This is a genomic window from Pseudomonas sp. GOM7 (genome assembly GCF_026723825.1).
Lineage (GTDB): Bacteria > Pseudomonadota > Gammaproteobacteria > Pseudomonadales > Pseudomonadaceae > Aquipseudomonas.
Genome location: NZ_CP113519.1, coordinates 3,979,638 through 4,036,816 on the forward strand (window position 1 = coordinate 3,979,638; position 57,179 = coordinate 4,036,816).

A 57,179-nucleotide genomic window follows, 5' to 3' on the forward strand; every position below is an offset into this window, starting at 1 on the left:
TGACGATGGCGGCCAGGCCCGCCAGGAGGTAGGCATTGTTCCAGACCAACGCCCAGTGCTGGCCGTCTGGCAGCAGCATGCCCGGCACCACGATGGCCGTCAGCACTGCCGTGGGCACGTAATGCAGGCCCTGGCGTACCAGCGGCGGGAAGCGTAGGTCGGGGAAGGCGAACAGGCTGTAGCGGGTGGCGAAGGTGATCGCCAACATGCCCAGGATCAGCAACCAGATATCCATCAGCCCACCTCCTGCTGCGGCTGGCGTCGCTCCAGCCACACGCCGACGACTATGCCACTGGCCGCTGCGGCCATCAGCCCCAGCTTGTACGGCAGTTCGTGACAGGCCAGGGCCACGCCAGCGGCGACCAGCGCCGCCGCGACCTGTGGGCGATTGCGCAGCATCGGTACGACGATACCGATGAAGGTCGCCAGCATGGCGAAATCCAGCCCCCACTCGCCGATGTTGGGGATTGCCTGGCCGAACAGCACGCCGATCAGCGTACAGACCTGCCAGTTGAGGTACATGGCCAGTGCTGCGCCTAGGAAATACCAGTGCCGATACGCGCCGGCGTCGCCAAGCAGGTAACGTTGCTGCACCACGGCGTAGGCCTCGTCGGTGAGCCAAAAGGCCAACGGCATGCGCCAACGCTTGGGCAGATGACGCACGTGGGGTTGCAGGCTGGCGCTGTACAGGGCATGCCGCAGGTTGACCACCAGGGTGGTCAGCAGCACCACGGCGATGCCGGCGCCACCGGCCAGCAGGCTGATGGCGATGAACTGCGCCGAGCCGGCGAACACCAGCGCCGACATGCCGAACGTCTGCCATGGGGCGAGCCCGGCGGCCCCCGCCAGGCTGCCGAAGATGATGCCGAAGGGCATGGCACCGAGCAGCATCGGCAGCATGTCGCGGGCGCCCTGGGTGAATTCGTGATGACGAGACATGGAACCTCCTTGGTGCTGCGAGCGTAGCCGCTGCTCGACGGGAGGTCTTGAACGATCTTGCGCTTCAGGTCTGGCAAGCCCGTCGATATTCGCCGGGGGCAATACCGTAGGCCTGCTTGAACTGGCGCGACAGGTGGCTCTGGTCGGCAAAGCCCAGTTGCATCGCTACCGACAGCGGTGCACTGCCCTGTCGCAACAGGGCCCTAGCCTGCTCCAGGCGTCGCTGCTTGAGCCAGGCATGGGGTGGCAAGCCGGTGGCGCGACGAAAGACCCGGGCGAAATGAAAAGGCGAGAGATTGACGCTCTCCGCCAGCATCTCCAGTGACGGCGGCTCGTACAACCGACTGGCCAGAAGCTCCTTGGCCATGGCCACTACCCGTGGCTCGCGCCCGGCTGCGCGCGGCACCGGCAGGCGCGCATAGCGCTGCAAAAGTTCGAGCATCACCTCACGCCACAGGGTCTGCCGTTGCAAGGCATCACTGCGCGGAGTCTCCAGCAGGCGGTGCAGAACGCTCAGCCGTGTAGCCAGCAGCGGATCATGGTGCACGCTGTCCTGAAACATCGGCGTGCTCGGCCGCAGCTCCAACTCCTCGAGCAGGGTGTCGAAGGTGCCCGGCTGCGGATAGAACACCCGATACTGCCATCCCTGCTCGGCCCCCTTGGAGCCTGTGTGCACCTCATCCGGGTTGAGCAAAGCGATGCAACCGGCCCCCGCCAGGTGCTCGATACCACGATAGCGATAACGCTCGGCGCCCGCCTCGAGCACCGCAATCACATGCCCATCGTGCACGTGAGGGGCGAAACGGTGCTCGATGAAACGCGCGGACAACAGCTCGACCCCCTGCGCATCCGCGCTGGTGCTGAAACGTACGTGCTCCCTCGTTGCATCCGGTTGCATGATTCAGGCGCCGAAGCTCGCTTCCAATGCCTGACGCACCTGCGGCCATTCCTGGTCGGTGATGCTGTACAGCACCGTATCGTCGAGGCGGCCGTCGGCCAGGCGCCGATGGTTGCGCAGCAAGCCTTCGCGCACGGCACCGAGCTTTTCGATGGCGCGCTGCGAGCGCAGGTTGCTGGCGGCGGTCTTGAGCTGCACACGCACCATGCCCCAGTTGTCGAAAGCATGCTTGAGCATCAGGTACTTGATGGTGGTATTCAGGCCACTGCCATGCTGCTCACGATCGAGCCAGGTCCAGCCGATCTCGCAAGCCGGCAGTGCATTGAGGAAATCGGCGAAGCGCGTGGTACCCACTAGACGATCGCCCAAGCGGATGACGAACGGCAGCGCCCGTTGTTCACGCTGGTCGGCCAGCGCACTGCGGTACCAGTCCAGGCGCAGGGTGCCATTCATGTACAGCAGCTCCTCACGGTTGGCCTCGGCCAGCGCCACCAATGCCGGGATGTCGTTATCGGCCAACGGCTCCAGGCGCAGCGCACCCCGTTGCAAGGTGACCAATTGCGGTTTGAACATGATGCCCTCTGACGCAGTCGTGAGCCGATCACGCTATCAGGCACTAGCGTGCTACACAATTGTCCCTGCGGCAATCGGCCCGTGCGACCTTGGTCGCAACTGACGCGCGCGCGCTTTGATGCAACACTGCCCCATGACCCGCCATATCGAGACGCGGGCTCCTTTCGTTACCCCTGCGTTCCGGAGTGTCCGCATGTCGCTGTCTACCGGGCTGATCGCCGCCGTCGCCCTGCTCTACATGACCGTACTGTTCGCCATCGCTTTCTATGGCGACCGGCGCAGCACGCCCATGCCGCCGAAGATTCGTGCCTGGGTCTACTCGCTGTCGCTGGCGGTGTACTGCACGAGCTGGACCTTCTTCGGCGCAGTGGGTCAGGCGGCCGAGCAACTCTGGTCGTTCCTGCCCATCTACATCGGCCCGATCATCCTCATGCTGAGCCTGCCCTGGGTACTGCAGAAGATGGTGATGATCAGCAAACAGGAGAACATCACCTCCATCGCCGACTTCATCGCCGCGCGCTACGGCAAATCGCAGTCGCTGGCAGTGGTGGTGGCACTGATCTGCTTGGTCGGCGTGCTGCCCTACATCGCCCTGCAGCTCAAGGGCATCGTCCTGGGCGTCAACCTGCTGATCGGCGTCGAGGCGCAGAGCACCGGCACCAGTGCCCAGGACACCGCGCTGATCGTGTCGCTGGCACTGGCCCTGTTCACCATCCTGTTCGGCACGCGCAACCTGGACGTCACCGAACACCACCGCGGCATGGTGCTGGCCATCGCCTTCGAGTCGCTGATCAAGCTGCTGGCCTTCCTCGCCGTCGGCGCTTTCGTCACCTTCGGCCTGTACAACGGTTTCAACGATCTGTTCGCACAGGCCCGCCACACGCCGGAGCTGGACGCCTTCTGGGCCAAGGCGGTGAACTGGCCAGCCATGCTGGTGCAGACCGGCATGGCCATGATCGCCATCGTCTGCCTGCCACGGCAGTTCCATGTCACCGTGGTGGAAAACATCGAGCCCAAGGATCTGCGCCTGGCGCGTTGGGTGTTCCCGGCTTATCTGGTACTGGCTGCGCTGTTCGTGGTGCCCATCGCTCTGGCCGGGCAGATGCTGCTACCCGCCGGCATCGCCCCGGACTCCTTCGTCATCAGCCTGCCACTGGCCGAAGCCCACCCAGGCCTGGCAGTACTGGCCTTCATCGGTGGTGCTTCGGCGGCCACCGGCATGGTGATCGTCGCGTCCGTCGCCTTGTCGACCATGATCTCCAACGACATGCTGTTGCCCTGGCTGCTGCGCCGCAAGAACACCGAGCGCCCCTTCGAGGCCTTCCGCCACTGGATGCTCACGGCGCGTCGCGTCAGCATCGTGCTGATCCTGTTGCTGGCTTACGTCTGCTATCGCCTGCTCGGCGAAGGCACCAGCCTGGCCACCATCGGCCAGGTCTCCTTCGCCGCCATCGGGCAACTGGCACCGGCCATGTTCGGCGCGCTGGTGTGGAAGCAGGCCAACCGCCGTGGCGTGTTCGCCGGGCTGATCGTCGGCTCCGCGCTGTGGTTCTACACCCTGGTGCTGCCGCTGGCCGCGCGCGGCATGGGCTGGTCGCTGTCCGGCTTCCCCGGCTTGACCACCTTGCTGCATGCCCCCATCGGCCTGCACGTCGACCCGCTGACCCGTGGCGTGGTGCTGTCGCTGGCCGGCAACATGCTGCTGTTCGCCTGGGTCTCCTGGTTCTCCCGCACCCGGGTATCGGAGCACTGGCAGGCCGGGCGTTTCATCGGCCATGACCTGGGCATTAAACCCAGCGGTCGCAGCCTGCTGGCGGTGCAGGTGGAAGACCTGCTGATGCTCTCGGCGCGCTTCGTCGGCGAGGAACGCGCCCGCCAGAGCTTCATGCGCTTCGCCCAGCGCCAGGGCAACGCCAAGACCTTCGACCCCAACCAGCCGGCCAACAGCGACTGGATTGCCCACACCGAGCGCCTGCTCGCTGGCGTGCTCGGCGCCTCGAGCACCCGCGCGGTGGTCAAGGCGGCCATCGAAGGCCGCGAGATGCAGGTCGAGGACGTGGTACGCATCGTCGACGAAGCGTCCGAGGTGCTGCAGTTCAACCGTGCGCTATTGCAAGGCGCCATCGAGAACATCACCCAGGGCATCAGCGTGGTCGATCAGAACCTGCGCCTGGTGGCCTGGAACCATCGCTACCTGGAGCTGTTCGAGTATCCCGACGGGTTGATCTACGTGGGCCGGCCGATTGCCGAGATCATCCGCTTCAACGCCGAGCGCGGCATGCTCGGCAGCGGCGATGTCGAGGAGAGTGTGGCCAAGCGCCTGTACTGGATGCGCCAGGGCACCGCACACAGCTACGAGCGGGTATTCCCCAACGGCCGGGTGATCGAGCTGATCGGCAACCCCATGCCGGGCGGCGGCTTCGTCATGAGCTTCACCGACATCACCGAATTTCGCCAAGCCGAGCGCGCCCTCAAGGAAGCCAACGAGAGCCTGGAACGCCGCGTTGCCGAACGCACTCAGGAGCTGTCGCAACTGAACCAGGCACTGACCGAGGCCAAGGCCCATGCCGAAGCCGCCAACCAGTCCAAGACGCGCTTTCTCGCCGCCGTCAGCCATGACCTGATGCAACCGCTGAATGCCGCACGGCTGTTCTCCGCCGCCCTGTCGCATCAGGAAGGAGCCCTGCCCGACGAAGCCCAGGAACTGGTGCGCCACCTCGACAGCTCGCTGCGCTCGGCCGAAGATTTGATCACCGACCTGCTGGACATCTCGCGTCTGGAGAACGGCCGCATCACCCCGGATCGCCACCCCTTCGCCCTGGCCAACCTGTTCGATACCCTCGCCGCCGAGTTCGGCGTGCTGGCTGCCGAACAGGGCATCGACTTGCGCGTGCACGGCAGCCAGCAGTGGATCGACAGCGATATCAAGCTGCTGCGCCGGGTGCTGCAGAACTTCCTCACCAACGCCTTCCGTTACGCCAAGGGCCGGGTGGTGCTGGGCGTGCGCCGCGAAGGCAATCAGTTGCGCCTGGAGGTCTGGGATCGCGGCATGGGCATCCCCGAAGACAAGCGCAGGGTGATTTTCGAGGAGTTCAAGCGCCTGGACAGCCACCAGACCCGTGCCGAAAAAGGCCTGGGGCTGGGGCTGGCGATTGCCGATGGCCTGTGCCGGGTACTCGGTCACGGCCTGCAAGTACGCTCCTGGCCGGGCAAGGGCAGCGTGTTCAGCGTCAGCGTGCCGCTGGCCCGCAAGCCTGCACCGAAAGTGCAAGGCACTGGCGCGCCGGCCAGTGACGCACAACCGCTGCAAGGCACCCAGGTGCTATGCATCGACAACGAGGACAGCATCCTCACCGGCATGCACAGCCTGCTGTCACGCTGGGGCTGCCAGGTGTGGATCGCGCGCAACCGCGTGGAATGCGAACACCTGCTCAGTGAGGCAGTGCGCCCACAACTGGCCTTGATCGACTACCACCTGGACGAAGGCGAGACCGGCACCGAACTCATGGCCTGGCTGCGTACCCGTCTGGGCGAGCCAGTGCCCGGCGTGGTGATCAGCGCCGACGGCCGCCCCGAACTGGTGGCCGAGGTACACGCCGCCGGCCTCGACTATCTACCCAAGCCGGTCAAACCGGCCGCGTTGCGTGCCCTGCTCAGTCGGCATCTGCCGCTACGCGGTTGAGTCGGACTGACCTGGCGCAAGGTGCGCCAGGCAAGGGGCGCTAGACTGTCAGAAGCCCCCATGCTCAAGGATGCGCCATGTCCGATGCGCTGCAACTGCTGCTCAACTTCGCTAGCGCCCTGGCGGCCGGTCTGCTGATCGGCGCCGAGCGCGGCTGGCAGGAGCGTGACCAGGACGATGCACGCCTAGCCGCAGGCATCCGCACCTTCGGCCTGAGCGGCCTGCTCGGGGGCTTCGCCCTGCTACTCGGCGAGCACTTCGGCGTATTGGCCTGGGCCGTGGTGTTCCTGGGCTTCAGCGCACTGGTACTGACCTCCTACATCGGCGACCTGACCCAGCATCAGGAATTGGGCATGACCAGCGAGGTGGCACTGCTGATCACCTTCGCCCTCGGCAGCCTGGCGGTGGCGGGTCAGGCGCCCTTGGCAGCCGCGGGTGCGGTGGCGGTGGCCTTGCTGCTCAGCCTCAAGCGCACCTTGCACAGTGCGCTGCAGCACCTGAGCGAGAGCGAGGTGCTGGGCGCCCTGAAGCTGCTGTTCATCTCCCTGGTGCTGCTGCCCGCACTACCCAATCAAGGTTATGGCCCCTGGGGCGTGTTCAATCCCTACGTGATCTGGTGGATGGTGGTGGTCATCGCCGCCATAGGTTTTGCCGCCTACGTCGCCATTCGCCTGGTGGGCACCCGTCACGGCCTGCTGATCATCGCGCTGCTTGGCGGCATCGTCTCTTCCACCGCCATGACCCTCACCCTCGCCCGCCTGCAGGGGAACACGCGCTTGCGGGCCATGCTGGTCTGCGGCCTGCTGGCCACCTCGGCGCTGATGTTTCCCCGCGTGCTGCTGGAAGTGGGGGTGATCGAGCATGCTCTGCTCGCCCAGTTGTTCTGGCCACTGGCCGTGCCCATGCTGATATATGCCGCTGGCGCGCTCGCTTTCTATCGCCTGGCCGGTCGCACACCGGAAGAAGGCGGCGAACCACCGCTGAAGAACCCTTTCGAGCTGGCGCCAGCACTGCGTTTCGCTGCGCTGTTGGTGTTAATCCTGGCGTTGGTCGAGGGGGCCAGGCACTGGCTGGGGGATGCCGGGGTGTATCTGGTGGCACTGGTGTCAGGGCTGGCAGATGTCGATGCCATTACCCTGTCACTGGCACGCAGTGCCCAGGCGGGGCTGAATCAGCAGGTGGCCGTGCACGGTATCTTCCTTGCCGCGCTGAGCAACAGCCTGGTCAAGGCCGGGTTGATCCTGCTGATTGGCGGTCGTCATCTGGCGCTGCGCTGTCTGCCGATCATGTTGCTCGGGCTGCTTACCGGCGCCGCCACGCTGCTGTACTCATGAAGAGCGCTGCAGGAAGCCCTGCAGCAACTGATTGACCCGTTCACTCAGTTCCCGATTGGCAGCGAGCGGCAGACCACGGCTCAGTTCGGCCTCGATCACCTGCTCCACCAGGGGGCGCAACTGCAGCAACTGGGCGCTGAGGTGTTCCAGTTCGCGAGCATGCGGCAGCGGCGCTTGCAGACGGGGATTGACCAATTGCTCGACGATCATCCGCACGATGCCGGTCGACACCCGTTCGATATGGCCACGTATGGTCGCCAGCTCATCGAGCAGTATCGGCAAGGGAATGCCCGCGCGGTAAAGCGCCACCCCGGCAGCCAGCAACCGTGGACTGGGCACGCGCAGGTGATCGCCAGCGAACTCCAGCAGGCCGAGGGCCTGGGCGCGTTCGATCAATGAATCGTCCAGCGCTTCGCCGAACAGCTCCTGCAGCTCGCTGAACTCCAGACGCGAGGCGACCTCCGGCTGCCCTGGGCCGCGAATGGCTTCGTCCAGACCCAGGACATGGGCCAGGTCACGCCCCTGCTCCCAGGTTTCCAGCAGCTCACGAATGCTGGCGATGGTGTAGCCGCGCTCGAGCAACTGACCGATCAGGCGCAAGCGCGAAAGATGCTCGGCATTGTAGATGCCGACCCGGCCACGCCGCTGCGGCGGCGGCAGCAAGCCGCGATCCTGATAGGCACGCACGTTGCGCACGGTAGTCTGCGCGGCGGCAGCCAGTTGCTCGACGCTGAATTCAGCCTGCGTCGCCTCGGCAACCGGGTGACTCATGCCGAGCAGACGTTGCACCAATGGGGAGGAAATTTTCATCGGCCGATCATAGCCCCGCTCAATGAGGTGCAACAACCGCATGGGCCACCCGAACCAAGGGCTGGACTTACCGCCTTCAGGTGTCAGCGGTAAGCCTCCATCAGGCCGGGAAACCCGCATGCCAGAGGGCTTTCGCCCGGAGGTAACACAGCAGGCCAGCAACCAGGGGCGCTAGGCAAGGCCTGCCAGGCGCACAACAATGACATCGAACGATGTAAGAAACCTGCACCTGGAGCCCCGATGCCGACCTGCTTGCCTCACACCTGCCACACCGAGGGCCTGTCATGAACGCCGCCCTGCCACTCGAACCACCTGCGCTGCAACGGCTGACCGTCCGTGGCGATGGCCTGAACCTGGCCGTGCAGCGCTGGGGCCGGGCAGATGCCACTCCCCTGCTGCTGGTACACGGCTACCCCGATCACCATGGCGTCTGGCTGCCGTTGATCGCTGCGCTGGCCGCCGACTATCAGATCATCACCTATGACGTGCGCGGCTTTGGCGCTTCGGATAAACCACGCCAGCGCCAGGCCTATCGCCTGAAACACCTGGCGCGTGATCTGGAGGCGGTGATCCTGGCCACCAGCCCGAACCGCCCGGTGCATCTGGTGGCCCACGACTGGGGCTCGATCCAGGCCTGGGAAGCGGTGACCGAGCCACGCATGCAGCCGCTGCTGGCCTCCTATACCAGCCTCTCCGGGCCCTGCCTGGATCACGTCGGTCACTGGCTGCGCGAACGTCTGGCGCAGCGTCGCCTGCGCCCCTGGCTACAGGCCGCAGGGCAATTGCTCAGCTCCTGGTATATCGCTTTCTTTCACCTGCCGCTGCTGCCCGAACTGACCTGGCGTCTCGGCCTGGATCGCGCCTGGCCCTGGCTGCTGCAACGCCTGGAGGGCATCGCCCAGCCGCAACGACACACCAGCCAGCGCGCCGATGGCATCCACGGTGTACAGCTCTATCGCGCCAACTTCATCCGTCGCCTGTTCCGCCCGCGCATTCGCACCACCCCCGTGCCGGTGCAGTTGATCGTGGCGCTGCACGATCGCTTCGTGCGGCCACAGCTATTCGATGATCTGCAGCGCTGGGCGCCGTCGCTGACCCGGCGCAAGGTAAGGGCCGGGCATTGGCAACTTCTGGCCGAGCCAGGTGAGCTGGCCGGCTGGTTGCGTGAGTATGTAGGGCGTATCGAACAGCAACAGCGCCGTTAGCAGGGCGTTGAAAAACAGCCTTGACATTGCTGCGTTAACAGTGGGTTCTTTGCATCGGATTGGTTGATACCGGACTGGCAAGTTTGTGTGCTTGTTCAGGGGGGCTTGTTCCGAATTGCCGCGTTTTTGCTGATGTTTCTGGTTTCGCCCTCCCGGGCGAGTCACTTTTGACGGGCAAAAGTAACCAAAACCCTCCGCCCGATCATCCGGCCCTGGCTGCGCCAGGGTTCGCTCACTCCATCGCCGCTCCAGAGGCCCGCCACGGTGGGCCATCCATGGCCCATCGTGGCTCTCGCGACATCCATGTCGCTCAACCTCTTCCACGACGATTCCGTTCGCCCTCCTGGGCGGGCTCTGCACGCGCCTGAACCTCCGGTAACTCTTTGGGACTCTGCGTGCTTGAACATGAGGTCAGCCGTAGGGCTGACCGAGATGCCGGCTGCAGGCCGGCAAACTGAAACTACGCGAATGAAAGTTTTGGTTTAACTCGAGAACCCAATCGCGATTTCATAACTACAAGAACACGCTGAGCAACCTATGGAGTGCCCGTTCGTTCAGGCGCGCGAGTGGCCCCTTCAGGAGGGTGAGTGGAATCGTTGTGTAGAGGGTTGAGCGGCATGGATGCCGCGAGAGCCGCGACTGGCCAGGGATGGCCCTTCGCGGCGGGCCCTCGGAGCAGCGATGGAACGAACGAACCCCGGCGCAGCCGGGGCCGGATGGCGGGGCCAAGCCTTTTTGCCTTCTTTTGTGGCGTTTGACAAAAGAAGGTCGCCGGGGGGCGAAACGGGAGACATCAGCTAAACACTGATAAGCAGCTAGAACACCGAAACCAACACACAAACTTGCCAGTCCGGTATCAAGACTGCCTTTTCTGATATCCCGAAATGCTCACTTACCGCTCATCCAACGCCGGCAGGTCGGCCGAACGTTCGAGCAGGTCAGCCGGCAGGTTCTTACTCGCCCGCGCACCGAGCAGGCGCAGGTTCTCCACCCGCCCGACCAGATTGCCCCGGCCCTCTACCAGCTTGTTGCGTGCGGCGGCGTAGGCCTTGTCCAGTTGTTGCAGGCGGCTGCCCATCTCGTCCAGATCGGCGATGAAGGCGACGAACTTGTCATAGAGCTGGCCGGCACGCTCGGCGATTTCGCGGGCGTTCTGGCCCTGACGCTCCTGGCGCCAGAGGCTGTCGATCACCCGCAGGGTCGCCAGCAGGGTGGTCGGGCTGACGATCACCACCTGCTGCTCGAAGGCCTCCTGGAAGAGGTTCGGCTCGGCCTGCAAGGCAGCGGCGAACGCCGCCTCGATGGGCACGAAGAGCAGGACGAAATCCAGACTGTGCAAGCCCTCCAGACGCTGATAATCCTTGCCGGACAAACCCTTGAGGTGGCTGCGCAAGGACAGCAGGTGCTGCTTGAGCGCCTGCTGGCGGCTGGCCTCGTCTTCGGCAGCGATGAATTGCTGATAGGCGTTGAGGCTGACCTTGGCATCGACTATCACCTGGCGCTCGCCTGGCAGATTGACCAGCACATCCGGCTGGTAGCGCTCGCCACTGGCGCTCTTGAGGCTGACCTGGGTGCGATACTCACGCCCCTTCTCCAGGCCGGCATGCTCCAGCACCCGCTCGAGCACCAACTCGCCCCAGTTGCCCTGGGTCTTCTGCCCTTTCAGGGCACGGGTCAGGTTGGTCGCTTCGTCACCCAGGCGCTGGTTGAGCTGTTGCAGGCGCTCCAGCTCCTTGCCCAGGGAAAAACGCTCGCGTGCCTCTTGCTGATAGCTCTCGTCGACACGCTTCTCGAAGGCCTGGATGCGCTCCTTGAGCGGGTCGAGCAGTTGCCCGAGGCGCTGCTGGCTGCTCTCGGCAAAACGCTGCTCGCGCTCGTCGAAGATCTTCGTCGCCAGCTCTGCGAACTGCGCGCGCAGTTCGTCGCGGGCGCCTTGCAGGTCGTCCAGGCGTTGCTGCTGATTGTCGCGGTTCTCCTGCAGCTCCGCCGATAGCGCCGCACATTCGGCGGTCAGCCGCCGCACTTCGCTCTCGCTGCGCTCGCGCTGCAGGTTCCAGCTCTGCGCCGCTTCGCGGGCGATCTGCCGCTCCTGCTGCAGCAGCTCGTTCTCACGGCGCAGACCGGCCAGCTCGGTCTGCTGCTCGACCTTGATCTCGCTGATCTCGGCCAGCTCCGTGCGGCAGGCGTCGAGCTGGGCATGCAGGCCCGCCTGGCTCAGTTGCGCATGTTCCAGACGCTCCTGCAGCAGCGCCTGTTCGCCCTGAGCCTGGACAACGCGCCGCTGCAACGCCCAGAGGCCGGCCAGCAGCGGAATCAGGGTGACGGTAGCGCCAATGGCGAGGGATAAGGGATCGATGGGCATAGACACTCCAGGTGCGAGTGCCGGGCAGTATACCCAGACGGCAGCCTACACAGGGCCAGCAGCCGTGTTCAGCGCGACAGGCGCTGCAGCTCCTGTTGGGCGCCACGATCACCGGCACGGGCCGCCTGACGCAGCAGTTCGTAGCCGATACGGCGATCACGGGTATTGCCACAGTCACGGCAGAGCAACTGGCCCAGGCGGCTTTGCGCCTGCACGCAGCCTCTGCGTGCCGGTTGCTTGAGCAGGTTGCCGGCGATGCGCTTGACGCTGGGCGCTTGCCCCAGACGCGGACGGTCGAGGAGCCAGAGCGCGACACGCATGGGCAAACGGGTGCGGCCAGAGGGGGTGACAGCGGCTACTGCAGGGAGAACACGAGGCATAAATCAACAGAGGGTTACTGCTGGGGCGCGCCACTCTACTCTTTTTTTCGCCAAGGTAAAGACTTGCCAGACGAGGTGAATTCGGTTCCTGCGCGATGTCTCGACACAATCCACAGAACCTGTGGATAACTCAGTGAACAAGTTGCGCGAAAGGGGCTTGAGTGCCTAAGAATCGGGGCTTCGAGACAAACTGTCGATTTTTTCACCAGCTAAAAAATCTCATATTTTTCATTGACTTAATAAAGCGCTACGAAAAATCAAACGCTTACGGCGCTTTTTGACAGTGACATGACAAGCTGCGCCGTCATTGTGCACAACTCCGTGCGGCAAATCCGCGCAGCGCTCTGTTTCGGGGCATTGCAGGCAGTTCGTCGAGTATTTCAGGCCGGCTGCGGCAACTGCCCCTGCAGCAGAAATTGCACTCGACGGAACAGCCGCGGTTGATCGGGCGTCTGCGCCTGCTTGAAGGCCCCGTAGTCGGCCGTGCTTCGCACAACCACAGCCGAAGATTACGGGGTTTGTTCTCGGCAAAGGCCCAGATACGTACAGCGCCACCTTGTTACCGCCTGCCGGACAGCGCGCCGAGCGGAACCGGAAAGTCTGCACCTGCCCTGCACGCATGGCCGAGCCCAGCGCCTGAGTCGCCCGGTAATCGCCGGGGTTGCCAACAAGGCCTGATATTCGCTGAACGGCGGCAACTGCGCGGTAGACGCGGATCAGCAGCAATGCCCGTTCGCCCCGGCTTGGCACCTTCGACACCTTGGGTTACCGTCGCCGACTGATGCGCGGACGAGGAGAGAGCATGGGCAGCCGGCGATTCTGGCTGAAAAGCCTGGCAGCATTGCTGGTACTGCTGCTGGTGCTCGCCGGCTACGCCGCTTACCGCGTGCATGGCCTGCTGGACGCACAAGGCCTGCAGCTCGACTGGCGCAGTCTCGGCCCCACCTGGCAGGGCCTGCACGCCGAGGATCTCGGCCTGCTGCGTGACGATGGCAGCCTGCGCCTGCATGCCGAGCAAGTACGGCTGCGCCTGTGGCCACACTCCAGCCTGTCGCTGCATGGCCTGCAGGTGGAAGTGCAGGCCAGCTCCGGCGAAAGTCGCAGCGAGCCGCCTCTCGACCTCGGCCAGCTAGCGGCAATCCTGCCCTGGCTGCCTGCGCACATTCAACTGCAGAGCATCGACGCGCACCTACCCTGCGCCAGGGGCCGCTGCACGCTGGCAGGCGACCTCGAACTGCGCCAGCAGGGCGACGCCCTGCAACTGAGTGCGCAACTGCTGCGCGGCGAACACCACGCCGAACTACGGGCAACGCTCGAGGGCCTGGCGCCAACGCGCGACACGCCGCGGCACCTGACCGCCAGCCTGCTGCTCGATGAACAGTTGCAGATGCTCCTGGATACCCGCCTGCAACCAGAGGCTGCCGGCCTGCGCTGGCAGGGCGAACTGGGCACCCCGGGTAGCGGGGATCTTGCCTGGGTCGTCGACTGGCTGGGCGAATGGCTGTTGCGCGATGACACCGCCCTGCCCCAGGCCCCGCGACAGATGGCACTCAATGCCCAGTGGCAGGTGCAACTGGGCGACACGGCGGCCTTGTCGCACCTGCTGCAAAGCCCTGGCTGGCTGCAACTGGATGCACAATTACCCGAACCCTGGCCAGTGCCAAGGCTCGGCCTGCTCAGTGGCACGCTGGCGCTGCACCTGGAGAACCTGGGCACGCGCTGGCAGGCGCGGCAACTGCAAGGCGAACTGCAGCTCGACCCAGGCGCCGCGCCCTGGCAGGCTCAGATAGCCGAGGGCCTGGACAGCGGCCCACTGACGCTGCGCCTGAGCCCGGTAGCCAAGCAGGACGAAACCGATATCGCCCTGCACCTGGCCCTGAGCAGCCAGGGCCCGCTGCGCCTGGAGGCCGAAGCCGAACTGGCGCTCGGGCAGTGGCCGGGCTGGCAACTCCAGGTCAGACAGGCGCACCTGCATGCCCGCAGCGAACGCCTGCAACTGGCCGACAGCCAGCTCGGGGGCATCGACCTGAAACTGCAGCTTGCCGGCATGCTCGCCGAACAGCATGTGGATCTGCAGCTCGAACCCGGCTCGCAACTGACCCTCGAACGTGTGCAACAAGCAGAAGTGCAAGCCAGGCGACTGCATGCCGAACTGGCCGCTCTGAAACTGACAGGCTCACCCCAGTCGCCGCAATTGAGCGGCCCGCTCAAGCTGGAACTGGGCGAACTGCGGCAGGCGGTGCTGAACCCCCAAGGCTGGCGATGGCAAGGTGAAGTGCAGGCCACTCTCGATGAGCAGTCCGCCACGGGTTCGCTGGCGGCCGACTCCGGCCTGCAACTGGGCCTGCAACTGCAACGTGATGCGGCAAGCGGCATGCGCCTGGACGCCCGCCTGGACGAGTTGTTCCTGCGCGCCGGCAACCCCTTGCCAGCCACCCTGCGCCACTGGCCACCGCTGCTGTCGCTGGATCAGGGCCGCCTGCACGGCCAGGCCCACCTGGCGCTACCCGTTGGCCAGCCGCTGCACCTGAATGCCGAGCTGAGCGGCAAGGGCCTGGCCGGTATCTACGACCGCAGCAGCCTGAGTGGGGTCGACGGCACGCTGCGCCTGGCTCTCGACGGTGATCGTCTGAACCTGCAGCTCGCCGAGCTGCAGGCCGCCGAAATCGATCCCGGTATCGTGCTCGGGCCACTGAAGCTACAGGGGGCTTACCAGGCGCGCCTGAACAAGCCCGGAGTCGGCCAGGTGCACCTGCAACAGGCGCAACTGGGCGTGCTCGATGGTCAGCTCAGCCTGGATGCCACCCGTTGGGATCTGGCGCAGCCCGAACAGGTGTTGCCCTTGCAGCTACGCGGCCTGAATCTGGAAACCCTGTTTCGTGTCTATCCCACCGAAGGGCTGGCCGGCAGCGGCCTGATCGATGGCACCCTGCCCGTGCACCTGGGCACAGGCCTGAGCATCGAAGGCGGCCAGATTCAGGCCCGCCCGCCCGGTGGGCGCCTGCGCTTTGACTCACCGCGCATACGCGCCATGGGCCAGACCAACCCCGGCATGAAGCTGGTCACCGACGCGCTGCAGGACTTCCACTACGATCTGCTCAGCAGTAGCCTCGACTACGACAGCTCCGGCACACTGCGCCTTGGCATACGCCTGCATGGACAGAACCCGGCCATCGAGCAGGGCCGCCCCATTCACTTCAACATCAATCTGGAAGAAGACATTCCAGCCCTGCTGGCCAGCCTGCAACTGACCGGCAAGGTCAACGACATCATCCAGCGACGGATTCAGCAACGGATGCGCCAGCGCGTCCCCCAAGCACCCAAGGAGTAGCGCCATGCGCCCGTATCGCCTCCTCGCCGCCCTGAGCCTCGGGCTACTGTGCCAGGCCTGCACCCCGACGGTGCAACTGGCCATGCCCAACGAGCCGATCAACATCAACCTCAACGTCAAGGTCGAGCATGAAATCTACATCAAGGTGGACAGGGCGCTTGACGAGGTCTTCAACGAAGACAGCGGTCTGTTCTGAGCCCCCTGCCCGACCGGTTCCACGGAGAAAGACGATGATTCGATACCTCTCGACGCTGCTGCTGGCACTGACCCTGAGCCTGCCGGCCTATGCCATGAGTCTCAACCAGGCCATGAGCGCCCTGAGCGAAGCCAAGACCAGCGGCCAACTGGGCGAGCAGCCCAATGGTTATCTCGGCGTGGTCAGGCCCGGCGGCCAGGCCGAGGAGATCGCCCGGCTGATCAACCAGGCGCGCCGCGCCGAATACCAGAAAGTGGCCAAGGACAACGGCATCGGCCTCAGCGATGTGGAGGCCATCGCCGGCAAGAAGGCCATCGACCGCACCCCAAAGGGCCAGTACATCCAGTTGAACGGCCAGTGGCTGCAGAAATAGAAAGCTGATGGCAGAAAGCAAAGAACCCGCCGAGGCGGGTTCTTTGTCGTGCACGGCTGGCGATCAGGCGCTGGCCTTGCTCACGGCATCCTTGATCAGGGTCTGCAGCTCGCCCTTCTCATACATCTCGCTGAGGATGTCGCTGCCGCCGACCAGTTCACCGGCCACCCAGAGTTGCGGGAAGGTCGGCCAGTTGGCGTACTTGGGCAGGTTTGCGCGGATTTCCGGATTCTGCAGGATGTCGACGTAGGCGAACTTCTCGCCGCAGCCCATCACCGCCTGCGCAGCACGGGCGGAGAAGCCGCACTGCGGAGCGTTGGGCGAGCCTTTCATGTACAGCAGAACGGTGTTGTTGGCGATCTGCTCTTTGATGGTTTCGATGATATCCATGGGGCACCTCGGCATAGACTTCGCGACCCGAAGGTCGCCACGGTGGCGCGATTGTAGCGAAAAGCCGAGCATAATGCTCGGCCTTGCCGTCATCCCTAGAGCTGTTTACGACCTGGCGAGCTAGAACAAGATCGCGAATAAATTCGATCCATCGCATTTCCAGGGGGGATGCCTGGTCGACACCGGGCTGGCAAGTTTGTGTGCTTGTTGGGGGGGCCTGTTCCGAATAGCCGCGTTTTTGCTGATGTTTTTTGTTTCGCCCGCCCGGGCGAGTCACTTTTGACGGGCAAAAGTAACCAAAACCCTCCGCCCGGTCATCCGGCCCTGGCTTCGCCAGGGTTCGCTCACTCCATCGCCGCTCCAGAGGCCCGCCACGGTGGGCCATCCCTGGCCCATCGTGGCTTTCGCGACATCCATGTCGCTCAACCTCTTCCACGACGATTCCGTTCGCCCTCCTGGGCGGGCTCTGCACGCGCCTGAACCTCCGGTAACTCTTTGGGACTCTGCGTGCATGAACATGAGGTCAGCCTTGGGGCTGACCAGAATGCCGGCTGCAGGCCGGCGAGATGAAAGTACGCGAATGAACGTATTGGTTTAATTCGACAGCCACATCGCGACTTCACAGCCCCCAGAGCACGCAGGACTGACCTGGCATACCTGTCCGCTCAGGCGCGCGCATGGCACCTTCAGGAGGGTGAGTGGAATCGTTGCGTAGAGGGTTGAGCGGCATGGATGCCGCGAGAGCCGCGACTGGCCAGGGACGGCCCTTCGCGGCGTGCCCTCGGAGCAGCGATGGAGCGAACGAACCCCGGCGCAGCCGGGGCCGGATGGCGGGGCCAAGCCTTTTTGCCTTCTTTTGTGGCGTTTGACAAAAGAAGGTCGCCGGGGGGCGAAACGGGAGGCATCAGCTAAACACTGATAAGTAGCTAGAACACCGAAACCAACACACAAACTTGCCAGTCCGGTGTCAACCAGCTACTCCCCCTGAAAGTGCGAAGAACCTTAATACGCCCCCTAAGCAGCCACCACCTGCACCGGCACGCCATTGAGCACGGCATTGCCGGACAGTGCATCGAGCCGACGCTCGTCGGTCAGGTCGTTGGCACTGGCACCCGGTTGCGCACGGGCGATGTCCAGTTGCACGCCCGGACGGGCATGTCCCCAACCATGGGGCAGGCTGACCACACCGGCCATCACCTCGTCGCTGGCTGCCACCTCTACCTCGATGCTGCCGACCCGCGAACGTACCTGTACGCGCTGACCATCGGCCAGGCCACGACTGGCCAGATCGGCCGGGTTCATCAACAACTGATGGCGCGGCTTGCCCTTCACCAGGCGATGATAGTTGTGCATCCAGGAATTGTTGCTGCGCACATGGCGACGACCGATCAGCAATAGCTCATCGGCAGCCGACGCGGCCTGCTCGGCAAAACGCGCCAGATCGGCCAACAGCAGCTCGGGTGCAGCCTGCACCGCCTTGCTCGGAGTCTTCAGACGTGCCGCCAGGTTCGCCTGCAGCGGCCCCAGGTCGATACCGTGCGGCTGCTCGCGCAGCGCCGCCAGGCTGAGCTTGCGCTCGCTGCGATCACCATAGGGGCCGAAGCGCAGGCCCATGTCGATCATCTGCTCCGGGGCCAGGGTCGGTTTCAGCTCCAGACCGTTGTGCTTGGCGAAGGCCTGGGCCAGGCCGACGAAGATCTCCCAGTCGTGCAGGGCGCCCTCCGGCTTGGCCAGTACCGCCTCGTTGAAGCGGGTGACGTTGCGCACGGCCAGCAGGTTGAAGGTGGTGTCGTAGTGGTCGTGCTCCAGCGGCGCGGTCGGTGGCAGGATCAGGTCGGCATGGCGGGTGGTTTCGTTGATGTAGAAGTCCACCGCCAGCATGAAGTCCAGCCCCTCCAGCGCCTGCTCCAACTGCCGGCCGTTGGGTGTGGACAGCACCGGATTGCCGGCCACGGTGATCAAGGCACGCACCTGCCCCTCGCCAGGGGTGAGCATCTCTTCGGCCAGCGCCGCGACTGGCAGCTCGCCGCCGTACTCCGGCAACCCGGACACGCGACTCTGCCAGCGGTTGAAATGCCCGCCCGAAGTGCTCGCCACCAGATCCACCGCCGGCTGGGTGCAGAGCACGCCACCCGCGCGGTCGAGGTTGCCGCTGACCAGGTTGATCAACTGCACCAACCACTGGCACAGGGTACCGAAGGCCTGGGTGGAAACCCCCATGCGCCCGTAGCACACCGCCTTGTCGGCGGCGGCGAAGTCCCGTGCCAGTTGGCGGATTGTCTCCGTCGGCACCCCGCAGCGCGCGCTCATCGCCTCGGCATCGAAGGCTGCGATGGCTTCACGCACCTGCTCCAGCCCTTCGACCGGCAGGTGACCGGGGCGGGTCAGCCCCTCGTCGAACAGGGTGTTGAGCATACCCAGCAGCAAGGCGGCGTCACTGCCGGGACGCACGAACAGATGCTGGTCGGCGATCGCCGCGGTCTCGCTGCGCCGCGGGTCGACCACCACCAGCTTGCCACCACGGCCCTGGATGGCTTTCAGGCGTTTCTCCACGTCCGGCACGGTCATGATGCTGCCATTGGAGGCCAGCGGGTTGCCGCCGAGGATCAGCATGAAGTCGGTGTGATCGATATCGGGCACCGGGATCAGCAGACCATGGCCATACATCAGGTGGCTGGTGAGATGGTGCGGAAGCTGGTCGACCGAGGTGGCGGAGAAACGGTTGCGGGTCTTCAGCAGGCCGAGGAAGTAGTTGCTATGGGTCATCAGCCCATAGTTGTGCACGCTGGGGTTGCCCTGGTACACGGCCACCGCGTTCTGCCCATGAGCGGCCTGGATCGCGCTCAGACGCTCGGCGACCAGGGCGAAGGCGTCCTCCCAGGCAATGGCCTGCCATGTGTCGCCGATACGGCGCATGGGTTGGCGAATGCGGTCGGGGTCGTTCTGGATGTCTTGCAGCGCCACGGCCTTGGGGCAGATATGGCCACGGCTGAAGCTGTCCTGGGCGTCGCCCTTGATCGAGCGAATCTGCGTGCTGCCGTCAGGCTGGGTCGCGGTTTCGATGGCTAGGCCGCAGATGGCTTCGCACAGGTGGCATGCACGGTAATGGAGGGACTGGGTCATGGCCGGGCCTCTTGTTCTGATCCATGTCGACCATCGTGGTCGCAGGTCTGGAACTATGGGCCGGGCGAGACGACGACGCCAGCAGCGTTCGTCTCATGAATCGGCAGGCATCAAGCCTGCCGATTCAGACAGCTACCCTGACTATCCGAATTAACGGATGGAGGTCACGGTGCCTTTCTTGCCGGTAACGTTGACGTTAACGGTTTTGTACACGAAGTAATCCTGAACGTTCACTTCGTAACGCGGGGCGACGATCAGGTCGGCACCCGAGGCCTTGACTGCCTTGTAGGCAGCTGCGGACTTGGCGGAAGCAACCGGGTCGAGACCCAGCGCGAAACCACCCTCGCCACCACCGTAGGTCACGCCGTCGGCGAACTGGGTATCACCACCCAGCTTGAACACACCGAACAGGATGTTCACCGAAGATTGACCGGAGATGGGCTCGCCCACTTTCACGTCCGCCTTGAGGTTAGTCTCGACAGCGCCAGTCAGCGGAGCGGTCGGTTGGCTAACGTTCTGGCTGGCACAGCCAGTCAGCAGGGCGAGAGCGGAGAAAGCGGCGGCGTAGGCTACGTGTTTCATGCAAAACTCCTTTGCACAATATTTTCCATGGGAACCCCATTACGGGGGCAATGCATTGCCTTGGAAAGGCGGCGGCATCCTAGAAGGCCGATCTAGAGCGGCGCAAGCTTCAATGTCATTTTTGTGACAGGTCGCACAAGGGTTTAGGAAATAGCTTACAAAACAGCGATTTGTCCATTATGGGGCGGCAATTTGCGCCGCCTCGTCATTTCCTTATAAGATCGCGCCTTCCCCCTGTTTCGTCGCATCCTGCGGCCTCCTGCCGCAAGCTTCGCCGTTTTCAGCACTTATGCAGCGGCACCAGCTTGCGAACTGTAGTGATAAAGGTAGTTAACGATGAGCGTCAGACATTTTCTCTCGATGATGGATTACACACCGGACGAACTGGTGGGGTTGATCCGCCGAGGCATCGAGCTGAAGGATCTGCGCAATCGCGGCGTGCTGTTCGAGCCGCTGAAGAACCGCGTGCTGGGCATGATCTTCGAGAAGGCCTCGACCCGCACCCGCCTGTCGTTCGAGGCCGGCATGATCCAGCTCGGCGGCCAGGCCATCTTCCTCTCGCCGCGCGATACCCAACTGGGCCGCGGCGAGCCGATCGGCGACGCCGCCATCGTCATGTCGAGCATGCTCGATGCGGTGATGATCCGCACCTTCGCCCACAGCAACCTCACCGAGTTCGCCGCCAAGTCCAAGGTGCCGGTGATCAACGGCCTGTCCGATGACCTGCACCCCTGCCAGTTGCTGGCCGACATGCAGACCTTCTTCGAACACCGCGGCAGCATCGCCGGCAAGACGGTGGCCTGGATCGGCGACGGCAACAACATGTGCAATTCCTACATCGAGGCGGCGATGCAGTTCGACTTCCAGTTGCGCGTCGCCTGCCCCGAAGGTTACGAGCCCGATGCACGCTTCCTCGCCCTGGCCGGCGAGCGCGTGCAGGTGCTGCGTGATCCGCGCGAGGCCGTGGCCGGCGCCCATCTGGTCAGCACCGATGTATGGGCCTCCATGGGTCAGGAAGAAGAGGCCGAGCAGCGTCTGGCGCGCTTCCGCCCCTATCAGGTCACCCCGCAATTGCTCGACCTCGCCGCCGACAACGTGCTGTTCATGCACTGCCTGCCGGCGCACCGTGGCGAGGAAATCAGCGTCGACATGCTCGATGACCCACGCTCGGTGGCCTGGGATCAGGCCGAGAACCGCCTGCACGCGCAGAAGGCGCTGCTGGAACTGCTGGTCGAGCCGGCGTACCACCACGCATGAGCGCGCTGCTGCAGCTACGCGGGCTGAGCTGTGGCTACCAGGCGCACAAGGTGGTGCAGGCACTCGACCTGCACCTCAACGCCGGTGACATCGGCTGCCTGCTCGGCCCTTCAGGCTGCGGCAAGACCACCACCCTGCGCGCCATCGCCGGTTTCGAGCCGATCCTCAGCGGCGAGATCGAGCTAGGTGGCGAGGTCATCTCCCGCCCCGGCTTTACCCTGGCACCAGAGAAACGCCGCATCGGCATGGTGTTCCAGGACTACGCTCTGTTCCCCCATCTGAACGTGGCGCAGAATGTCACCTTCGGCATTCGCCAGCAGCCCGATGCCCAACGCATCACTGACGAGTTACTCGAACTGGTCAAGCTCGGCCACCTGGCCAAGCGCTACCCGCACGAGCTGTCCGGTGGTCAGCAACAGCGCGTCGCCCTGGCCCGTGCCCTGGCGCCTTCGCCACAACTGCTGCTGCTCGACGAGCCGTTCTCCAACCTCGATGGCGAACTGCGTCGGCGCCTCAGCCATGAGGTGCGCGAGATTCTCAAGGCACGCGGCACCAGCGCCATCCTGGTCACCCACGACCAGGAAGAAGCCTTCGCCGTCAGCGATCAGGTCGGCGTGTTCAAGAGCGGCCATCTGGAACAATGGGACACGCCGTTCAATCTCTATCACGAGCCGCTGACGCCCTTCGTCGCCAGCTTCATCGGCCAGGGCTACTTCATTCGCGGCCAGTTGCTCGCCCCGGACAGGGTACAGACCGAGCTGGGCGAGATCCGCGGCAACCGCGCCTACACCTGGGCACAGGGCAGCGCGGTGGACGTGCTGCTGCGCCCGGACGACATCGTGGCGGATCCGGATAGCGCGCTGCAGGCACGCATCGTCGGCAAGACCTTCCTCGGCGCCGCCACCCTCTACCGCCTGCAACTGCCCACCGGCACTCAGCTGGAATCGATATTCCCCAGCCATGCCGACCATCTGCCGGGGGACGAAGTGGGCATCCGCGTCGCCGCCGACCACCTGGTGGCCTTCCCGGCCCAGGGCAGCGTCGCCGCCCAGATCAGCCTTGGCGAATCCAGTGGCGTGCGCCGGGTCAGCAGCGACTGAACCTCAGACGAACAACCGACCGCTGGCGACATGCCGGGCCTGCCCGGCGATCTTCACCCGCTCGCCCTGCAGTTGGCAGTGCAGCTCGCCACCGCGCGCCGAGCACTGGAAAGCGCTGAAGCGATCACGTCCGAGCCGTTCTGCCCAGTAAGGCACCAGCATGCAGTGGGTCGAGCCGGTGACCGGGTCTTCATCGATGCCGATGGCCGGGGCGAAATAGCGCGAGACGAAATCGTGCCGCTCGCCCGGCGCACTGATCAGCACCCCCAGCCCAGGCAACGCCGCAAGAGCCGGCAGATTGGGCACGAAGGCGCGCACCTCGGCCTCGCTGGCCATTACCGCCATCAGCTCCTGCACGCTGCCATCCGGGTTGAGCAGCGCCCGCACCTCGCCAGCCGACTGCCCCAATGCCGCCTCGACATCGGCTCGTAACGCAGGCGTCACCGGCACGGTCGGGCGCACCGGGAAGTCCAGCTCCAGCCGCTCGCCCTGGCGGGTCACGCGCAACGGGCCGGACAGGCAGGTGAAATCCAGTACCTCGCCCGGCTCGTCATAGAGATCGAACAGCACCTTGGCCGTGGCCAGCGTGGCGTGACCGCACAATGGCACCTCGCTGCCGGGAGTGAACCAGCGGATATGCCAGACGCCCTCCTCCTTCACCACGAAAGCGGTTTCCGCGAGGTTGTGCTCGGCGGCGATGCACTGCATCAACGCCTCATCGAGCCAGGCGTCGAGGCGATAGACCATGGCCGGGTTGCCGGCGAAAGGCTGTGCGGTGAAGGCATCGACCTGATGGAATTCGAGGGGCATGACGGATGTCCTGGCTACTTGGGTAACCACGAGCATGCCGGCCCGAATCCTCCGCCACCAGACACAGTTGCAACCGAACAGTTGCCTCAGGCTTCGCTGCGCACTCGCTGCACGGCGTCCAGCCAACCTTCATAAAGTTGCCCCCGCTGCGCTTCGTCCATCTTCGGCTCGAAGCGCTGCTGGCGGTGCCAATGGCTGGCGATGGCATCCAGATCGGCATACAGGCCCAGTTGCAGACCGGCCAGGTAGGCCACACCGAGGGCCGTGGTTTCGGTCACCTCGGGGCGCTCGACGCTGACACCGAGGATGTCGGCGAGAAACTGCATGACCCAGTTGTTTTCCACCATGCCGCCATCCACACGCAGGGCGCTGGGCGCGGCGGCGCCGTCCTGGCGCATGGCTTCGAGCAGATCGCGGGTCTGGTAGCACACCGATTGCAGGCCGGCGGTGACGATCTCCTTGATGCCGGTATCGCGAGTCAGACCGAAGATCGCGCCACGCGCCTTGGGATCCCAATAAGGCGCCCCCAGCCCTGTGAACGCCGGTACCAGATACACACCACAGGCCTGGCCGGTCTGCTCGGCCAGCGCTTCGCTGTCGCGGGCATGGCTGATCAATTTGATACCGTCACGCAGCCACTGCACGGCAGCCCCGGCCACGAAGATGCTGCCTTCCACCGCGTAGGTGACCTTGCCGCCGAGGCGATAGCCGACGGTAGTGAGCAGACGATTCTTCGAGCTGACCGGCTCGCTGCCGGTGTTCTGGATCATGAAGCAGCCGGTGCCGTAGGTGCTCTTGACCATGCCCGGCTGGAAGCAGGCCTGGCCGATCAGCGCGGCCTGCTGGTCGCCGGCCATGCCCAGCACCGGAATGCTGGCGCCGAACAGCTCGGCGTCGGTGTGGCCGAACTCGGCGGCGCAATCGAGCACCTCGGGCAGCAGGCTGGCGGGAATCTCGAACAGCTTCAACAACTCTTCATCCCAGCGCTGCTCGTGGATGTTGAACATCAGCGTGCGCGAGGCATTGCTGGCATCGGTGCGGTGCACCTTGCCGCCGGTCAGACGCCACAGCAGGAAGCTGTCGACGGTACCGAAACGCAGCTCGCCGCGCTCGGCACGCTCACGGGCGCCAGGCACGTTTTCCAGGATCCAGCGCAGCTTGGTGGCGGAAAAGTAAGGGTCGATCAGCAGGCCGCTGTTGGCCGACACCAGCGCCTCGTGGCCTTCGGCCTTGAGCCGTGCACAGTAATCGGCGGTGCGCCGATCCTGCCAGACGATGGCCGGATGGATCGGCTCACCACTGGCGGCATCCCACACCAGGGTGGTTTCGCGCTGGTTGGTGATGCCGATGGCGGCGATCGCCTCGACAGGCAGGCCGCTGCTGGCGATGGCCTCCCGGCAGACCGCCAGGGTGGACGACCAGATTTCCTCGGCATCGTGCTCGACCCAGCCATCCCGGGGGAAATACTGGCGGAACTCCTGCTGCGCCCGCGCCACGGGGCGGCCCTCGGTGTCGAAGACGATGGCGCGGGAGCTGGTGGTGCCCTGGTCGATGGCTAACAGGTACTGAGACATGGCTTTTCCTTGTTGTTATGCATTCTTGCGCGCAGAACGCAGCATTTCGCTTGCAGCATCCCCATCGAACTGACGGGTGACTGCACGCAGACGGTTATCAGACCTTGCCGATGGCGGCAAAACTCCCCTGGGTGTGCTGCGCCAGCGTCTCGGCCGCCAGCTCCAACTCCAGCCCGCGCCGCCCCGCGCTGACATGAATGCTCGCATACTGGCGGGCGGACGCGTCGATGAAGGTGCGCAGGCGCTTCTTCTGGCCAAGCGGGCTGATGCCACCCACCAGGTAACCGGTCGCCCGCTGTGCGGCGGCCGGGTCGGCCATATCGGCCTTCTTCGCCCCGGCGGCGCTGGCCAGCGCCTTGAGATCGAGACTGCCGGTCACCGGCACCACCGCTACCAGCAACTCACCTTTCTCGGTCACCGCCAACAGCGTCTTGAACACCCGTTCCGGCGCCAGCCCCAGCTTTTCCGCCGCTTCCAGCCCATAGGAAGGAGCCTTGGGGTCATGCTGATAACTGAGCACACGGTGCTCGGCCTTGGCCTTCTTCAACAGATCGATCGCAGGAGTCATGTTCGGATGTGAAAATACAAAGAAAGATGCCTTACAGTAGCAGGCCGAAAACGCTCATCGCTACACCCTATAATGAGGAAACCTCACAGGAAGCGCTCATGAACCTCGCTCCCCGCCAGCACGACATCCTCAACCTCGCCCGCGAGCGCGGCTACGTCAGCATCGACGAACTGGCCCAGGCCTTCGCCGTGACCCCGCAGACCATCCGCCGCGACATCAACCAGCTTGCCGAACAGGGCCTGCTGCGCCGCACCCATGGCGGCGCCGCCTGCGAGGCCTCGAGCATTCAGAACACCGCCTACGGCATGCGTGCCGGGCAGATGCGCGACGAGAAGCAACGCATCGCCGAAGCCGTGGCGGCACAGATTCCCGACCATGCCTCGCTGTTCATCAACATCGGCACCACCACCGAGGCCATCGCCCGTGAATTGCAGAACCACAAGGGCCTGAAGATCATCACCAATAACCTGCACGTCGCCGCCCAGCTCAGCGCCAAGGCGGATTTCGAGGTGCTGGTGGCTGGCGGCACGGTGCGCGCCGATGGTGGCGTGGTCGGCCAGGCAGCGGTGGACTTCATCCAGCAGTTCAAGGTCGATTACGCCATCGTCGGCATCAGCGGCATCGACGAAGACGGCAGCCTGCTGGATTTCGACTATCAGGAAGTGCGCGTCTCCCAGGCCATCATCGACAACGCGCGGCAGGTCTTTCTCGCCGCCGACTCGAGCAAGTTCGGGCGTAACGCCGTGGTGCGCCTGGGTTCGATCAGCCTGGTCGACCGCGTGTTCACCGACAGTCAGCCCCCCGCTCCGGTGTTGCGCCTGCTGCAGGCCAACAAGGTGCACCTCGACCTGGTCTGAGACAGCAGGTCGACCGCTCGGCGCGAAAACGCACGAGCACCTGGCAAGTATGCGCACATTCGACTAGAGTATGTTCGGAAACGAACATAACCCAGTCGATTTCATGCCGAGTGTGCCGCCATGCCCCATGATCATCTCGCCAGTCCTGTTGCCGAAGTCTATGACCTCGCCGTCGTCGGCGGCGGTATCAACGGGGCTGGCATCGCCGCCGATGCCGCCGGACGCGGCCTGTCCGTGTTCCTGTGCGAGAAGGACGACCTGGCCAGCCATACCTCCTCGGCCAGCAGCAAATTGATCCATGGCGGCCTGCGCTATCTCGAACATCATGAATTTCGCCTGGTGCGCGAAGCCCTGGCCGAGCGTGAAGTACTGCTGGCCAAGGCGCCGCACATTGTCAGCCCGATGCGCTTCGTACTGCCGCACCGCCCGCACCTGCGTCCGGCCTGGATGATCCGCGCCGGCCTGTTCCTTTATGATCACCTCGGCAAGCGTGAGCGCCTGCCGGCCTCGCGCAGCCTGCGTTTCGGCGCGGGCAGCCCGCTCAAGGCGGATATCACCCGCGGCTTCGAGTATTCCGACTGCTGGGTCGACGATGCCCGCCTGGTGGTGCTCAACGCCATGGCCGCACGGGAAAAAGGCGCGCATATCCATCCGCGCACCCGCTGCGTCAGCGCCCGCCGCAGCAAGGGCCTGTGGCACATCCATCTGGAGCGTGCCGATGGCAGCCTGTTCTCGATTCGCGCACGCGGCCTGGTCAATGCCGCCGGCCCCTGGGTGGCACGTCTGCTGCGCGAAGACCTCAAGCAGGAATCGCCCTACGGCATCCGCCTGATCCAGGGCAGCCATATCGTGGTGCCCAAGCTGTTCGACGGCGAGCAGGCCTACATCCTGCAGAACGAGGATCGCCGCATCGTCTTCGCCATCCCTTACCTGCAGCGTTTCACCCTGATCGGCACCACCGACCGCGAATACCAGGGCGATCCGGCCAAGGTGGCGATCAGCGAAGAAGAAACCGACTACCTGCTCAAGGTGGTCAACGACCACTTTCGCAAGCAGCTCGTGCGCGGCGACGTGCTGCACAGCTTCGCCGGTGTGCGCCCCCTGTGCGACGACGAATCCGATGAACCTTCGGCGATCACCCGCGACTACACCCTGTCGCTGGCCGGTGCCCCTGGAGAGGCACCCTTGCTCTCGGTGTTCGGCGGCAAGCTCACCACCTACCGCAAACTGGCGGAATCGGCGATGGCACTCCTACAGCCGAGCTTTCCGCGCATGGGGCCGAGCTGGACGGCCGGCGCCCCCCTGCCCGGTGGCGAGGACATGGATGACGTTGCCAGCCTCACCGAACAACTGTGCAAACGCCATGGCTGGCTGCCCGCACCGCTGGCCCAGCGCTGGGCCAACAGCTATGGCAGCCGGGTATGGCGCCTGCTCGAAGGGGTCAACAACCTCACGGATCTGGGCGAACACCTGGGCGCCGGTCTTTACACCCGCGAAGTGGACTACCTGTGCCGCGAGGAATGGGCACGCAGCAGCAGCGACATCCTCTGGCGCCGCAGCAAGCTGGGGCTGTTCATGAGCAGCGCCCAGCAGCTACGCCTGCAACATTACCTGCAGCAACACCATCCTTCGGCCTACGCGGCCTGAGCTCGCCTGCGGGCCTCGTCCAGAGGCTTGCAGCCAAGTTGCTAAAAATATTTTCACAGCATCTCGGCATTCCCGTGCCAAGGAGCTGCCGTCGTTTATTTTTTATTATTTGAATTCAAGCGCTTGGCGTCTCGATGCAGATTCTAAACATTCTTATTAAGTTTAATTTTCGTTTAAAATTCAAATAGTTAGGTTTGACAGAGGATTGATCAAGGCTGAAAATCCAGCCCTATCGACAACTCGACATGCCTTGCAGGAGCGCCCATGAAAGGTGACAAGAAAGTTATCCAGCATTTGAACAAGATCCTCGGTAATGAGCTGGTCGCCATCAACCAGTACTTCCTGCATGCGCGCATGTACGAAGACTGGGGTCTGAAGAAGCTCGGCGAGCATGAGTACCACGAGTCCATCGACGAGATGAAGCATGCGGACAAGCTGATCAAGCGCATCCTCTTTCTCGAAGGCATTCCCAACCTGCAGGATCTGGGCAAGATCCTGATCGGTGAGAACACCAAGGAAATGCTCGAGTGCGACCTGAAGATCGAGCACAAGGCCCATGCCGACCTCAAGGCGGCCATCGCCTACTGCGAAAGCGCCGGCGACTACGCCAGCCGCGATCTGCTGGAAGACATCCTGGAGTCCGAGGAAGAGCATATCGACTGGCTGGAAACCCAGCTCGGCCTGATCGAAGCGGTCGGCCTGCAGAACTACCTGCAGTCGCAGATGGACGAATAAGTCTTATCCGCTGCAATGAACAAACGGGAGCCAGTGGCTCCCGTTTTTTATGGCGCTTTCCCAGCAGTCCGGCTTCGCAGGCTGCGCCGTGCGCATCGCCCCCGCCTTATTGGTGCTCACGGCGCACCCTACATTTCCCGCTCCTTGACCCTGAACCAGGCGGCGTAGAGGGCCGGCAGGAACAGCAGGGTCAACGCCGTGGCGACGATCAGCCCGCCCATGATGGCCACCGCCATGGGCCCGAAGAACACGCTGCGCGACAGCGGGATCATCGCCAGCACCGCCGCCAGGGCGGTCAACACGATGGGGCGGAAGCGCCGCACCGTGGCCTCGATGATGGCATGCCAGCGATCCAGCCCATGACTGATGTCCTGCTCGATCTGGTCGACCAGGATCACCGAGTTGCGCATGATCATGCCGGCCAGGGCGATGGTGCCGAGCATGGCGACGAAGCCGAACGGCTGGCGGAAGATCAGCAGGAACAGGGTCACCCCGATCAGCCCCAGCGGCGCGGTGAGAAACACCATGGCCGAGCGCGAGAAGCTGCGTAGCTGCAGCATCAGCAGGGTCAGCACCACCACGATGAACAGCGGCATACCGGCGTTGACCGACTTCTGTCCACGAGCCGAATCTTCCACCGTGCCCCCCACTTCCAGCAGGTAACCGCTGGGCAGCTCGGCGCGGATCGGTTCCAGGGTCGGCAGTATCTGCGCCGTCAGGCTGGCCGGCTGCTCCTTGCCATAGACATCGGCACGCACGGTAACGGTCGGCAGACGATTACGGTGCCAGATGATGCCTTCCTCGAAGCCATACTCCAGCGTCGCCACCTGTGACAGCGCCACGCTCTGGCCGCTGTCGGTGGGCACCGCCAGACTCGGCAACTGGCTGAGCGCCGTGCGCTCCTCCGGCGTGCCACGCTGCAGGATCTCGATCAGCTCGTTGTCCTCGCGGTATTGGCTGACGCTGGTGCCGGACAGCGAACCACGTAGGAAGCGCGACAGATCCGAGGTGTTGACCCCCAGCGCCCGGGCGCGATCCTGATCGATATCGAGGATCACCACCTTGCTCGGCTCCTGCCAGTCCAGGTGCACGTTGGCCACGTGCGGATTTTCCCGCACCTTGTCCGCCACCTGGCGCGCCAGCGCACGCACCTCGTCGATATGCTCACCGCTGACCCGGAACTGCACCGGATAGCCCACCGGAGGGCCATTTTCCAGACGGCTGACGCGGCTGCGCAGGCTAGGGAACTCGTCACCCATCACTTCGATCAGCCAGGTGCGCAGGCGCTCACGCTCCTCGATGCTGGAGGCCAGCACGACGAACTGGGCGAAGCTGGCGGCAGGCAACTGCTGATCCAGCGGCAGATAGAAGCGCGGCGAACCACTGCCCACGTAAGCCACGTAGTTGTCGATGCCGGATTGGCTCTGAAGCATTTTCTCCAGGCGTTTGACCTCGGCTTCGGTGGCCTTCAGCGAAGCGCCCTCCTCCAGCTTGATGTCCACCATCAGCTCCAGCCGCCCGGAGGCCGGGAAGAACTGCTGCGGCACGAAGCGAAACAGCAGGATGGAGGCCACGAACAAACCCAAAGTCAGCACGATCACCGTCTTGCGACGGCGCACGCACCACTCCACCAGCCTCCGCACCCGCCGGTAGAAGGGCGTGGCATAGGGGTCGTGCGCGCCATCGCCGCCATGCTTGGCCGCATGCAGCTTGGCCAGATCCGGCAGCAGCTTGTCGCCCAGATAGGGGACGAACATCACCGCGGCGATCCACGAGGCCACCAGGGAGATCACCACCACCTGGAAGATCGAGCGGGTGTATTCGCCGGTGCCCGATTGCGCCGTGGCGATGGGCAGAAAACCGGCCGCCGTGATCAGGGTCCCGGTGAGCATGGGAAAGGCGGTGCTGGTCCAGGCGAAACTGGCCGCCTTGAAGCGGTCATAGCCCTGTTCCATCTTGATCGCCATCATCTCCACCGCGATGATCGCATCGTCCACCAGCAACCCCAGGCCGAGCACCAGCGCGCCGAGGGAAATCTTGTGCAGGCCGATCCCCAAGTAGTACATGGCGGCGAAGGTCATCGCCAGCACCAGCGGAATCACCAGCGCCACCACCAGGCCGGTACGCAGGCCGAGGGAGAAGAAGCTGACCAGCAGGACGATGGTCAGGGCCTCCACCAGCACCTTGACGAACTCGCCCACACCGGTTTTCACCGCTGCCGGCTGATCCGACACCTTGCGCAGCTCCATGCCCAGCGGCAAAGTCTGCTGCAGGCGAGCGAACTCACCCTCCAGTGCCTTGCCCAGCACCAGGATGTCGCCGCCGTCCTTCATCGATACGGCAATGCCGATGGCATCCTCACCCATGAAGCGCATGCGCGGTGCAGGCGGGTCGTTGAAGCCGCGTTTGACCTCCGCCACGTCGCTGATACGGAAGGTGCGATCGCCCACGCGGATGGGGAAACTGCGAATCTCCTCCACCGACTCGAAGCGCCCCGTGACGCGAAGCTGAATGCGCTCGCTGGCAGTCTCGAAGAAGCCGGCAGGCGCCACCGCATTCTGCGCTTCCAGCGCCTGCTGCACCGCTGCCAGGGGCAGGCCCAGGGTAGCCAGCTTGGTGTTGGACAGTTCGATCCAGATCTTCTCGTCCTGCAGGCCGACCAGCTCCACCTTGCCCACGTCCTTGACCCGCTGCAATTGCAACTGGATGCGGTCGGCATAATCCTTGAGCACTGCGTAATCGAAGCCACTGCCGGTCAGCGCGTAGATGTTGCCGAAGGTGGTGCCGAATTCATCGTTGAAGAATGGCCCCTGAATGCCGACTGGCAGGGTATGGCGGATATCGCTGATCTTCTTGCGCACCTGATACCAAAGCTCGGGAATCTCGGCGCTGCGCATCGAGTCGCGGGCCATGAAGGTAACCTGCGACTCCCCCGGCCGCGAGAAACTGACGATGCGGTCGTACTCGCCGGTTTCCATCAGTTTCTTCTCGATACGCTCGGTGACCTGACGTGCCACCTCTTCGGCACTGGCACCCGGCCAGTTGGTGCGAATCACCATGGCCTTGAACGTGAAGGGTGGATCCTCGCTCTGCCCCAGCTTGGTGTAGGAAATACCACCGACTATGGCCAGCAGCAGCATGATATAGAGCACGATCTCGCGGTGGCGCAACGCCCAGGCAGACAGGTTGAAGCTCATCGGCTTACTCCTTGGCGGCCATGTCGACGTTGCGATTGTCACGATCGACCGGGCGTACCTGCTGCCCCTCACGCAGCATGTGCACGCCGGCAGCCACGACCCAATCGCTGGCGCTCAGCCCTTCGAGCACCGGCACCTGGTTGTCGCCATAGGCGCCCACACGCACCGCCCGCCGTTCCACCTTGTGCTCGGCAGATGTGACCACCCAGACGTAGGGCTGATCCTGCTCGGCGCTCAGGGCAGACAGCGGCACGGCCAGCGGCACCAAGCCGTCGCTGGCGATGAACACCCGCGCACTCTGGCCCAGTTCGGCCGGTATATCGCCTTCGGCGAAGGCCACTCGCGCGGCGAAGGTACGCGACTGCGGATCGGCCGCCGGTGCCATCTCGCGAATGCGCCCGGGGAAGCGCCGCCCCGGCTGTGACCACAGCTCCACCTCGACGCTCTGGCCGAGCTGGAAGCGGCCGAAATTATGCTCGGGCAGGCTGATCGCCACTTCACGCTCACCATCGGCTGCCAGAGTGAACACGCCCTGCCCGGCCGCCACCACCTGCCCGACTTCGAGCATGCGCCGCGCGATCACCCCGTCCTGCGGAGCGCGCAGCACGGTGTAGTCGGTCTGATTGCGCGCCACATCGTATTCGGCCCGCACCTGCTTGAGTCGCGCTTCGGCAGAACGGAACTGGTTGTCGAGATTGTCGTATTGCGAGCGGCTGACCAGGTTGCGTGCCAGCAACGCCTTGTAACGTTCACGCTCGGCACGCAGGGTCTGCAGATTGGCCTCGGCCGCCGCCACCTGGGCCCGTGAGGCCTGCAGTTGCAGACGCACATCCTGCGGATCCAGTTCGGCCAGTGGCTGATCGCGCTTGACCCGATCACCGACGTCCACCAGGCGCTTGCTCACCTTGCCAGCGATACGGAAAGCCAGTTCAGGCTCCAGGCGGGCGCGTACCTCCCCTGGGTAGCTGTCGACCAGGGCGGCGGCTGGCTGGGGGTGTACTACCATGGCAGGGCGGATGGACAGCTCGTTCTGCTCGCCGTTACCACAGGCAGAAAGCAGGACGGAAAGACCCAGGGACGCAAGGAGTGCGATGACATGGCGGGACATGATGACGACCTTTCAAAGAAGGTTTGGAATATTTGTACTGCCGAGTATAGTAGAAATAGCAAACTCACCAGTCCAGTATTAAAAGCCATCAATGCCTGACAAGTTGTTACAGCCTTCCGGCCCCGGCCGCCCCAAGGATCCCGCCAAGCGCCGCGCCATTCTCGACGCCGCCAAGACGCTGTTCCTGCGCCATGGCTACGACGGCAGCAGCATGGATGCCATCGCCAACGAAGCCGGGGTTTCCAAGCTCACGGTGTACAACCATTTCACCGACAAGGAGACGCTGTTCTCCGCTGCGATCAAGGCCAAGTGCGAAGAGCAACTGCCCGAGCTGTTGTTCAAGCTGCCGGATGACGTGCCGCTGGAAAAACAGCTACTCGAGATTGGCCGTGGCTTCCTCGCGCTGGTCAACAGCCGCGAGTCGGTAGAAATGCATCGCATGATGGTCAACCTGGCCAGCCAGGGCTCGAAGCTGGCGCAGATGTTCTACGAAGCCGGCCCCCTGCGCATTCAGGAAGAGATGGAACTGTTGCTGGGCAAAGCCGCACAGCGCGGTCTGCTGGCCATCGACGACCCGCAACGCGCGGCCGATCATTTCTTCTGTCTGCTCAAGGGCGGCGCGCATTTCCGCCTGCTGATCGGTTGTGGCGAACCGCTGCAAGGCAAGGCCGCCGAGCTGCACATGAACGACGCGGTGCAGCTCTTCCTGCGCGCCTATCGGCCAGGATCCGGCGCGCAGTAACGAGACGCCATTCGAGACTCAGGCTTCCAGCTTCTTCTTCGGATAGATGTCATAACGGCTGGATTTACCTTCCAGCACATAGCCTGGCTTGCTGCCCTCGATGGCCGGCGCCTTGCGCGGGCGCTTGACCACCACCCGATGACTGGCCAGGGCCAGGGCGGCCTGCAGCAATGCCGGGGCATCCAGATCATCGCCGACGAAGGGACGGAACAGGCGCATCTCCTTCTTCACCAGGGCGCTCTTGTCGCGGTGCGGGAACATCGGGTCTAGGTAGATCACCTGCGGCGCCTCCCCCTGCCAGGCCTGCATCAGTTCGATGGCATTGCCGGTGAGTAGGCGCATGCGCGCTACGATGGGCGCCACCTCGAGATTCAGGGCGGCACGCTGCAGGCCGTCTTCCAGCAAGGCCGCGACCAGCGGCTGACGCTCGATCAGGGTCATCTCGCAACCGAGGCTGGCGAGAACGAAGGCATCGCGGCCGAGCCCGGCCGTGGCATCGAGCGTGCGCGGGCGAATGCCCGGCTGCAGCCCCACGGCCTTGGCGATCATCTGCCCGCTGCCACCGCCGAACTGACGGCGATGCGCCGCCGCCCCCTCGACGAAGTCCACACGCACCGGCCCTGGCGCCTTGTCGCCGAGCTCCACCAATTGCAACCCTTCTTCACCCAGTTGCAGGGCGTATTCGCTGTCACCGCTCTGCGCCAGGCCCAGGCGTGTGGCCCACTGCGCGGCCGCTGCGGCGTACTGGGGATGCAAGGCGTGCATGCGGATGCTGGCGTTGTGCCGCTCGTCGGTCATTGGCTCATTCTGCTCAAGAATCACTCAAAGCATCGGCGACTCGGCCGATATCGAAGAGGTGACATTCTGCCAGAGCCGGCCAACGACAGCCGCATCGAGTGTGATCATGTTTGACGCTCTCTCCGCTCCACGCCCCAGCAGCCTCCCTGCCAGCCCGCGCCCAGCGGACGATACGCTCGACAGCGCCACGCGCGAGTCCGTCGATTACCAGATACTGCGCCGTACCCTGGGTATCGAAGATCAGCAGACGCCTGGCGACATCACCCGCGAGCTGCGTCAGAAGGACGAGCCGCCAGCCGTGTCCAGCGCTGCCGAGGCGCTCAGCCAGGCCGTGGTCGAGCAGCGCGGCCTGGAGCTGGAGGTCAGGGTCGAGCAGACACCCCAACAGGTCGACCCGCTGGTGCTGGATCTGGCGGGCAATGGTTTCTCCACCAGTGGCCTGGATCGCCCGCTACGTTTCGACCTTGATGCCGATGGCCGCCAGGATTCGATCAGCGCCCCTGTCGGCGACGACGCCTTGTTGGCCCTGGATCGCAATGGCAACGGGCACATCGATGACGGCCGCGAGCTGTTCGGCGACCAGCACGGCGCAGCCAACGGTTTTGCCGAGCTAGCCCGCTTCGACGACAACGGCGATGGCCGTATCGATACCGCCGATGCCATGTTCGACAGGCTGCGCCTGCTGCGTTTCGATGCTCAGGGTCGACAACAACTGCAGACACTGGGCGAGGCCGGCGTCAGCGCCATCGACCTGCGTCCACGGAATGTGAATATCGCCCTCGGTGCTTACGATCAGATCGCCCAGTTGGGCCAGTTCGAGTTCGCCGATGGGCGCAGCGGCCAGGCGGCCGACCTGCTGTTGGCCAAGCGCTAGTCGCGCCACATCGACATGCGCGTAGGGTGCGCCATGCGCTCCGGGAATGCCGCAGCACTTGCCGAGCACGCAAGCCCCCTAGCAGGCCGTTGAAAAACGTAGGCGAAGACTGCAGGGATGCAGGAGGTAGAGCAACGCAGGAAGCCAAAGCCGAGTTAGTTTTTTAGGTGCTTCGCGGAATCTCGGGGAAATCAGTATTGATACCGGACTGGCAAGTTTGTGTTGGCTTGCTGGTTGTTCTTGTGTCTGTTCCAGTTTGCCGCGTTTTTGCTGATGTTTTTGGTTTCGCCCTCCCGGGCGAGTCACTTTTGGGGCAAAAGTAACCAAAACCTCCGCCCTTTCATCCGGCCCTGGCTACGCCAGGGTTCGTTCGCTCCATCGCCGTTCCAGAGGCCCGCCGCGGTGGGCCATCCCTGGCCCTTCGCGGCGGGCCCTCGGAGTAACGATGGAATGAACGAACCCCGGCGTAGCCGGGGCCGGATGGCGGGGCCAAGCCTTTTTGCCTTCTTTTGTGGCGTTTGACAAAAGAAGGTCGCCGGGGGGCGAAACAGGAGCTATCAACTAAACGCCGATAAGCAGCTTGAACACCGAAAACAACACACAAACTTGCCAGTCCGGTCTCAACCACGCATTCCCCCTGAAAATGCGATGAACCAGTTCTTAGAGGTGCCCGCTAGCGGCACATCCGCCACATGCCCATGTCCACGTGAAAATGATCACGGTGGGCGGCGTTGTAGTCCGGCCCCAGGGTGATGTTGAAGCTGTCGCAGGCTGCCTCATGAACCCGGCGCAGAAAGCGTGCCTTGTCGCCCTGCCCCGACCAGTCATGCAGCACGCTGATGCGTCGGCCATCGCGCAGGCGGAAGCCGACGATGTCCAACGCGTTGGCGTAGGAGTGCTGGCTGGGCCGTTGGCTGCCGGCGATGCTGCGGCAGGCGAAGCTGCCGATATGCTCCAGGCGCGCTACCGGCTGGCCGAACACCTCACGGGCGGCGGGCTGCAGACCATGGCGCTCGAACAGGGCGAAACTCACGGCCAGGGGACAGGTAGCCATGAAACTGCTGTTCAGACCGATGCCGGCGCCCTGAATGCGCACGGCGTTTTCCACCGGGCACCCAGGCCGCGGCGTGCTATCGCCCAGGCGGGTGAAGCGCAGGTCGGAGCTGGCCAGGGCCTGATCACACAAGGCGCGATCCTCTTTCAGACGCCAGAGCTTGAAGCCGGTTAGCAGGTTAGGCGCCTCACGCACGTCCAGGGGTGCCCAGGGATTGAAACGCGGCGCTACCTCCAACCAGCCGCGCCATAACGCTAGCAGCACGAGAGCACTCGACAGCAGTGCAAGCAGAAACAAACGACCGATCTTCCCTGTTCGCATGAGCGCTCCCGTCATAACAGCCCGAGCTGCTCCAGCTCCGGCTCGGTGTGCAATGCCGGCAACTCGGCCAGACCGGGCAGGCGTTGGCTCAACTGCTCATGAAAACGTCGCGCCAGCTCCGGCGCCAAACGGTTGTCCGAGGTATGGGCGAAGACATATGGACGCAATCCCTGCTCGATCCAGCCGGCCACCTTGTCCAACCAGGGCTGCATGAAAGGGTCGTTGGCCAGCAGCTCCGGGTGGCCGATGAAACGCAGTTGCGGACTGCCGCTGAAGGCCGTGGGGCGGGTCGGCAGGCGCGGCTTCTTGGCCTGGGCATGCAGCACCGCTGGCGTCTGCTCGGTGCAGCTAAACAGCGCCCGTGAATCCAGGCAGATACGCTCGATACCACGTGCTTGCAGCAGGCGATTGAGTGCTCGCTCGGCCTCGCCCTTGGCGAAGAACTCCGGGTGGCGCACCTCGATGGCCAGCGCCGTATCGCCCCAGGCCTCGATGAACGCCGCCAGCTCGGCCAGGCGCGGCGGCCCGAAGCTGGCTGGCAGTTGCAACCAGTAAGGCGCCACCCGCTCGCCCAGTGGTGCCAGCAACTGGCGAAAATCCGCGCTGGCTTCGAGTTGCAGGCAGAGATCGTCGCTGTGGCTGATATCGCGCGGCAGCTTGGCGCAGAAGCGAAAGTGCGTCGGCATGGCAAGTGCCCAGCGCGCCACGGTCTGTTCGCTGGGGCGGGCATAGAAGGTGGTGTTGCCCTCGACGGCATTGAACACCTGGGTGTAGCGGGCAAGAAAATCCACCGGCCGGGTGTCGGCGGGATAGAGCGTGGCGCGCCAGGCGGCCTCACTCCAGGACGGACAGCCGAGGAAATAGGGGAGCGCCGCAGTCATGCCAGCCGGAAGCGCATCGCAGACGCTCAGGCGTAGAGGTCGAGCCCGAGCACTTCCTGCGCGTCGGATTCGTTGGCATAGGTGGCGGTGGTGCTGTAGCTGGCCAACGCCTGGGCGACGCGGTCGCTGAGACGCGGCTGGGCGTAGGTGGCGCTCTGCTCACGGCTCGGCAGGCTGTCGCTGTTGGCGCTACTGGCCTGCACGCGACGAATCTGCGGCTGCTGTTCCAGCCCCTGGCTGCTCGACGGTGCCGCCGGTTGCTCACGCTGAACCTCGATCTCCCGCTGCGCCTCGCGATAGGGCGTGACCGCGGTGCCCGAACGGGGGCCTCGATCTGGCGAGTAGGAAGGTAGGTAACCGTCGATGCGCATCTAGGAAGTGCTCGGGGGCTCGGCTGAACAGTGGGCAATGCTGGCAATGTAGCGGTGAGTGCCGGCCTTGGCAAATGCCAAGGGGATCTTGACGCCAGGCATCCGACCAGTTGTCATGCCGGCGGTGCTTTCGGCGTGGCCACCTGGTCCCGCAGGTACACCGGCTGCGCCTGATCGGCTGGCAACGCTTCGCCGCGCGCCCAGGCGAAACGCGCCAGGCTCAACAGGTCTTCGGCATGGGGCAGCAGGCTGCCATCCTGGGCCGAAGGCTGCAGGGCGATACGTGCGGCATGGGTGCCCCAGCCGGTGCCTGCACCGAACCAGTCGGCGCTGATCCCGCGCGGCGCCTCGGCCTGCTCCGGCGGCAGCACCGCCTCCTGGCCGAGCAGGCGCATCTCGCCCTGCTCTTCGCCATAGCAGCCCCAGTACACCTCATCCATGCGCGCATCGATGGCCGCCGCCACATGCCGTGCGCCCTGCTCACGAAAAGCGCGCTGCGCCAGCACGGCCAGGTTGGATACCGGCAATACGGGGCGGTCGAGGGCGAAGGCCAGCCCCTGCACCACGCCGATGGCGATGCGCACCCCGGTGAAGGCCCCCGGGCCACGGCCGAAGGCGATGGCATCGAGGGCGTTAGCGGCAATACCAGCCTCGCCCAGCAACTGCTGGATCATCGGCAGCAGACGCTGCGCGTGCAGGCGCGGCGCCACTTCGTAGTGACTGAGCACGCGCCCCTGGTGCAACAGGGCAACGGAGCAGGCTTCGGTGGCGGTATCCAGGGCCAGGAGAGTGGTCATCGGTTTCGTATGGCTGCAGAAAAAGAGCCGGCATTAGACCGGCTCGGCGTTTTTTTTTCCAGCCCGCAGGGCGTGAGCGGCAGCCGCAGACGGCTGTCGGCCAGGCGTTACCAGGGCTGAATTTCCATCTTGGCGTCCCAGGGTTTGAGCTGCGCCTTGGACCAGGTGCCATAGCCCGCGTTGGGGAAAACGATCCACTCGGTGCCCCATTTGCCGGCCTCTTCGGCGACGGTCTTGCGCTGCGCATCGAGCGGCGTCTTGCGAAAACGCGCATCGAAATCGTGCAGGGTGTCACCGAGCAGCAGCACGATCTGGTGATCGGCGCTGACCAGGGCACGGCGCTCCACCTTGGGCGGGCCAAGCAGCAGCACGCTGTCTGCGGACACCTGCGGCAAGCCCAGTTTCTTCAGGGTGGCCAGGGTGTAGGACTTCTGTTCGTCGGAACGATCGGAGATGTAGCGGATGGTCACACCCAGCTTGTCGGCATGCTCGAGGAATTGCTTCGAGCCGGGAATCAGCGCCGGCGTGCCTTCACGCTCCCAGGGCAGCCAGGTGTCCCAGGCGTCGTACTGGTGACAGTTGCTCAGGTCGCGCGCCAGCAGCGCGCTGTTGTCGATCACGGTTTCGTCCAGGTCGGTGACGATGGCCAGCTTGGACGGATCCTTGGCGGCCGCCACGGCCTTGTCCAGCTTCTCCGTGGCGATGTTGTAGGCCTGCAGTTGCAGTGCCTGGATCTCCGCCGACTGCTGCTGGAAACGCAGGCCCATGGTGAATTCGGCCACGGGGCAATCCGGCTTGGCAGCTTCGTCGGCCTGCACGCTGGCCAGGCTCAGCAGCGATATGGCCAGTCCTAGCCAGATAGGACGACCTTTGCATGTCTCGCTCATCGAATGTCCTCTTTCAGGGGGAAGATGACCCAGGCCATATACCCAAGGGTCGAAGGATCAGCGTAGCGAGGCTCAGCGATACGAGCCAGGCCGGCATGCGCAGCAGAAACGACAAAGGCCCGAAACGGGCCTTTGCGCAAGGGAGCTTGCTCCCCCTGGGAGCCGGACTCAGGCCAGGGCGGCGAGGGTCTTCTCGGTGATCTGCTCGACGCTGCCGACACCCGGAACGTGGGTGTATTTGGGCGTGCCGGTTTCGGCGGCGAGCTTCTGGTAGAAGTCCACCAGCGGCTTGGTCTGCGAATGGTAGACGGACAGGCGATGACGCACGGTCTCTTCCTTGTCGTCTTCACGCTGCACCAGCTCCTCGCCGGTGACGTCGTCCTTGCCAGCCACTTTCGGCGGGTTGTATTCGGTGTGGTAGACGCGGCCGGAAGCCGGGTGCACACGGCGACCGGACAGGCGCTTGACGATCTCTTCGTCGTCCACGGCGATCTCCACCACGTGATCCAGAGCGACGCCAGCGTCACGCAGGGCTTCGGCCTGCGGAATGGTGCGCGGGAAGCCATCGAAGAGGAAGCCATTGGCGCAATCGGGCTGAGCGATGCGCTCCTTCACCAGGTTGATGATCAGGTCATCGGAGACCAGACCGCCGGCATCCATCACGCTCTTGGCCTTGAGCCCCAGCTCGGTACCGGCCTTGACCGCTGCGCGCAGCATGTCGCCGGTGGAGATTTGCGGAATACCGAACTTCTCGGTGATGTAGCGAGCCTGGGTACCTTTGCCGGCACCGGGCGCCCCCAGCAGAATCACGCGCATCGATGTGCTCCTCAAGATTTGTGTAGTGATCGTCGGACTCGCCTCGTGGGGCCAATCTCTGGAAAGGTCTGCGGCAGCCGTAGCGGCCAAAAGGCTGCCCAAGATACACAGCGCTCCGTTGCTGCACAAGCAGCCAAAAGTCGGATAAATCCCCTACTCCTGGCGGCATGAAGCGGCCGTTACCCACCTCGCACAGCCTGCTTTCACACCTTCAGCCAGTGTTACGCAAGCCGGCGGCAATGCCTGCCACGCTGACCAGCAGCGCCTGCTCCAGAGGGCTCTCCGGCGCTTGTTCGCGCTGCCGGCAACGGGCCAGCAACTCGGCCTGCAGGACGTGCAGCGGGTCGAGATAGGTGTTGCGCACGCTGATCGACTGCAGGGTCTGCGGGCTATGGGCGAGCAGCCTGGACTGGCTGGTCACTTCGAGTACGGCGGAGCAGGCCTGCGACAATAGGTCGCGTAATTGCGCGCCCAGCGGGCGCAGGTTCGCCTCCACCAGACGCTGGTCATACAGCTCGGCGATGGCCAGATCGGCCTTGGTCAGCACCATTTCCAGCATGTCGATGCGGGTGCGGAAGAACGGCCAGCGCTCGCGCATCTCCCTCAGCAGATCGCCCTCGCCCTGGCTCAACGCCTGCCCCAGGGCACGTTCCCAGCCGAGCCAGGCCGGCAGCATCAGACGGGTCTGCGTCCAGGCGAAGATCCACGGGATGGCACGCAGGCTTTCCACGCCGCCGGCACGCCGCTTGGCCGGACGACTACCCAGCGGCAAGCGCCCGAGTTCCTGCTCCGGCGTGGCCTGGTGGAAATAGTCGACGAACTGCGGATGCTCGCGCACCACGCTGCGGTAAGCCGTCACGCCATCCTCGGCCAGACGATCCATCATCGCCCGCCAGGCGGGTTCCGGCGCCGGTGGTGGCAACAGCGTCGCTTCCAGCACGGCAGCCAGGTAGAGGTTGAGGTTGTGCACCGCGATATCCGGCAGGCCGAACTTGAAGCGGATCATTTCCCCCTGCTCGGTGGTGCGGAAGCGCCCCGCCACCGAGCCCGGCGGTTGCGACAGGATCGCCGCGTGAGCCGGGCCGCCGCCACGCCCCACGGTGCCACCGCGGCCATGGAACAGCAGCAGCTCGACCTGATGCTCGCGGCACAGGCGCACCAGTTCCTCCTGCGCCCGATACTGCGCCCAGGCCGCCGCCGTGGTGCCGGCATCCTTGGCCGAGTCGGAGTAGCCGATCATCACTTCCTGCGGGCCATGCAGGCGTGCACGGTAGCCGGGCAACTGCAGCAGGCGGTCGATCACCGGGCCGGCGTGATCCAGGTCGGTGAGGGTCTCGAACAGGGGTACCACACGCATCGGCCGGCGCAACCCGGCCTCCTTGAGCAGCAGTTGCACCGCCAGCACGTCGGAGGCGGCGCCAGCCATGGAAATCACGTAGGAGCCCAGCGAGGCAGCCGGTGCAACCGCCACCTCGCGGCAGGTGGCGAGCACTTCGGCGGTGTCCGCACTGGGTCGGTAGTCGCTCGGCAGCAAGGGCCGGCGACTGCCCAGTTCGCGTTGCAGGAAGGTCAGGCGGGTGTCCTCGTCCCACTCGGCATAACGCCCCAGGCCGAGGTATTCGGTGATCTCGGACATCGCTGCGGCATGCCGCGCGGCATCCTGGCGCACGTCCAGACGCACCAGGAACAGACCGAAGGTGGCGGCGCGGCGCAGGCAGTCGAGCAAGGGGCCATCGGCGATCACGCCCATGCCGCACTCGTGCAGCGAGTGGTAGCAAAGCTGCAAGGGCTCCAGCAGTTCCTGGTTGTCATGCAGCACCGCATTGGGCGCCGGCACCTCGGCAGCCAGCGAGTCATGCGCCCACTGACGGGTGGCGCGCAGGCGCTCGCGTACCTGCTTGAGCAAGGCCCGATAAGGCTCGGCGACATCGCCGACCCGAGCCTTCAAGGCCGCGCTGGCCTGCTGCATGGAGAGTTCGGCAGCCAGGCTGTCGACATCGCGCAGATAAAGGTCGGCCGCCATCCAGCGCGCCAGCAGCAGCACTTCGCGGGTGACGCTGGCGGTGACGTTGGGATTGCCGTCGCGGTCGCCGCCCATCCACGAGGCGAAGCGAATCGGCGCCGCGCTCAGCGGCAGGCGCAGGCCGGTGGCAGCCTGCAGGCTGCGATCGACGCCACGCAGGAATTGCGGCACGGCATGCCACAGCGAATGCTCGATGACGGCGAAGCCCCACTTCGCCTCGTCCACCGGGGTCGGCCGGCTACGGCGAATCTCCTCGGTGTGCCAGGCCTCGGCGATCAGCCGGCGCAGGCGCTCGACCACGGCCTCGCGTTCACGTGGCAACAGGTCGTCATGATCCAGCGCCGCCAGTTGCGCGGCGATGGCATCGTATTTCTGGATCAGGGTACGCCGCGCCACTTCGGTGGGGTGCGCGGTGAGCACCAGTTCGATGTCCAGCCGGGCGAGTTGCCGGGCCAGCTCGTCGGCATCCTGGCCGGCGCCGCACAAACGCGCCAGCAGCTCATCGAGCACCACGGCCTCGAACGGCTCCTCTTCATCCGCTCGGCGGCGCCGCACCTGATGTTGCTGCTCGGCGATGTTGGCCAGGTTGAGGAACTGGTTGAAGGCCCGCGCCACCGGTAGCAACTCCTCTTCGCCGAGCCCGGCCAGGGTCGCCCCCAGGCGCTCCGAGTCGCCACTGCGATCGGCCTTGGCACTGTGGCGGATGGCTTCGATCTTCTCGACGAAGGCATCACCATGCTGTTGACGAATGGTTTCGCCGAGCAGCTCGCCCAGCAGATGCACGTCCTTGCGCAAGCGCAGATCGATATCGGTCATCAAGCCTTCCCCCGCCGGTGGCAACGATTGCTTCACAGAGTGGCCCAGTCAACGCCGTCTTTTCAAGGCTTTGCCGTATGACCATGGGCCTAAGGGCTCGATACGAGCGCAGAAAAATGACCAACCGGTCAGACAGAAATCCCCAATCACATTGCCATCTTTTTTGAACTCTCGCGCGAACGCCTCAGTCAGTAAAGACAGGTCGCCGCATTGAATTGCCGTGAATCTCGCGCACTGCGGCCCAGGCCGAACGTCTCGAACTTCATCGTTCACAGGAGTGCTGAAAAATGGATTCAACCCTCACCAAGACCCTCGATGTGAAAGGTTCTGCCACGCCCCTGCGTGGTTTCAAACTGGCCGCCCTGCTACTCGGCAGCAGCCTGCTCCTGGCGGGTTGTGCCGGCAATCCCCCCAGCGAGCAATACGCCGTATCGGAGTCGGCGGTGAATTCGGCGGTCAGCGCCGGTGCGACCGAGTTCGCCCCTGTGGAGATGAAGGCCGCGCAGGACAAACTCAAGGAAGCCGAGTTCGCCATGCATGACGAAGACTACGAGAAGGCACGTCGTCTGGCCGAACAGGCCGAATGGGATGCCCGCGTTGCCGAGCGCAAGGCGCAGGCCGCCAAGGCTGAGCGCGCCCTGCAAGATGCCCGTCAAGGGATTCAAGAGCTGCGTGAGGAAGGCATGCGCAACGCCCAGTAATGGGCTTGTCGACGCCTCCATTCACCGACTGATCAAAGGATGAACGCCATGCGTAAACACATCATGCTTCCCACCCTGCTGGCCCTGAGCATCGGCTTGGTGGCCTGCGCCAACCAGCCCAACCCCAATCTGGAGTCGGCACGTAGCAATTTTTCCACGCTGCAGAGCGATCCGCAGGCCAATCGCCTGGCCGCGCTGGAGACCAAGGAAGCCAAGGAATGGCTGGACAAGGCCGACAAGGCCTACCTGGACGACGCGGACAAGCAGAAGGTCGACCAATTGGCCTACCTGACCAACCAACGGGTGGAAGTAGCCAAGCAGACCATTGCCCTGCGCGAGGCCGAAGCTGAGCTGCAGAACACCTCGTCGCAACGCGCCCAGGCCCTGCTGGACGCCCGCGATGCGCAGATCCGCAAGTTGCAGGACAAGCTCAACGCCAAGCAGACCGAGCGCGGCACTCTGGTGACCTTCGGTGACGTGCTGTTCGACTTCAACAAGGCCGAGCTCAAGAGCAGTGCCTACCCGAGCATCACCCAACTGGCGCAGTTCCTTCAGGAGAACCCGGAGCGCAAGGTGATAGTCGAGGGCTACACCGATAACGTCGGCTCGGCCACCTATAACCTGGGCCTGTCCGAACGCCGCGCCAACGCGGTGCGCATGGCCTTGGTGCGTGCGGGTGTCGACCCGTCGCGTATCGTCGCCCAGGGTTATGGCAAGGAGTATCCGGTGGCGGACAACAGCACCGATTCCGGTCGGGCGCAGAACCGTCGGGTGGAGGTCACCATCTCCAACGACAACCAGCCGGTGGTACCGCGTTCGGCCAGTGGGGCCTGATCCCCTCCCCGCTGTGGCAGAAACCCGCCTCATGGCGGGTTTCTTTTGATTCATCGTATTTTCAGGGGGAATGCCTGGTTGACACCAGACTGGCAAGTTTGTGTGATCTTGCCGTCTTGTGTGGGTGTTCTGGACGCCGCTTTGGGTGTTTTCAGAGATTCCAGGTTTCGCCCCCTCGGGCGACTCACTTTTCTTTGAAATGCGCAAAGAAAAGTAAGCAAAAGAAACGCACCCCCGCCATCCGGGTCTCGCTGCGCTCGACTTCCCTCACTCCGGCATCGCTCCGGGGTCGGCGTACATGGGCCATCCCTGGCCCATTACGCCTCTCGTGGCATCCATGCCACTCGCCCCCTGCGCAATGCCTACGTTCGGCCTCCTGAAGGGGGCATTTGCGCGCCTGAACGAACTGGCATTCCAAGGTACGCCTGGCGTGTTCTGGTAGCTCTGGAGCCGCGACTGCGTCGTCGAGTTAAACCAAAACTTTCATTCGCGTAGTTTCATTCTCCCGGATAGCTTGCCGGCTTTCAGCCGGCATCCCGGTCAGCCCTAGGGCTGACACATGTACAAGCACTGCGCACTACTTCTGGGTTACCTCGCGTTCAGGCGCGTGCAGAGCCCGCCCAGGAGGGCGAACGGAATCGTCGTGGAAGAGGTCGAGCGACATGGATGTCGCGAGAGCCGCGATGGGCCAGGGATGGCCCACCGTGGCGGGCCTCTGGAGCGATGATGGAGTGAGCGAACCCTCGCGCAGCGAGGGCCGGATGACCGGGCGGAGGGTTTTGGTTACTTTTGCCCGTCAAAAGTGACTCGCCCGGGAGGGCGAAACCAAAAACATCAGCAAAAACGCGGCAATTCGGAACAGACACGAGAATAACTCACACCGTATTGCCAGTCCGGTATCAATACTAATTTTCCCGAGATTCCGCGAAGAACCTTTCTTTTTACCCCTGCCAGGGGGCCTGAACGCCCTGCGCCGCCTTACTGCTCCAGCGCTGGCGTTTCCTGCCCCAGGCAACGTACGGCCTGCTTCTTGCTGTCCACCAATACACCAGTCAGCCCCTTCTGCTGGGTGTCGAACAGCACCAGCACGCCATCGACACACTGCGCCACCTGGTCGGCAGGCTTGAGCGACACCTTGTAATCCTCCCCCGGGATGGTCTTGAGCATGGTGAACTCCGACAGCAACAGCGCGTCCTCAGGCTTGGCGAAATGCAGATAGCCGTAGTACCAGAGCACGCCGATGGTGCCGACGATGCTGGCCACGCCGGTGAGGATCATGGGGATGGGATCACGTTCTTTCATTGCGAGGTCTCGGAAACGGAAGCGGGAGGAATGGGCGAGTCGACTAAGGCCAGTGGGTCTTGCAGAAAGGTCAGCAGCACCTGGCGCCAGGCATCCTCGGCGAAGGTCTGCACGTGCCCACCACGGGTTTCAATGAAGCGACGTGGCGAGCGGGCCGCCTGGTTCAGGCGCTCGCCATTGGAAAACGCCACGACCTCGTCGTCAAGGCTGTGGAAGATCAGCAATGGCAAGGGCTCGAGCTGGGCGATGGAAGCAATGGCGCTGTCGCCGTCCGGCACCAGCCAGGACAGCGGCACCTGCAACGGCCAGGTCAGCCAGGATTGGCTCAGCACGTCACGCGCCACATCGCGATAACTGGCCGGCACGCCGTCGAGCACCAGCCCGTGCAGCCGCGCTCGACGCTCGGGATGCAGGGCCAGATAATGCACGGCCAGGGCGCCGCCCAGGCTCTGCCCGAGCAGCGTCAAGGGTTTACCCTGCGTCTCGGGCGCCTGATCCAGCCAGGCGAACGCGGCGTCGATATCCTGATACACCGCCGGCAGGCGCGGCACCCCTTCGGACAGGCCATAACCCCGGTAATCGAGCATCAGCACCTGATAGCCCTGCTCCGGTAGCCAGTAGGTGCCGCCCAGGTGCCAGGCCAGATTGCCGCCATTGCCATGCAGATGCAGCACGGTGCCTTTGACGGCCACACCCGGCTTGGCCGGCAACCACCAGGCATGCAGACGCGTGCCATCGGCGGCGCGCAGTTCGATATCGCGATACTCCAGGCCAGCCCGCTCGGGAGTGAAAGGCAGCCCTGGCTCGGGGTAGAACAGCAGCCCGCTACACCCGCCCAGCCATAGGCTGACGATCAGCAGGCTCAGTGCGCGCAGCCTACTTGCCACCCGCACGCACCTCTTCGCGGGCTTGCACGGTTGCCGCGTAGACCCGCTCGGCCAGGCGCGAGAAAGGCAGGCTCTGGATCCACACCGTACCCGTGCCCTTGAGCGTGGCCAGCAGCAGGCCCTCCCCACCAAAGAGCATGCTGCGGAGGCCACCGGCCAGAGCGATGTCGTAATCGAGACCGTCGCTGAAGGCCACCAGGCAGCCGGTATCCAGACGCAGAGTCTCGCCGTTCAGCTCCTTGCGGATCACCGTGCCGCCGGCATGCACGAAGGCCAGGCCATCGCCTTCGAGCTTCTGCAGGACGAAGCCTTCGCCGCCGAAGAAACCGGCGCCAATGCGCTTGGCGAAGCTGATGCCGATGCGCGTGCCATAGGCGGCGCAGAGAAAGGCGTCCTTCTGGCAGATCAGCCGGCCACCAACCTGGGCCAGGTCGATGGGCACCACGGTGCCGGGATAAGGCGCGGCGAAGGCGACACGCGCCTGCGTCTTGCCGGCATTGCTGAAGTGGGTCATGAACAGCGACTCGCCGGTTAGCATGCGCTTGCCGGCACTCCACAGCTTGCCGAGCAGGCCGCTGGACGAGCCATCGCCCATGCGCGTCTCGAAGCGCACGCCCTCGGTCATGTAGTTCATCGCCCCGGCTTCGGCGATCACCGTCTCGCCGGGGTCGAGGATGATCTCCACCGATTGGGCGGAGCTGCCGAGAATTTCGTATTCGAGTTGATGGCTGGGCATGGGGGGGAACCTTCGGTTAGCGACAAGCTTCAAGCCACAAGCTGCAAGTTGATCGAGCAAACCGCTTGCCACTTGCAGCTTGCAGCTTGCAGCTTGCAGCTTGCAGCTTGCAGCTTGCAGCTTGCAGCTTGCAGCTTGCAGCTTTTACAGAATATTGGCGTAGTCCGCTTCGATGCGATCCAGGCTCAAATGGTTGAGGAAGTTGGAGAAGCACATCCAGGCCGACAGCGCGTTCATGTCCTGGAACTGCGGGGGCAGATACTTGGGCGGCAGCACCAGGCCCTCATCCACCAGTTTGCGCAGGGTGCGCATGTCTTCCAGGGTGGTCTTGCCGCAGAACAGCAGCGGAATCTGCTCCAGCTTGCCCTTGCGCACCGCCAACTGAATGTAGTTGTAAATCAGGATGAAGCCCTTGAGATAGGACAGGTCCTTGGTGAAGGGCAAACCGTTGGGCAAGGCGCCACGGAATACCCGGCTGGCGTTGCTGTAGCTGCCCTCCTGCCCATAACCCTGCTCGCGGAAGAACTCGAATACCTCGATGAAATCCGCGCCCTCCTCCGCCATGTGGATGGCACGGGTGCGGTTGGTCAGCTTGCGCAGGCGCGTCGGGTAGGAGGCGAAGGCGATCACTTCCATGAGGATGGCCAGGCCTTCCTGGGTCACGGTGGACGAAGGCGGCCCCTTGGCCAGGAAGGTGCAGATCGGCTGATTGAGGCCATTAAGCGTGGTGCCGACGTGCACCAGCCCTTCATGCACTTCCAGGGCCTTGACGTCACGCTCGTTGAAGCGCGCGTCGCTGCGGATCTTGATGTAATCGGCGCCCGCCGCGGCATCGGCGAGAATGCCGTCGGACTCCAGCACGCGCACGGTGTCGTCGCCGAACACCCCAGCCAGGCGCTGCTGCAGGATGTTCACCGCATCGCCCGCACCGAGGGTCTTGGGCTCGTCTTCCAGATCGCCACGGGTGGCGATGTTGTTGAGGTAGTCCGAGAGCATCAGACCGAGGTCAGCCAGGGTTGGATCACCGGCATGGAAGGCATCGGAGGCTGCGCCGTAGAGTTCCTGGCTGATCAGGCCGAAGTCTTCGGTGCCGCGCGCTTCGAGCATGCGGATGACCATGCGGTATTCCTTGCACATGCGCCGCATGATCTGCCCGACCGGGTTGAACTGGCCGAGCTGGCGGGTGATGTCGCGCTCGATGTTCTGGAATTCCAGCTTCTTGGCCTGGGCATCGAAGGCCAGTGGTCGGCTCAGGTAATAGTCGCGATCCACGGCGGGCAATACCTTGCCCTTGGCCTTGAGGAAGGCGTCGCGGATGCCATCGTCCCATTTCACCGCATCCAGCACGCGGATCGGCGTCTGCGCCTCGACGATACGGTCGCTCAAGGCGCGAATGCAGAGTTGATAGTCGTCCAGTTTCTGCTGGCTGTTCATTGCACTTCCTATTCGGCCACCCGCTGATAACGCGCCACTTCGACGAACAGGTCGGCATTGGCCGGGTCATCGAGGTAGGCCAGCACCTTGTCCAGTGGGCTGGTGATCAGCACGCCCTCTCCCTCCGGCATGTCGATGGGGTGGCCTTCCAGCAGGCCCTTCTGCATATCGGCGAGCAGGTGTTCGCTGTCGAGATTGAAGATCACCAGCTCGTTGCCACGGGTCAACTCGAAGCCGGCAATGGCGAAGTTGGCGCCCAGGCTCTTGGGCAATCCGGCGGAAAGATACCAGCGCCGGCCATGATGAGCCACGGTGAAGCCGAACTGCTCGAGGTTATCGAGGCTGTCCGGGCTGCCTTCGTACAGGCGTGCCTCGTACAGATTGGCGCCAGCACGGGTAATTTCCAGAAAGAGCCGTTCGCCCCATTCGTCCTCGCGCGTCCACTGCCCCAACAGAGGAATCGGCGCCGCCTCGTTGGCCGGGATCGGTTCCCTGAAGGTGACCAGGCAACCACTCAACAACAGAAAGGACAAGGCGGCCAGTACGCGCCAGGCTTTCATTTCGCTCTCCTTGTGCACCGCCCCGGCAGGATCGCGTCAGCGCCCCAGAGCCAGATCGATATAACGTTTGAATATGGCCAGCATCGCCTGCCTGTCCTGTTGCTCGATACCTTCGAGCAAGCCTCGATACTCCATCTGCAGGATGAGGGCCGTCAACAGTTCTCCATCCTCTTGCGGCTGACTGGAACCCAGTATTTCAAAGAAGTGCGTGACACCCTGCAAAAGTATCCACCGATGCGCCTGCGCCAAGCCGTACAAACGTGGATTGAGCAGTGACTCGAGGAAAAAGGCTCGTTCGGCGATCAGATGCTCGCGCCGCTCCTGCAACTGGTTGTGGATGTACTGCATGGCGAGTTCGGCAAGTTCGTCCACCACCTGCTGGCGAGCCTCGGCGCTGCCATCGAGTCGAGCAGCCAGTGCCACCACGACGGCTTGCATGCTTTGCCAGAATTCGGCCATGTACTCTGCGCTACGTTCGACGAACTGGGCGAAGGTGTCGGTAATGAGATCGTTGATGTCTTTGAAATAGTAGGTGGTAGCCGAGAGCGGCACATTCGCCTCGCTCGCCACCGCACGATGACGCACCGCGCGCACGCCATCGCGGACGATGATGCGCATGGAGGCGTCGAGGATGGCCTGGCGGCGCTGCTCGCTGCCCTTGCGGCTGGTCTTGCGACCCTGGTACTGAACGCTTTCTGCGACTGCGTTGGCCGCCTCGGCGGCACTCGGGGGGAACGGTATATGGTTCACGACAAGGCAACCCTCTGGGTACAAATCATGCCTGGAGAGTAATGGCTTAGCGGGACGACCAAAAGATTCCGCTACGCGGAATGATGCTATTTTGATGGCGAATGTTGAATTTGGCCGGAATTGACCGGAAAAAAGCGGCTAAAAGGCGAATAAAAGGTGCTCCGATGCGCACCGACCAAGGTGTAGGAGCAAGTCACCTGCCAGCCGAACCCCACAAGCCGCTCGAACGCCGAAAAAGGTTCATCGCATTTTCAGGGGGAATGCCTGGTTGACACCGGACTGGCAAGTTTGTGTGAGTGCTTGTTGTTTGTTCGGGTGTTTGTTCCGAATTGCCGCGTTTTTGCTGATGTTTTTGGTTTCGCCCTCCCGGGCGAGTCACTTTGCGGGCAAAGTAACCAAAACCTTCCGCCCGATCATCCGGCCCTCGCTGCGCGAGGGTTCGCTCACTCCATCGCCGCTCCAGAGGCCCGCCACGGTGGGGCCATCCCTGGCCCATCGTGGCTCTCGCGACATCCATGTCGCTCGACCTCTTCCACGACGACTCCGTTCGCCCTCCTGGGCGGGCTCTGCACGCGCCTGAGCCCGAGGTAACCCAGAAGTAGTACGGAGTGCTTGAATATGAGGTCAGCCTTAGGGCTGACCAGAATGCCGGCCGCAGGCCGGCAAACTATTCAAGTGAGTGAAACTGTACGAATGAAAGTATTGGTTTAATTCGACAGCCACATCGCGACTTCACAGCCGCCAGAGCACGCAGGACTAACCTGGTATACCTGTTCGTTCAGGCGCGCGAGTGGCCCCTTCAGGAGGGTGAGTGGAATTGTTGCGTAGAGGGGCGGGGGCGCCTAGCTCGGATGGCGGGGCTGCCTTTTTGCCTTCTTTTGTGGCGTTTGACAAAAGAAGGTCGCCGGGGGGCGAAACGGGAGGCATCAGCTAAACACTGATAAGTAGCTAGAACACCGAAACCAACACACAAACTTGCCAGTCCGGTGTTAATACTGATTTCCTCGAGATTCCGCGAAGAACCGAAAAAAAACGCCGCACTCCGTTACCGGATGCGGCGTTCTTTTCTACGAATCATTAGCAGGGTTCACAGTGAGCCCCTGCCAAGGCATCAAGCCTGTGGGCGCATGTGCGGGAAGAGGATGACGTCGCGGATCGATGGCGAGTTGGTCAGCAGCATCACCAGGCGGTCGATGCCGATGCCTTCACCGGCGGTGGGCGGCATGCCGTACTCCAGGGCACGGACGAAGTCGGCGTCGTAGTGCATGGCCTCGTCGTCACCGGCATCCTTCTCCGCCACCTGGGCGAGGAAGCGCTCGGCCTGGTCTTCGGCATCGTTGAGCTCGGAGTAGGCGTTGGCGATCTCGCGGCCACCGATGAACAGCTCGAAGCGGTCGGTCACAGCCGGATTCTGGTCGTTGCGACGGGCCAGCGGCGAGACCTCGAACGGATACTCGGTGATGAAGTGCGGCTGCTCCAGCTTGCTCTCCACCAGCTCCTCGAAAATCATCACCTGCAGCTTGCCCAGGCCTTCGTGGCCAAGCACCTTGGCGCCGGCCTTCTTGGCGATGGCGCGGGCCTTCTCGACGTCGTTCAGGTCAGCTTCGCTGATGTCCGGGTTGTACTTGAGGATCGAGTCGTACACCGACAGGCGCACGAAGGGCTCGCCGAAATGGAACACCTTGTCGCCATACGGCACGTCGGTGCTGCCCAGCACGGCCAGGGCCAGCTCGCGGAACAGTTCCTCGGTCAGATCCATGTTGTCGCGGTAGTCGGCATAGGCCTGGTAGAACTCGAGCATGGTGAACTCGGGGTTGTGCCGGGTCGAAACACCTTCGTTACGGAAGTTGCGGTTGATCTCGAACACTTTCTCGAAGCCACCGACCACCAGACGCTTGAGGTACAGCTCCGGGGCGATACGCAGGAACATGGCCATGTCCAGCGCGTTGTGGTGAGTCTCGAATGGCTTGGCTGCCGCACCACCCGGGATCGTCTGCAGCATCGGGGTTTCCACTTCGAGGAAGCCGCGCTCGTTGAGGAAACGACGGATATGCGCGATCACCTGCGAGCGCACGCGGAAGGTGTGGCGTACTTCTTCGTTGACGATCAGGTCGACGTAACGCTGGCGGTAGCGCTGCTCGGTGTCGGTCAGACCGTGGTGCTTGTCCGGCAGCGGGCGCAGCGACTTGGTCAGCAGACGCACGTTCTGCATGTCGACGTACAGGTCGCCCTTGCCCGAACGCGCCAGGGTGCCCTCGGCAGCGATGATGTCGCCCAGGTCGAAGTGCTTGACCGCTTCCAGCTGCTCGGCCGGCAGGGTCTTGCGGTTGACATAGACCTGCAGGCGACCGGAGGTGTCCTGCAGCACCATGAAGGCGCCACGGTTGAGCATGATGCGACCGGCGATCTTCACCGGGATGGCAGCGGCTTCCAGCTCTTCCTTGCTCTTGCCCTCGTACTGTTTCTGCAGGTCGGCGCACAGGCTGTCGCGGCGGAAATCGTTGGGGAAGGCAATGCCCTGCTCACGGACGGCAGCAAGCTTTTCCTTGCGCTGGGCAATCAGCTTGTTTTCTTCCTGTTGCAGTTCGTTGTGGTCGAGTTGTTGGTCGCTCATTGCGGGTCGTCCCGGTCAAATCATCATTCTGGAAAGATCGCTGCAGGTTGAAGCGAATGCCTCCTCAGAGGCTCATCCGCTTCACTTGCGGCTTGTAGCTTGAAGCTTGCGACTGCTGTCAAAGCCCCTGTTTGAGGCTGGCCTCGAGATAGCCGTCGAGGTCGCCGTCGAGCACCTTCTGGCAGTCGCTGCGCTCGACGCCGGTACGCAGGTCCTTGATACGCGAGTCATCGAGCACGTAGGAACGGATCTGGTGGCCCCAGCCGATGTCCGACTTGGAGTCTTCCAGCGCCTGCGAGGCGGCGTTGCGCTTCTGCATCTCCAGCTCGTACAACTTGGCCCGCAGCATCTTCATGGCGGTGTCCTTGTTGGCGTGCTGGGAGCGTTCGTTCTGGCAGGCCACCACGGTGTTGGTCGGCACGTGGGTAATCCGCACCGCCGAATCGGTGGTATTGACGTGCTGACCACCGGCACCGGAGGAGCGGTAGGTGTCGATGCGCAGGTCGGACGGGTTGATCTCGATCTCCACCTTGTCGTCGATCTCGGGGGACACGAACACCGCCGAGAACGAGGTGTGGCGACGAGCACCGGAGTCGAACGGGCTCTTGCGCACCAGGCGGTGCACGCCGATCTCGGTGCGCAGCCAACCGAAGGCGTACTCACCCTTGATGTGCACGGTGGCACCCTTGATGCCGGCGACTTCGCCCTCGGACAGTTCGACGATCTCGGCACTGAAGCCGCGCTTGTCGGCCCAGCGCAGGTACATGCGCAGCAGGATGTTGGCCCAGTCCTGGGCCTCGGTGCCGCCGGAGCCGGCCTGGATGTCCAGATAGCAGTTGTTCGGATCCATCTCGCCGCTGAACATGCGGCGGAATTCCAGCTTCTCGAGGATCTCGCGCAGGCGCTCGACTTCGGCGACGATATCCTTCACCGCACCTTCGTCGTTCTCTTCGGCAGCCATTTCCAACAGGTCGCGGGAGTCACTCAGGCTGCCGGTGAGGTCGTCGATGGTTTCGACGATCTGCGCCAGCATGGCGCGCTCACGGCCCAGGGCTTGCGCGTACTCTGGCTTGTTCCAGACGCTGGCGTCTTCCAGCTCGCGGTTTACTTCGACCAAACGATCATGCTTTTGATCGTAGTCAAAGATACCCCCGAATGGTCTGGGTGCGCTCGGACAGATCCTTGATGGCGTTGAGGATCGGATTGATTTCCATGGTAGTAGGCACTCGCGGCAAATCGGACGGAAAAGCCGCAGAGTATACCTGAGCGAGAACGCGCCTGGCAGCCCGCCTGCGCTAAGGATTCTCCAGACGCGGGATCAGCGGCTCTCTATACTTGGCCCCATGCTCCCTACGGATGAATCGTCTCGATGCCTCTCTCCTACAGCCTGCGCAGTCGCTTCGCCCTCGTCATTGCCCTGCTGGTGGGCGCCCTTAGCTGGATGCTGGGGACATTGATCGGCCAATACAGCAGCCAGCAGTTTCGCGAGGATACAGGCCGCAACCTGGCCGAGCTGTCCTACAGCATGGCCGATCGCCTAGACCGTGACATGGCCAGCCGTGCGGCAGTGCTACGAGTCCTGGGCAGCTTGCAGGCCCTGCGCCAACCGGACGATCTCGGTGAAGTCCGCCAGTTGCTCGACAATCTGCAGAAAGAGATACCCAGCATCGCCTGGATTGGCTTCGTCGACCCTCAGGGCACAGTGCTGGCCTCCAGCAACGGCCTGCTCGAAGGCGCCAGCGTCGCGCAACGCCCGGTTTTCCTGGAGGCCCAGAAGAACATCTTCATCGGCGACGTGCACGAGGCGGTACTGCTGGCCAAGTTGCTGTCGAACCCCTCGGGCGAGGCGATGAAGTTCGTCGACATCAGCCTGCCGATCAAGGGCAGCAATGGCGAACTGGTCGGCATACTGGCCTCGCACCTGTCCTGGGCTTGGGCCTACGAGGTGCGCCGCTCGCTGCTCGAACCGATACAGGAACGGCGCAACGTCGAGTTCTTCGTCATCGGCAAGGAGGGTTCGATACTGCTCGGCCCACGCGAGATGCTCGGCCACCCCCTGGAGCTACCCAAGCTCGCCGACCTGCAACCGGGTAGCAGCCAATGGGCGGTGCAACGCTGGCCGGACGGCAACGAATACCTCACCGGCATGACTCGCAGCCAGGGTTATCAGGACTATCCCGGCCTGGGCTGGACGGTGGTGGCACGGCAATCGGTGGAGCAGGCCTATGCCCCCGCCCAGCGTATGCTGCTGAACATTCTCATCTGGGGCAGTGCCCTGGCCCTGGCCTTCGCCTTCTTCGGCTGGTTGATCAGCGGTTACTTCACCCGGCCGCTGCAGGAGATCGCCGAGGCTGCCGACCGCCTCAGCGCTGGCGAGGTCAGCGAGATTCCAGAGATGCAGGGCAGCCGCGAGATCACCCAGCTAAGCCAGTCCATCCGCCATCTGGTGGAAAGCCTGACCCTGCAGAAACGCGCTCTCGGCGCCATGGAAACCCTGGCCCACCACGACCCGCTGACTGGCCTGCCAAACCGTGTGGCCCTGGAGAAGTACCTGCCCCGGGCGCAGCACCGTTGTCAGGCGCAGCAGCAGTGCCTGACCCTGCTCTACCTCGATCTCGATGACTTCAAGCCGATCAATGATACCTATGGTCACAGCGCCGGCGACCACCTGTTGCGTGAGCTGGCACAACGTCTCAAGAGCAACCTGCGCGACGGCGACATGGTGGCACGCCTGGGCGGTGACGAATTCCTCATGATCATGCTGGTCAACGAGGCGGATGCCCGCCAGCAGGCGCGCCAGGTGGCCGAACGCGCCATCGCTAGCCTCGGCCAGCCCGTGCAACTGGAAGAGGGCCAAGTGCGCATCGGCTGCAGCATCGGCGGTGCCATCTGGCCGCTGGATCACGCCGACCTCGGCGAGGCGCTGGAGCTGGCCGACCAGGCCCTCTATCGGGCCAAACAGGAAGGGCGCAACCGCGCCCAGTTCCAGGACGGCGCGATCACGATCTCATGATCCCGGGGCGTCGGCCACGATCATCTGCGCGGCCTTCTCGGCGATCATCAGCACCGGCGAGCAGGTATTGCCGGAAACGATGGTCGGCATGATCGAGGCATCGACCACACGCAAGCCGCCGATGCCGTGCACGCGCAGGCGCGCATCGACCACGGCGTCACGCCCCTGCCCCATGGCGCAGGTGCCGGCAGGATGGAAGATGGTGGTGCCGATCTCCCCCGCCGCACGCTGCAAATCCTCTTCGCTGTCGTAGCCCGCCCCCGGCTTGTATTCCTGCGGCCGGTAAGGTGCCAGTGCCGGTGCAGCGACGATGCGCCGGGTCAGGCGAATGGCAGCGGCCGCCACCTGCAGGTCGCGGGCATCGCTCAGGTAATGCGGGCTGATACGGGGCGCATCCTTGAGCTGCGCCGAAGCGATCTCGACACGCCCCCGGCTGTATGGGCGCAGGTTGCATACCGAGGCGGTGAAAGCCGGGAAATCGTGCAGCGGCTCGCCGAAACGATCCAGCGACAGCGGCTGCACGTGATACTGCAGATTGGCGCGCGCCTGGCCAGGATCGGACTTGGCGAAGGCGCCAAGCTGGCTGGGCGCCATGGACAACGGGCCGCTACGCTTGAGCAGGTATTCCAGCCCCATGCCCAGCTTGCCCCAGGGCGTGGCGGCGATGCGGTTGAGCGTCTTCACCCCCTCGACCCGATAGATCAGGCGTAGCTGCAAATGATCCTGCAGGTTCTCGCCGACACCAGGCAGTTCGTGCTTCACCCCGATACCAAGCCGCTCGAGCAAGGGCCGCGGGCCGATGCCGGAGCGTTGCAACAACGCGGGCGAACCGATGGCACCGGCGCACAGCAACACTTCACGGCGCGCCGCCACGCGCACCTGGCGCCCCTGCCAGCGCAGCGACAAGGCCTGCGCCCTGGCTGCATCCAGCTCCACC

At 63.9% G+C, this 57,179-nt stretch carries 48 protein-coding genes (2 of these 48 cut by a window edge); 16 read left to right on the forward strand and 32 right to left on the reverse strand.

Features of this window, described 5'->3' with window-relative positions:
• From OU800_RS17605 to OU800_RS17620, 4 genes are all read right to left on the reverse strand, one after another.
• Window positions 1-235 carry the 5' portion of an AzlD domain-containing protein gene (locus OU800_RS17605; protein WP_268178626.1) on the reverse strand. The gene continues 95 nt to the left of window position 1, outside the view, so only the first 235 of its 330 coding nucleotides appear in the window; its start codon is at window positions 233-235; the stop codon falls past the left edge of the window.
• Entirely contained in the window at window positions 235-939 is a 705-nt protein-coding gene (locus tag OU800_RS17610) for an AzlC family ABC transporter permease (protein ID WP_268178627.1), read from the reverse strand. Before OU800_RS17610 ends, OU800_RS17605 begins: the two co-directional genes overlap by 1 nt.
• Before the next feature lie 64 nt (window positions 940-1,003).
• Window positions 1,004-1,837: an AraC family transcriptional regulator gene (locus tag OU800_RS17615; RefSeq protein ID WP_268178628.1), complete on the reverse strand. Its 834-nt coding sequence runs from the start codon at window positions 1,835-1,837 to the stop codon at window positions 1,004-1,006.
• Between the two features lie 3 nt (window positions 1,838-1,840).
• Window positions 1,841-2,410: a GNAT family N-acetyltransferase gene (locus OU800_RS17620; protein WP_268178629.1), complete on the reverse strand. Its 570-nt coding sequence runs from the start codon at window positions 2,408-2,410 to the stop codon at window positions 1,841-1,843.
• A 193-nt stretch (window positions 2,411-2,603) separates the two neighbouring features.
• Here OU800_RS17620 and OU800_RS17625 point away from each other — a divergent pair, with 193 nt between their 5' ends.
• Entirely contained in the window at window positions 2,604-6,092 is a 3,489-nt protein-coding gene (locus OU800_RS17625; protein WP_268178630.1) for a hybrid sensor histidine kinase/response regulator, read from the forward strand.
• 77 nt (window positions 6,093-6,169) lie between these two features.
• Entirely contained in the window at window positions 6,170-7,426 is a 1,257-nt protein-coding gene (locus OU800_RS17630) for an MgtC/SapB family protein (protein ID WP_268178631.1), read from the forward strand.
• Here OU800_RS17630 and OU800_RS17635 read toward each other — a convergent pair.
• Window positions 7,421-8,236, reverse strand: coding sequence for a MerR family transcriptional regulator (locus OU800_RS17635; protein WP_268178632.1), 816 nt, complete (start codon window positions 8,234-8,236; stop codon window positions 7,421-7,423). The genes OU800_RS17630 and OU800_RS17635 overlap by 6 nt on opposite strands.
• A 284-nt stretch (window positions 8,237-8,520) precedes the next feature.
• Here OU800_RS17635 and OU800_RS17640 point away from each other — a divergent pair, with 284 nt between their 5' ends.
• Window positions 8,521-9,441 carry an alpha/beta fold hydrolase gene (locus OU800_RS17640; protein WP_268178633.1) on the forward strand — a complete coding sequence of 307 codons (921 nt, stop codon included), beginning with the start codon at window positions 8,521-8,523 and terminating at the stop codon, window positions 9,439-9,441.
• Window positions 9,442-10,333: 892 nt separating this feature from the next.
• Here OU800_RS17640 and rmuC read toward each other — a convergent pair.
• Both rmuC and OU800_RS17650 read right to left on the reverse strand, forming a co-directional pair.
• On the reverse strand, window positions 10,334-11,689 hold the full coding sequence (rmuC, locus tag OU800_RS17645) for a DNA recombination protein RmuC (RefSeq protein ID WP_268184365.1): 1,356 nt from the start codon (window positions 11,687-11,689) through the stop codon (window positions 10,334-10,336).
• Between the two features lie 182 nt (window positions 11,690-11,871).
• Complete coding sequence (locus OU800_RS17650; RefSeq protein WP_268178634.1) at window positions 11,872-12,123, reverse strand: sel1 repeat family protein; 252 nt, start codon at window positions 12,121-12,123, stop codon at window positions 11,872-11,874.
• Window positions 12,124-12,985: 862 nt separating this feature from the next.
• Between OU800_RS17650 and OU800_RS17655 the strand changes: the two genes are divergently transcribed.
• Genes OU800_RS17655 through OU800_RS17665 form a run of 3 tightly spaced genes read left to right on the forward strand, consistent with a single transcriptional unit; the run spans window position 12,986 to window position 16,083 of the window.
• Complete coding sequence (locus OU800_RS17655; protein WP_268178635.1) at window positions 12,986-15,514, forward strand: YdbH domain-containing protein; 2,529 nt, start codon at window positions 12,986-12,988, stop codon at window positions 15,512-15,514.
• Between the two features lie 4 nt (window positions 15,515-15,518).
• A complete protein-coding gene (locus OU800_RS17660; RefSeq protein WP_268178636.1) occupies window positions 15,519-15,710 on the forward strand; it encodes a YnbE family lipoprotein in 192 nt (63 codons plus the stop codon).
• Window positions 15,711-15,744: 34 nt separating this feature from the next.
• Complete coding sequence (locus tag OU800_RS17665; protein WP_268178637.1) at window positions 15,745-16,083, forward strand: YdbL family protein; 339 nt, start codon at window positions 15,745-15,747, stop codon at window positions 16,081-16,083.
• 63 nt (window positions 16,084-16,146) lie between these two features.
• Here OU800_RS17665 and grxD read toward each other — a convergent pair whose 3' ends face one another.
• The 3 genes from grxD to OU800_RS17680 all read right to left on the reverse strand — a co-directional run bounded on the left by grxD (window position 16,147) and on the right by OU800_RS17680 (window position 20,178).
• A complete protein-coding gene (gene grxD, locus OU800_RS17670; protein ID WP_230925182.1) occupies window positions 16,147-16,473 on the reverse strand; it encodes a Grx4 family monothiol glutaredoxin in 327 nt (108 codons plus the stop codon).
• Window positions 16,474-17,487: 1,014 nt separating this feature from the next.
• A complete protein-coding gene (locus tag OU800_RS17675; RefSeq protein WP_268178639.1) occupies window positions 17,488-19,596 on the reverse strand; it encodes a molybdopterin oxidoreductase family protein in 2,109 nt (702 codons plus the stop codon).
• A gap of 150 nt (window positions 19,597-19,746) precedes the next feature.
• A complete protein-coding gene (locus OU800_RS17680) occupies window positions 19,747-20,178 on the reverse strand; it encodes a hypothetical protein (protein ID WP_268178640.1) in 432 nt (143 codons plus the stop codon).
• A gap of 336 nt (window positions 20,179-20,514) precedes the next feature.
• On the opposite strand from OU800_RS17680, the gene argF reads away from it, so the two are divergent.
• Together argF and OU800_RS17690 are read left to right on the forward strand one after the other, a co-directional pair.
• The gene (gene argF, locus OU800_RS17685; protein WP_268178641.1) at window positions 20,515-21,435 is read left to right on the forward strand and encodes an ornithine carbamoyltransferase; all 921 of its coding nucleotides are present in this window, start codon (window positions 20,515-20,517) and stop codon (window positions 21,433-21,435) included.
• Window positions 21,432-22,535 carry an ABC transporter ATP-binding protein gene (locus OU800_RS17690; protein WP_268178642.1) on the forward strand — a complete coding sequence of 368 codons (1,104 nt, stop codon included), beginning with the start codon at window positions 21,432-21,434 and terminating at the stop codon, window positions 22,533-22,535. The genes argF and OU800_RS17690 overlap by 4 nt, the downstream gene beginning before the upstream one ends.
• A gap of 3 nt (window positions 22,536-22,538) precedes the next feature.
• On the opposite strand, the gene OU800_RS17695 is transcribed toward OU800_RS17690, so the two are convergent.
• The 3 genes from OU800_RS17695 to ybaK form a co-directional block, all read right to left on the reverse strand.
• A complete protein-coding gene (locus OU800_RS17695; RefSeq protein WP_268178643.1) occupies window positions 22,539-23,345 on the reverse strand; it encodes a PhzF family phenazine biosynthesis protein in 807 nt (268 codons plus the stop codon).
• Between the two features lie 86 nt (window positions 23,346-23,431).
• Window positions 23,432-24,919, reverse strand: a complete 1,488-nt coding sequence (gene glpK, locus OU800_RS17700; protein ID WP_268178644.1) for a glycerol kinase GlpK — start codon at window positions 24,917-24,919, stop codon at window positions 23,432-23,434.
• 97 nt (window positions 24,920-25,016) lie between these two features.
• Window positions 25,017-25,487, reverse strand: coding sequence for a Cys-tRNA(Pro) deacylase (gene ybaK / locus OU800_RS17705; RefSeq protein WP_268178645.1), 471 nt, complete (start codon window positions 25,485-25,487; stop codon window positions 25,017-25,019).
• 98 nt (window positions 25,488-25,585) lie between these two features.
• Here ybaK and OU800_RS17710 point away from each other — a divergent pair, with 98 nt between their 5' ends.
• The 3 genes from OU800_RS17710 (at window position 25,586) to bfr (ending at window position 28,726) form a co-directional block, all read left to right on the forward strand.
• Window positions 25,586-26,344 carry a DeoR/GlpR family DNA-binding transcription regulator gene (locus OU800_RS17710; protein ID WP_268178646.1) on the forward strand — a complete coding sequence of 253 codons (759 nt, stop codon included), beginning with the start codon at window positions 25,586-25,588 and terminating at the stop codon, window positions 26,342-26,344.
• Window positions 26,345-26,464: 120 nt separating this feature from the next.
• Window positions 26,465-27,991, forward strand: a complete 1,527-nt coding sequence (gene glpD, locus OU800_RS17715) for a glycerol-3-phosphate dehydrogenase (RefSeq protein WP_268178647.1) — start codon at window positions 26,465-26,467, stop codon at window positions 27,989-27,991.
• 264 nt (window positions 27,992-28,255) lie between these two features.
• Entirely contained in the window at window positions 28,256-28,726 is a 471-nt protein-coding gene (gene bfr / locus OU800_RS17720; RefSeq protein ID WP_268178648.1) for a bacterioferritin, read from the forward strand.
• Between the two features lie 128 nt (window positions 28,727-28,854).
• On the opposite strand, the gene OU800_RS17725 is transcribed toward bfr, so the two are convergent.
• Both OU800_RS17725 and OU800_RS17730 read right to left on the reverse strand, forming a co-directional pair.
• A complete protein-coding gene (locus OU800_RS17725; RefSeq protein WP_268178649.1) occupies window positions 28,855-31,923 on the reverse strand; it encodes an efflux RND transporter permease subunit in 3,069 nt (1,022 codons plus the stop codon).
• 4 nt (window positions 31,924-31,927) lie between these two features.
• A complete protein-coding gene (locus tag OU800_RS17730; RefSeq protein WP_268178650.1) occupies window positions 31,928-33,031 on the reverse strand; it encodes an efflux RND transporter periplasmic adaptor subunit in 1,104 nt (367 codons plus the stop codon).
• 91 nt (window positions 33,032-33,122) lie between these two features.
• Here OU800_RS17730 and OU800_RS17735 point away from each other — a divergent pair, with 91 nt between their 5' ends.
• On the forward strand, window positions 33,123-33,773 hold the full coding sequence (locus OU800_RS17735) for a TetR/AcrR family transcriptional regulator (RefSeq protein WP_268178651.1): 651 nt from the start codon (window positions 33,123-33,125) through the stop codon (window positions 33,771-33,773).
• 18 nt (window positions 33,774-33,791) lie between these two features.
• Here the strand turns inward: OU800_RS17735 and OU800_RS17740 are convergent, their stop codons facing one another.
• The gene (locus OU800_RS17740; RefSeq protein ID WP_442964788.1) at window positions 33,792-34,538 is read right to left on the reverse strand and encodes a class I SAM-dependent methyltransferase; all 747 of its coding nucleotides are present in this window, start codon (window positions 34,536-34,538) and stop codon (window positions 33,792-33,794) included.
• 139 nt (window positions 34,539-34,677) lie between these two features.
• On the opposite strand from OU800_RS17740, the gene OU800_RS17745 reads away from it, so the two are divergent.
• A complete protein-coding gene (locus OU800_RS17745; RefSeq protein WP_268178653.1) occupies window positions 34,678-35,445 on the forward strand; it encodes a hypothetical protein in 768 nt (255 codons plus the stop codon).
• A gap of 673 nt (window positions 35,446-36,118) precedes the next feature.
• Here the strand turns inward: OU800_RS17745 and OU800_RS17750 are convergent.
• The 7 genes from OU800_RS17750 to ppc all read right to left on the reverse strand — a co-directional run bounded on the left by OU800_RS17750 (window position 36,119) and on the right by ppc (window position 43,411).
• A complete protein-coding gene (locus OU800_RS17750; RefSeq protein ID WP_268178655.1) occupies window positions 36,119-36,820 on the reverse strand; it encodes an extensin-like domain-containing protein in 702 nt (233 codons plus the stop codon).
• A gap of 11 nt (window positions 36,821-36,831) precedes the next feature.
• Window positions 36,832-37,701, reverse strand: coding sequence for a DUF72 domain-containing protein (locus tag OU800_RS17755; protein ID WP_268178656.1), 870 nt, complete (start codon window positions 37,699-37,701; stop codon window positions 36,832-36,834).
• 26 nt (window positions 37,702-37,727) lie between these two features.
• A complete protein-coding gene (locus OU800_RS17760) occupies window positions 37,728-38,072 on the reverse strand; it encodes a hypothetical protein (protein WP_268178657.1) in 345 nt (114 codons plus the stop codon).
• 113 nt (window positions 38,073-38,185) lie between these two features.
• The gene (tsaB, locus tag OU800_RS17765) at window positions 38,186-38,869 is read right to left on the reverse strand and encodes a tRNA (adenosine(37)-N6)-threonylcarbamoyltransferase complex dimerization subunit type 1 TsaB (RefSeq protein ID WP_268178658.1); all 684 of its coding nucleotides are present in this window, start codon (window positions 38,867-38,869) and stop codon (window positions 38,186-38,188) included.
• Between the two features lie 107 nt (window positions 38,870-38,976).
• Window positions 38,977-39,756 (reverse strand): 5'-nucleotidase, lipoprotein e(P4) family, encoded by a 780-nt coding sequence (locus OU800_RS17770; protein WP_268178659.1) that lies wholly within the window; start codon window positions 39,754-39,756, stop codon window positions 38,977-38,979.
• Window positions 39,757-39,924: 168 nt separating this feature from the next.
• Window positions 39,925-40,572 (reverse strand): adenylate kinase, encoded by a 648-nt coding sequence (adk, locus tag OU800_RS17775; protein WP_268178660.1) that lies wholly within the window; start codon window positions 40,570-40,572, stop codon window positions 39,925-39,927.
• A 211-nt stretch (window positions 40,573-40,783) separates the two neighbouring features.
• Window positions 40,784-43,411, reverse strand: a complete 2,628-nt coding sequence (ppc, locus tag OU800_RS17780; protein WP_268178661.1) for a phosphoenolpyruvate carboxylase — start codon at window positions 43,409-43,411, stop codon at window positions 40,784-40,786.
• 287 nt (window positions 43,412-43,698) lie between these two features.
• Here ppc and OU800_RS17785 point away from each other — a divergent pair, with 287 nt between their 5' ends.
• Together OU800_RS17785 and OU800_RS17790 are read left to right on the forward strand one after the other, a co-directional pair.
• Entirely contained in the window at window positions 43,699-44,112 is a 414-nt protein-coding gene (locus OU800_RS17785; protein ID WP_268178662.1) for a DUF4398 domain-containing protein, read from the forward strand.
• 48 nt (window positions 44,113-44,160) lie between these two features.
• The gene (locus OU800_RS17790; protein ID WP_268178663.1) at window positions 44,161-44,946 is read left to right on the forward strand and encodes an OmpA family protein; all 786 of its coding nucleotides are present in this window, start codon (window positions 44,161-44,163) and stop codon (window positions 44,944-44,946) included.
• A 978-nt stretch (window positions 44,947-45,924) separates the two neighbouring features.
• Here the strand turns inward: OU800_RS17790 and OU800_RS17795 are convergent.
• The 8 genes from OU800_RS17795 to prfB form a co-directional block, all read right to left on the reverse strand.
• Window positions 45,925-46,248 carry a hypothetical protein gene (locus OU800_RS17795; protein ID WP_268178664.1) on the reverse strand — a complete coding sequence of 108 codons (324 nt, stop codon included), beginning with the start codon at window positions 46,246-46,248 and terminating at the stop codon, window positions 45,925-45,927.
• Window positions 46,245-47,135 (reverse strand): alpha/beta hydrolase, encoded by an 891-nt coding sequence (locus OU800_RS17800; RefSeq protein WP_268178665.1) that lies wholly within the window; start codon window positions 47,133-47,135, stop codon window positions 46,245-46,247. Before OU800_RS17800 ends, OU800_RS17795 begins: the two co-directional genes overlap by 4 nt.
• Window positions 47,125-47,871, reverse strand: coding sequence for a TIGR00266 family protein (locus OU800_RS17805; protein WP_268178666.1), 747 nt, complete (start codon window positions 47,869-47,871; stop codon window positions 47,125-47,127). The genes OU800_RS17800 and OU800_RS17805 overlap by 11 nt, the downstream gene beginning before the upstream one ends.
• A gap of 144 nt (window positions 47,872-48,015) precedes the next feature.
• On the reverse strand, window positions 48,016-49,305 hold the full coding sequence (locus OU800_RS17810) for a flavohemoglobin expression-modulating QEGLA motif protein (RefSeq protein WP_268178667.1): 1,290 nt from the start codon (window positions 49,303-49,305) through the stop codon (window positions 48,016-48,018).
• Between the two features lie 8 nt (window positions 49,306-49,313).
• Window positions 49,314-49,865 carry a hypothetical protein gene (locus OU800_RS17815; RefSeq protein WP_268178668.1) on the reverse strand — a complete coding sequence of 184 codons (552 nt, stop codon included), beginning with the start codon at window positions 49,863-49,865 and terminating at the stop codon, window positions 49,314-49,316.
• 36 nt (window positions 49,866-49,901) lie between these two features.
• A complete protein-coding gene (locus OU800_RS17820; protein ID WP_268184367.1) occupies window positions 49,902-50,615 on the reverse strand; it encodes a TetR/AcrR family transcriptional regulator in 714 nt (237 codons plus the stop codon).
• Window positions 50,616-51,726: 1,111 nt separating this feature from the next.
• A complete protein-coding gene (gene lysS / locus OU800_RS17825; RefSeq protein WP_268178669.1) occupies window positions 51,727-53,229 on the reverse strand; it encodes a lysine--tRNA ligase in 1,503 nt (500 codons plus the stop codon).
• Window positions 53,230-53,347: 118 nt separating this feature from the next.
• Window positions 53,348-54,443 (reverse strand): peptide chain release factor 2 gene (gene prfB / locus OU800_RS17830; RefSeq protein ID WP_268178670.1). Its coding sequence is split into 2 segments (ribosomal slippage): window positions 53,348-54,370 and window positions 54,372-54,443, totalling 1,095 coding nucleotides; the frame shifts between segments, so codons are not numbered across the junction.
• A gap of 155 nt (window positions 54,444-54,598) precedes the next feature.
• Here prfB and OU800_RS17835 point away from each other — a divergent pair.
• The gene (locus OU800_RS17835; RefSeq protein WP_268178671.1) at window positions 54,599-56,242 is read left to right on the forward strand and encodes a GGDEF domain-containing protein; all 1,644 of its coding nucleotides are present in this window, start codon (window positions 54,599-54,601) and stop codon (window positions 56,240-56,242) included.
• Here the strand turns inward: OU800_RS17835 and OU800_RS17840 are convergent.
• Window positions 56,237-57,179: the 3' portion of a GMC family oxidoreductase gene (locus OU800_RS17840; protein WP_268178672.1), read on the reverse strand. The gene runs 674 nt beyond the window's last position; 943 of the gene's 1,617 nt are visible here — the last part of the coding sequence; the start codon falls outside the window, past its right edge — the gene reads right to left on this strand; it ends in the stop codon at window positions 56,237-56,239. The two genes, OU800_RS17835 and OU800_RS17840, sit on opposite strands and share 6 nt — an antisense overlap.

What these genes read in the sequence shown, in the direction of transcription:
- OU800_RS17610 (WP_268178627.1), bottom strand. Translation starts at nt 939, where the DNA reads ATGTCTCGTCATCACGAATTCACCCAGGGCGCCCGCGACATGCTGCCG.
- OU800_RS17615 (WP_268178628.1), bottom strand. Translation starts at nt 1,837, where the DNA reads ATGCAACCGGATGCAACGAGGGAGCACGTACGTTTCAGCACCAGCGCG.
- OU800_RS17620 (WP_268178629.1), bottom strand. Translation starts at nt 2,410, where the DNA reads ATGTTCAAACCGCAATTGGTCACCTTGCAACGGGGTGCGCTGCGCCTG.
- OU800_RS17625 (WP_268178630.1), top strand. Translation starts at nt 2,604, where the DNA reads ATGTCGCTGTCTACCGGGCTGATCGCCGCCGTCGCCCTGCTCTACATG.
- OU800_RS17630 (WP_268178631.1), top strand. Translation starts at nt 6,170, where the DNA reads ATGTCCGATGCGCTGCAACTGCTGCTCAACTTCGCTAGCGCCCTGGCG.
- OU800_RS17635 (WP_268178632.1), bottom strand. Translation starts at nt 8,236, where the DNA reads ATGAAAATTTCCTCCCCATTGGTGCAACGTCTGCTCGGCATGAGTCAC.
- OU800_RS17640 (WP_268178633.1), top strand. Translation starts at nt 8,521, where the DNA reads ATGAACGCCGCCCTGCCACTCGAACCACCTGCGCTGCAACGGCTGACC.
- OU800_RS17650 (WP_268178634.1), bottom strand. Translation starts at nt 12,123, where the DNA reads ATGCGTGTCGCGCTCTGGCTCCTCGACCGTCCGCGTCTGGGGCAAGCG.
- OU800_RS17655 (WP_268178635.1), top strand. Translation starts at nt 12,986, where the DNA reads ATGGGCAGCCGGCGATTCTGGCTGAAAAGCCTGGCAGCATTGCTGGTA.
- OU800_RS17660 (WP_268178636.1), top strand. Translation starts at nt 15,519, where the DNA reads ATGCGCCCGTATCGCCTCCTCGCCGCCCTGAGCCTCGGGCTACTGTGC.
- OU800_RS17665 (WP_268178637.1), top strand. Translation starts at nt 15,745, where the DNA reads ATGATTCGATACCTCTCGACGCTGCTGCTGGCACTGACCCTGAGCCTG.
- grxD (WP_230925182.1), bottom strand. Translation starts at nt 16,473, where the DNA reads ATGGATATCATCGAAACCATCAAAGAGCAGATCGCCAACAACACCGTT.
- OU800_RS17675 (WP_268178639.1), bottom strand. Translation starts at nt 19,596, where the DNA reads ATGACCCAGTCCCTCCATTACCGTGCATGCCACCTGTGCGAAGCCATC.
- OU800_RS17680 (WP_268178640.1), bottom strand. Translation starts at nt 20,178, where the DNA reads ATGAAACACGTAGCCTACGCCGCCGCTTTCTCCGCTCTCGCCCTGCTG.
- argF (WP_268178641.1), top strand. Translation starts at nt 20,515, where the DNA reads ATGAGCGTCAGACATTTTCTCTCGATGATGGATTACACACCGGACGAA.
- OU800_RS17690 (WP_268178642.1), top strand. Translation starts at nt 21,432, where the DNA reads ATGAGCGCGCTGCTGCAGCTACGCGGGCTGAGCTGTGGCTACCAGGCG.
- OU800_RS17695 (WP_268178643.1), bottom strand. Translation starts at nt 23,345, where the DNA reads ATGCCCCTCGAATTCCATCAGGTCGATGCCTTCACCGCACAGCCTTTC.
- glpK (WP_268178644.1), bottom strand. Translation starts at nt 24,919, where the DNA reads ATGTCTCAGTACCTGTTAGCCATCGACCAGGGCACCACCAGCTCCCGC.
- ybaK (WP_268178645.1), bottom strand. Translation starts at nt 25,487, where the DNA reads ATGACTCCTGCGATCGATCTGTTGAAGAAGGCCAAGGCCGAGCACCGT.
- OU800_RS17710 (WP_268178646.1), top strand. Translation starts at nt 25,586, where the DNA reads ATGAACCTCGCTCCCCGCCAGCACGACATCCTCAACCTCGCCCGCGAG.
- glpD (WP_268178647.1), top strand. Translation starts at nt 26,465, where the DNA reads ATGCCCCATGATCATCTCGCCAGTCCTGTTGCCGAAGTCTATGACCTC.
- bfr (WP_268178648.1), top strand. Translation starts at nt 28,256, where the DNA reads ATGAAAGGTGACAAGAAAGTTATCCAGCATTTGAACAAGATCCTCGGT.
- OU800_RS17725 (WP_268178649.1), bottom strand. Translation starts at nt 31,923, where the DNA reads ATGAGCTTCAACCTGTCTGCCTGGGCGTTGCGCCACCGCGAGATCGTG.
- OU800_RS17730 (WP_268178650.1), bottom strand. Translation starts at nt 33,031, where the DNA reads ATGTCCCGCCATGTCATCGCACTCCTTGCGTCCCTGGGTCTTTCCGTC.
- OU800_RS17735 (WP_268178651.1), top strand. Translation starts at nt 33,123, where the DNA reads ATGCCTGACAAGTTGTTACAGCCTTCCGGCCCCGGCCGCCCCAAGGAT.
- OU800_RS17740 (WP_442964788.1), bottom strand. Translation starts at nt 34,538, where the DNA reads ATGCACGCCTTGCATCCCCAGTACGCCGCAGCGGCCGCGCAGTGGGCC.
- OU800_RS17745 (WP_268178653.1), top strand. Translation starts at nt 34,678, where the DNA reads ATGTTTGACGCTCTCTCCGCTCCACGCCCCAGCAGCCTCCCTGCCAGC.
- OU800_RS17750 (WP_268178655.1), bottom strand. Translation starts at nt 36,820, where the DNA reads ATGCGAACAGGGAAGATCGGTCGTTTGTTTCTGCTTGCACTGCTGTCG.
- OU800_RS17755 (WP_268178656.1), bottom strand. Translation starts at nt 37,701, where the DNA reads ATGACTGCGGCGCTCCCCTATTTCCTCGGCTGTCCGTCCTGGAGTGAG.
- OU800_RS17760 (WP_268178657.1), bottom strand. Translation starts at nt 38,072, where the DNA reads ATGCGCATCGACGGTTACCTACCTTCCTACTCGCCAGATCGAGGCCCC.
- tsaB (WP_268178658.1), bottom strand. Translation starts at nt 38,869, where the DNA reads ATGACCACTCTCCTGGCCCTGGATACCGCCACCGAAGCCTGCTCCGTT.
- OU800_RS17770 (WP_268178659.1), bottom strand. Translation starts at nt 39,756, where the DNA reads ATGAGCGAGACATGCAAAGGTCGTCCTATCTGGCTAGGACTGGCCATA.
- adk (WP_268178660.1), bottom strand. Translation starts at nt 40,572, where the DNA reads ATGCGCGTGATTCTGCTGGGGGCGCCCGGTGCCGGCAAAGGTACCCAG.
- ppc (WP_268178661.1), bottom strand. Translation starts at nt 43,411, where the DNA reads ATGACCGATATCGATCTGCGCTTGCGCAAGGACGTGCATCTGCTGGGC.
- OU800_RS17785 (WP_268178662.1), top strand. Translation starts at nt 43,699, where the DNA reads ATGGATTCAACCCTCACCAAGACCCTCGATGTGAAAGGTTCTGCCACG.
- OU800_RS17790 (WP_268178663.1), top strand. Translation starts at nt 44,161, where the DNA reads ATGCGTAAACACATCATGCTTCCCACCCTGCTGGCCCTGAGCATCGGC.
- OU800_RS17795 (WP_268178664.1), bottom strand. Translation starts at nt 46,248, where the DNA reads ATGAAAGAACGTGATCCCATCCCCATGATCCTCACCGGCGTGGCCAGC.
- OU800_RS17805 (WP_268178666.1), bottom strand. Translation starts at nt 47,871, where the DNA reads ATGCCCAGCCATCAACTCGAATACGAAATTCTCGGCAGCTCCGCCCAA.
- OU800_RS17810 (WP_268178667.1), bottom strand. Translation starts at nt 49,305, where the DNA reads ATGAACAGCCAGCAGAAACTGGACGACTATCAACTCTGCATTCGCGCC.
- OU800_RS17815 (WP_268178668.1), bottom strand. Translation starts at nt 49,865, where the DNA reads ATGAAAGCCTGGCGCGTACTGGCCGCCTTGTCCTTTCTGTTGTTGAGT.
- lysS (WP_268178669.1), bottom strand. Translation starts at nt 53,229, where the DNA reads ATGAGCGACCAACAACTCGACCACAACGAACTGCAACAGGAAGAAAAC.
- OU800_RS17835 (WP_268178671.1), top strand. Translation starts at nt 54,599, where the DNA reads ATGCCTCTCTCCTACAGCCTGCGCAGTCGCTTCGCCCTCGTCATTGCC.